This is a genomic window from Streptomyces sp. NPDC006339 (assembly GCF_040612775.1).
Classification (GTDB): domain Bacteria; phylum Actinomycetota; class Actinomycetes; order Streptomycetales; family Streptomycetaceae; genus Streptomyces.
The window spans coordinates 1-45169 of sequence record NZ_JBEXQW010000060.1 but is presented as its reverse complement, the minus strand read 5'-3'; the positions used below and the strand labels follow the sequence as shown (position 1 = coordinate 45169).

Here is a 45169-nt window from a genome sequence, read left to right as displayed (position 1 = left end):
GTGAGGGGCGGGCCGTCGACGACCGAGATCCGCCACAGGGGGTCGATCATCGCGGAGCCGCGTTCCACCACGAGGTGACGCTGCGCGTGATGAGGCAACCGTCCGTCGCACCACCGGCATATCCGCTTACGTTCTTCCCGCTGCGGGTCACCGGACCGAACGGTGACCGCCGTCACGGGAGAACGGGGGTGTGCTCATGCGGATCGGACTGCTCACAGAGGGTGGCTACCCGTACGCCTCGGGTGAGTCCGGGCTCTGGTGCGACCGGCTCGTCCGCGGGCTCGCCCCCCACGAGTTCGACATCTACGCCCTCGGCCATGACGCCCGCCGGGAGGCCGGCGACCGGGTGCCGCTCCCGCCCAACGTGCGCAGCGTGCGCACCGCCGGCCTCGGGCCCCGAGACCATGACGGACGGGACTACGGGCGGCCCTACGGGGGGGATTACGGGCGTGGTCACGGGCGTGGCCACGGGCGTGGGCTCGGCCGCCGCGAACGGCGCCGTTTCGAGGCCGCGTTCCGGGACCTCGTCGACGGCATCTGCGCCGAACCGGGCGCCGCGCCCACCGCCGGCGACGAGGCCGGCGAGCGGTTCGCCGCCGGTCTCTACGGACTCGCCGAACTCGCCCGCGACCACGGTGGACTGCCCACCGCGCTCCGCTCCGAGTCCGCCGTCCGCATCCTGGAGTCCGCCTGCCGCGCCCCCGGCGCCCGTCGCGCCGTCGCCGCCGTCACCGTCCCCGACCAGCTCGCCTTCACCGAACAGTTGGAGCGCGCCCTGCGCCCGCTCTCCCTCCCCTGGTACGGCGAGGAGGACGACCCGGACGCCACGGGCCCGGACGGAGCGGGCGGAGCGGGCGGCCTCGGCCTCGTCGACCTCTGCCACGCGGCCTCCGCCGGCGCGGCCGCCCTTCCGGGCCTGCTGGCCAAACGCTTCTTCGGTACCCCGCTGCTCGTCACGGAGTACGGCGTCCAGCTCCGCGCCCACTACCTCGCCGCCACCGGCGCCTCCCTCGCCACTCCCGTACGCGCCCTGCTCGCCGCCTTCCACGGACGGCTCGCCGGCGAGGTCTACCGGCAGGCGGCCCTGCTCACCCCCGGCAACACCCATGCCCGCCGCTGGCAGGAGAGGTGCGGCGCCGACCGCTCCCGGCTCCGCACCGTCTACCCCGGCATGGACGCCGAACGGTTCGCCGAGGTCGGCGAGGACGAGGAGAGCGGCGACCCGGCGACCCTCGTCTGGATCGGCCGGGTCGAGCCCGCCAAGGACCTCGTCGCCCTGCTCCACGCCTTCGCCGAGGTGCGGCGCCGACAGCCCGACGCCCGGCTGAGGATCATCGCCGCGCCGGTCCGCGAACCGGGCGCCGCCGCCTATCTGGCGCACTGCCGGGGCCTCGCCGAACAGCTCTTCCCCGACGAGGCGGCGGGCCGGCACGCCGTCGGCGAGAACCCCGTCTCCTTCGAGGAACTCGGCGGACCCGAGGCCCCCACGCTGGAGGACGCCTACGCCGCCGGCGCGGTCGTCGTCCTCTCCAGCGTCGTCGAGGGCTTCCCGGTCGGCCTGGTCGAGGCGATGTTCTGCGCCCGGGCCACCGTCTCCACGGACGTCGGCGCGGTCGTCGAGGTCATCGGCGGCACCGGACTCGTCGTGCCCCCGCGCAACCCCAAGGCGCTCGCGGACGCCTGCCTCGCCCTTCTGCGCGACCCCGAGCGCCGGTACCGGCTCGGCGCGGCGGCCCGCGCCCGCGCCCTGGAACTGTTCACCGTGGAGCAGAACCTCGCCGCGTTCCGCGGCATCTACCTCGAACTTCTCTCCCACTCGCCGGTCCGCCGCCGGGTCACCAGCGGCGTGCCCTTCGCCCACCCGGCCGAGGCCCACCTGCCCGGCATCTGGGCGGACCAGCCGGTCACCGCCGCGGCCGGCGCGGGAGACCCCGATGCCTGAAGGAGGCACATCCATGCGCGGCCCCGCCGCCCCCACCAGCCCCGGCCCCTGGGACTCGCGCTCCGAGGCCCTGCTCAAGGCCCCGGCACTCGCGCCGGCCGGCCCCGGCGCCCCTGCCGAAGCGATTCAGCAGCCGGACACCGCCCCCCGGCGACCGGATCCCGCGCCCGCCCCGGCGCCTGCCGCGCCACCTGCGTCCGCCCCGGCTCCGGTCTCCGCCGGCGCGGTCACGGCAGGTGCACCGGCTCCTGCCTCTACCTCTGCCTCGGCTTCCGCCCCGCCCTCCGCCTCCGGGACGGCCGCGCCACCTGCGTCCGCCCCGGCTCCGGTCTCCGTCCCGGGCTCTGCCCTCGCCTCCGCCCCGGCTCCCGCCTCCGCGTCCCCCGCAGGCGGGCTGCGGGCCCGGCGTGGGCCCGCCGACCCCGTCAAGGCCCTGATGCACCGTCACCGCGACCTGTGCGAGCGGGCCGTCGACGCGCTGGAGATCGCCGCCGGACTGGAGGCGCACGGGGTGACCGACCGCACCGCCGCCCGCTTCCGGCACCGGGACGTCTTCTCCCTCGCCGAGGAGCTCTACGCCCGCGTGCCCCGCGGCGCCGGCACACCCACCCGGACCGGCCCCGACCCGGCGGCCGGCACCCGGCTCGGGGTCTGGGCGCTCGCCGCCTGCGCCCCCGGCGCCGTCGCCGCCCTCGCCACCGCCGGACTCGCCCTCGCCACGGGGACACTCCGCCTCGTCGTGGGCGCCCTCGGGGCCCTCGGCCTGGCCGCCGCGCTGCTCCTCGCCGCCCGCCGCGGCCCGCTGCGCGCCACCGCCCGCGGTACGGCCGCGCCGCTGTGGACCCTGGGGCTGCTCGGCTACGCGGCCGTCGGTGACGGGTTCCTCGATCAGGTGCTCACCGGCGGACCGGACACGGCACCCGCACTCGTCACCGTCCTCGACGGCCCCGCCGAGGGCGGCTGGGCCTTCGACACCGGACCGCTCCTCGCGCTGGCCCTCTCCGTCGCCCCCGCCGCCTGGTGCGCCCGCCTCTTCGCGGCCGGCGCCCGCCGCAGGCTCGCCGCGAGCCGCGGCCTGGACGACTTCGCGGCGGGCACCCGCCCCCTGCTCCTCGGGACGGTCGCCCTCCACCTCGCCGCGCTCACCGGGCTGCTCGCCCTCACCGGCTTCCACCCGGGCGCGCTCGCCCTCGGCACCCTGCTCCTGGTCGCCCGGCTGCTCGCCGTCCACGGCTTCCCCGACGTCGCCTCCGGCGCCCTCGCCGCCGCCTGCGCGGCCGAGGCCCTCGCCCTCTCCTGCGTCCTCACCGCCCGCCTGCCGGGCTTCGAGGCCCTCGGCACCCCGGTCCGCGCGCTCGTCGACCTGGCGGGACCCGCGGCCGTACCCACGCTGATCTGCGGCGGCGCGGCCCTCGCCCTGCTCGTCCACGCCACCGGGGCGCTCTCCCGCGCCTCGGCCCACGCCGGCACCCGCCCGCCCGCATGAGGCCCTCCCCATGCCCCCCCACGCATGACCCCCCACGCATGACCCCCAAGCCTGACCCGCCCCGGCGCACCCGCGGAGCCGACGCCGCGGGCACGCCCGCCCGTGATCCCTCCCAAGGAGACGAAAGAGACATGACGCCCCAACCCCACGCCACGGCCGGTCGGCACGAAGGGGGCGCACGATGAGGGTGCTGCTGCTCGGAGCCAACGGATTCATCGGCCGCTTCGTCGCCGACCGACTCCTCGCCGACCCGGCGGTGCACCTCACCGCCCTCGGCCGCGGCGACGACGCCGACGTCCGGTTCGACCTCGCCACCGGCAGCCCCGGCGCGCTGACCCGGTTCCTCGACGCCGTCCACCCCGGAGTCGTCGTCAACTGCGCCGGAGCCACCCGCGGCGGCGCCCGCGACCTGACCCGGCACAACACCGTCGCCGTCGCCACCGTCTGCGAGGCCCTGCGCCGCAGCGGCTGCGGCGCCCGCCTGGTCCAGGTCGGCTGCGCCTCCGAGTACGGGCCCAGCCAGCCCGGCTCGTCCACCGCGGAGGACGCGGTGCCCCGCCCCGGCGGCCCGTACGGCGTGTCCAAGCTGGCCGCGACCGAGCTCGTCCTCGGCTCCGGCCTGGACGCGGTCGTGCTGCGGGTCTTCTCGCCGGTCGGCCCCGGCACCCCGGCCGGCTCCCCGCTCGGCCGGCTCGCCGAGGCCATGCGCCGGGCCATGCAGGCCGGTGACGGCGAGCTGAAGCTCAGCGGCCTCGGCGTGCAGCGCGACTTCGTCGACGTCCGCGACGTGGCCAGGGCCGTGCACGCCGCCTCGCTGTCCGCCGCCCAGGGCGTGGTCAACATCGGCACCGGCCGGGCCGTGAAGCTCCGCGACGCCGCCGCCGTCCTGGCCCGCGTCGCCGGATACGGCGGCCAGCTCCACGAGCTGGACGGTCCGCCGCCGCGCCCGATGATCGGTGCCCCGCGCTCCGAGGCCACCATCGCCGAACAACTGGCCGCCGCCCCCTACCCGTACCCGGACGGCTGCGGACCCTGGCAGCAGGCCGACGTCCGCACCGCGCGCGACCGGCTCGGCTGGCGGCCCCGGATCAACCTGGAGGAGTCCCTGGCCGACATCTGGATGGAGGCGGCATGCCGCATCTGACCACCGCGGGGACCGTCACCGAGACCGGCCTCGGCGTGCCGGGGTACGCGCATCCGCTGCTCGCCCCCGTCGAATGGGCCGAACTCACCCGCCCCGGGACGCCCGTCCACTGGGTCGTCCTCAATGTGGCCGAGGGGCCGGGCGACCGGCCCGACCCGCACTGCCTGGAGGCGGCGGGCCGGCTCCGCAACGCGGGCGTCAGGGTGCTCGGCCACCTCGACCTGCGGCACGGCTCCCGGCCCTTCGGCGAGCTCGTCGCGGACGCCCAGCGCTTCCTCGACTGGTACAAGGTCGACGGCTACTACCTGGACCGCTGTCCCGCGGACCGGACCGACCTGCCCGGCGTGCGCCGCACCGCCGCCACGCTGGAGGCGCTCCGGGAGGGCGAGGTCCACCTCGTCCTGGGGCACGGCACCCATCCGTACCCGGGCTACGCCGAGGCCGCCGACCAGCTCGTCACCTTCTCCGGCGCCTGGACCGACTACCGCTGGTCACAGGTGGCGGAGTGGACGGCCGAATACCCGGCGGGGAAGTTCGCCCACCTCGTCCACGGGGTGCCCCGCACCCACCTGGAGGAGGCCCTGCGGATCGCCCGCTGGCAGGGGGCGGGCACGGTCTTCATGACCGACCGCCGGGGCCGTCCCGGACAAAGCGACCAATTCCACACGCTGCCCGGCTACTGGGACGAAATCGTCTCGCAGATCGGACGGGGTGTCTCGGAATGAGAAGGGGCGTGGCAGTGTTACGGGAAGAACAACCGTCTTCATGACATCCCGACCAGCAGTATTGATGAGGTCTCCGTGTCGCTGCCACCCCTGGTCGAGCCGGCTGCCGAGCTCACCGTAGACGAGGTCCGCAGGTACTCCCGCCACCTGATCATCCCGGACGTCGGGATGGACGGTCAGAAGCGTCTGAAGAACGCCAAGGTGCTCTGTGTGGGCGCCGGCGGCCTCGGCTCCCCGGCGCTGATGTATCTGGCCGCCGCCGGTGTGGGCACCCTCGGCATCGTGGAGTTCGACGAGGTCGACGAGTCGAACCTCCAGCGTCAGATCATCCACAGCCAGGCCGACATCGGCCGGTCCAAGGCGGAGTCGGCGCGCGACAGCGTGCTCGGCATCAACCCGTACGTGAACGTGATCCTTCACGAGGAGCGGCTCGAGGCCGACAACGTGATGGACATCTTCAGCCAGTACGACCTGATCGTCGACGGCACGGACAACTTCGCGACCCGCTACCTGGTCAACGACGCCTGCGTGCTGCTGAACAAGCCGTACGTGTGGGGCTCCATCTACCGCTTCGACGGCCAGGCATCGGTCTTCTGGTCCGAGTACGGCCCCTGCTACCGCTGCCTCTACCCGGAGCCCCCGCCGCCGGGCATGGTCCCCTCCTGCGCCGAGGGCGGCGTCCTGGGCGTGCTGTGCGCGTCCATCGGCTCCATCCAGGTCACCGAGGCCATCAAGGTCCTCGCGGGTGTCGGCGAGCCGCTGGTCGGCCGCCTGATGATCTACGACGCCCTGGAGATGCAGTACCGCCAGGTCAAGGTCCGCAAGGACCCCGACTGCGCGGTCTGCGGCGAGAACCCGACCGTCACCGAGCTCATCGACTACGAGGCGTTCTGCGGCGTCGTGTCCGAGGAGGCCCAGGAGGCGGCGCTCGGCTCCACGATCACTCCCAAGCAGCTCAAGGAGTGGATCGACGACGGCGAGGCCATCGACATCATCGACGTCCGCGAGCAGAACGAGTACGAGATCGTCTCGATCCCGGGCGCCCGCCTGATCCCGAAGAACGAGTTCCTGATGGGCAACGCCCTCCAGGACCTCCCCCAGGACAAGCGGATCGTCCTGCATTGCAAGACGGGTGTCCGCAGTGCGGAAGTCCTCGCCGTGCTCAAGTCCGCGGGCTTCGCGGACGCGGTGCACGTCGGCGGCGGCGTGATCGGCTGGGTCAACCAGATCGAGCCCGAGAAGCCGATCTACTAGGCGTTCCCGGTCAGACCGATCAGGCCCGGTCACAACCGGTCGCCGTCGGTCGTCACCGCCGGTCGGCACCGGTCGTACGGTGAAGGGCCCGGACCTCGCAGGAGGTCCGGGCCCTTCCGTGTTCCGCTACGAACAGGTCGTGCCGTACGCCGGGACCTCGCCGTCCAGGAAGTAGGCGTCGACCGTCCGCGTGGCGCACGCCGACGTGCCGTACGCCCCGTGCCCCTCGCCCTTGTGGGTGACGAGCACCCCGACCCCGTCGCCGAGCTCCTTCGCCATCTTCTCGGCGCCCTCGTACGGGGTGGCCGGATCGCCCGTCGTGCCGACGACCAGGATCGGGGCGGCGCCGGGCGCGCTCGCGTCGACGTCCGTGGTCTCGCCCTTCACCGGCCACTGCGCGCACCAGCCGGCGGTGTCCCAGGCCAGATAGGCGCCGAAGACGGGGGAGAGGCGGCGGAACTCCGGCAGCAGCGCCCGCGCCTGGGCCGCGGTCGGCCGCTCGGCCGAGTCGGCGCAGGAGATGGCCCGCTGGGAGTGCGACTGCGTCGCGTAGTGGCCGCTCTCGTCCCGGTCGTTGTACCAGTCGGCGAGCCGGAGCAACCGGGTGCCGTCACCCCGCTCGGCCTCCGCCAGAGCCTGCGTCAGCAGGGGCCAGTTGCCCTGCCCGTACAGCGTCACCGCGATCCCGGTGGTCGCCAGGCCCTCGGTGAGCCGCCGTTCGCCGACCCGCAGCGGCTCCCGGTCCAGCTTCCGCAGCAGTCGGGCGATCCGCTCGGTGCCGGCCTTCGGATCCTGGCCGGTGGACTTCAGATAGTTGTCGAGGGCACGCTGGAAGCCGATCGTCTGGTTGCGGGCGTGCCCGGCGGTGTCGGCGGTCGGGTCGACGACCGCGTCGAGGACGAGCCGGCCGACGCCCGCCGGGAAGAGGTGGGCGTAGGCGGCGCCGAGCTCCGTGCCGTACGACATGCCGAAGTAGTGCAGCTTCTCGTCGCCGAGGACCTGCCGGATCAGGTCCAGGTCGCGGGCCGTGTCGGTGGTCCTGGTGTGCGGGAGGACGGTGCCGGAGCGGCGGGCGCAGCCGGCGGCGAAGTCGGCGTTGTCCTTCAGGAAGGCGGCCTCCTCGGCGGGCGTGTCCGGGGTCGGGTCGACCGTCTTCTCGGCGGCGTCCTGGGCGGCGTCGTCGCGGCAGACCACGCCCGCGCTGCGGCCGACGCCGCGCGGATCGAAGGAGACCAGGTCGTAGCGTTCGCCCAGCTTCGCGTACTCCTGCGCGGCGCGCGGCAGGGTCTCGACACCCGAGGCGCCGGGGCCGCCGAAGTTGAAGAGCAGCGAGCCGATGCGCCGCTCGCGGTCGGTGGCCTCCTTGCGGACGAGGGCGACCGGGATGGTCGCGCCATCAGGCTTCGCGTGGTCGAGCGGGACGGTGACGGTCGCGCAGCGCCAGTCGGAGCCGGGCCGCTGCCCGCCGTCGGGCGCGGCGCAGGGCTTCCAGTCGGGTCGCTGCCCGGTCAGGGAGGCGGGCAGGGCCGAGTCCCCGGAGCCCCCGGGGGCCGAGGAGGCGGACGCGCGGGGCGGGGCGGCGGCGCCGGTCGTGGCGGGCGCGGGCGGGGTGCCGCCGCCGGAGCTCGTACAGCCCGCCGTGAGCAGTCCCGTGAGCGCTCCCGCGAGGGCGAGCCCCGCCCCCTTGCGTATGAGTCCGCTGCCGCTCGCCATGGCGCCCCCCGTGATCCGTTCCGGAGGGCCATCGTAGGCACCGCCCCGGCCCCCCGCGGTCCGACGCCCACCGTCTGCGGACCGCGTCTGCCAACCGGCCGTCTACCGGTCGTCTAGCGGCAGACGGTCCCGCTCGTCGGCACCTTGCCGTCCAGGAGGTACGCGTCGGTCGCCGCCTTCACGCACCGGTTGCCGCTGTTGTAGGCGCCGTGCCCCTCGCCGCGGTAGGTGAGCTCCACGCCGACGCCCTTCCCGAGGGCGTTCACCATCGAGCGGGTGCCCTCGTACGGGGTGGCCGGGTCGCCCGTCGTGCCGATGACCAGGATCGGGGCCGAGCCGGCCGCCGAGACGTCCGGGTGGTCCCAGGCGCCCGGCACCGGCCAGGAGGAGCAGCCGGTGAGGGCCCAGCCCATGAAGTCGCCGAAGACGGGGGAGACCTCGCGGAACCTCGGCAGCCGCTCCTTGGCCTGGCTGAGGGTGTAGCGCTCCTTGTAGTCCACGCAGTTGATGGCGGTGTTGGCGGACTGGATGTTGCTGTAGACGCCGTTCTGGTTGCGGCCGTTCATGGAGTCCGACAGGGCGAGCAGCAGGGCTCCGTTGCCGCCGTCGGCCTCGTCCAGGCCCTGCTCCAGATAGGGCCAGTACTCCTTGGAGTACAGGGCCTGAGCGATGCCGTTCGTCGCCTGGGTCTGGGTGAGCCGCCGGTCGCCGATGCCCTCGATCGGCTTCTTGTCGAGGGAGGCGAGCAGCTCGGTGACGAACCGCTCGATCTCGGCGACGGAGGAGCCGGGCAGGGTGCACTGGTCGCCGCGGGCCAGACAGTCCTTCGCGAAGTTGTCCAGCGCGAGCTGGAAGCCCTTCGCCTGGCCGAGGGCTCCCGCCTCCACGCCGGCCGACGGGTCGACCACGGCGTCGAACACGGCGCGGCCCACCTTCGAGGGGAAGAGATGGGCGTAGACGCCGCCGAGTTCCGTGCCGTACGAGATGCCGAAGTAGTGGAGCTTGTCGTCGCCGAGGACCCGGCGCATCAGGTCCATGTCGCGGGCGGCGTTCTCGGTGCCGAGGTGGGGGAGCCGCTCGCCCGAGTCCTTCTCGCAGCCGTCCGTGTACTTCTGCCGCGCGTCGGACAGGGCCCGCTCCTCGGCCGCGTCGTCGGGCATGAAGTCCAGCGCGTAGTAGGCGTCGAGCTCCTTGTCGGTAGCGCACTCCACGGGCGCGCTGCGGCCGACGCCGCGCGGGTCGAAGGAGACCAGGTCGTAGCGGGAGCGCAGCGTCTCGAACTTCTCGGCGAAGCCCGGCAGGCCGTTGACGCCGGAGGCGCCGGGGCCGCCGAAGTTGAACACGAGGGAGCCGATCCGCCGGCTCCGCTCCCGGGCCTTCGCCCGGATGAGGGCCAGGTCGACGGTCTCCCCGTCGGGCTCGGCGTAGTCGAGCGGCGCGGTCAGGAAGCCGCACTCCCACGGCGCCCCGCCGGGCAACGGCGACGGGGCGGGCCCGCCGCCCTCCGCCGCGGACGGCGGCCGGCACGGCGACCACTCCACCTTCTGCGCCGCGAGCCTGTCGAGCCCGGACGGCCCGCCGGTCTCGGGAGCCGCCTCCTTCCCCCCGTCGTCGGAGCACCCGGCGGTCAGCAGCAGGGCGGCGGTCGCGGTGGACAGAACGGCACGCTTGGCGACGGAGATCGACATGTCCCCATCGTCGGCCGCCCGGGTGCCCCCCGCGCGGGCGGAGGGCCATGCGGGTGGCCCGCGCCGCCCCGCGGCCGCCCGGCGTCGCGCGACCGCCGCTCGGGGAGGGCCGCTGGGCGTGGGGCCGCGGGGTTTACGCGCGGGGGCGCCGCCCCGGGCTCCCCGCGAGGTTCACCGCCCCGCCCCCCGCGAGGCCCGCCGCCCCGGGCTCCCCGTGAGGTTCACCGCCCCGGCTCCTGCGAGGCCCGCCGTCCCGGGCTCCCCGTGAGGCCGGGGCGGGCGCCCTGGACCGGGAGCGCGGCCCGGGCGCCCCGGGCCCCCGTGAGGCCCGCCGGGCGCCCCTGGCGGGGCCGCTGCCCCGTCTCCGTACGGGACGACGAGCGCCCGAGCGGGACTCGGCGACCCGGGGAGCCCCGCCCGCCGAAGCCGCCCGGCCCGGCTGCCTAGAGCGCTTCCCGCCTGGTCAGCCAGTTGAAGCAGAGCCAGCCCGGCAGGACCGGCAGCCACAGGGTCAGCAGGCGGTAGAGGAGCACGGCCGGGGTGGCGACCTCCAGGGGGAGGTGGCCCACCGTGACCAGGCCGACGGTGAGCGCGCCCTCGACCGCGCCGATGCCGCCGGGGGTCGGGGCCGCCGAGCCGAGCGCGTTGCCCGCGAGGAAGACCACGGCCACGCTCGCGAAGCTGATCGTCGCCTCGCCGTGCCCGAAGGCGCGGATCGAGGCGTCCAGGCACATCACGAACGCGCCGGTCAGCAGCAGCATGCCGCCGATGCCGGTGATCAGCTTCATCGGCCGCTGGAGCACGTCCAGCATGCGCGGCACCACGCCCGCGAACAGCGAGCGCAGCCGGGTCGACACGAACTTCCGCATGAAGGGGATCGCCGTCACCACGAGCACCAGCACCGCGACCGTCAGCAGACCGGCGATCACCGTCCGCGAGGGCGTGAAGGACTGCGACCTCTCCGTACCCGTCAGATAGCCGAACGACAGCAGCAGCAGGATGTGCGCCCCGAGCCCGAACAACTGGGAGGCGCCGACACTGGCGACGGCGAGCCCGGGCCGTACGCCCGCGCGCTGGAGGAAGCGGGTGTTGAGAGCGACACCGCCGACGGCCGCCGGGGCGACGATCTTCACGAACGAGCCGGCGACCTGCGCCACCACCGTCCGCCAGAAACCGACGCGCTCGGGCACGAAACCGAGCAGGCTCATCGCCGCCGCCACATAGCTGAACGCCGAGAAGAGCACGGCCGCCGCCACCCACCGCCAGTCCGCCTCGCTGATCGTCGACAGCGGCGTGCGGGCGATCTGCGAGAGCAGGAAGTACGCGGCGATGGCGCCCGCGATCAGACTGACCAGGGTGCGCGGCTTGATCCGCTCGAGCCGGACCGGTTCCACCGGCGCCTGCGGCCGGATCCGCAGCACCTGCTGCCGGATCTGCACCAGCAGGTCCTCCTCGCGGGCCTCGTCCAGGGCCTCGTCGAGGGCCCGCTTCTCGGCCTTCTTGTCGGCCTGCTTCTCCGCCCGCGCGGCCTTGCGTTCCTCCTTGCGCTCCTCCCGGCGGTCCTCGGGGCCGTCCACGAGCCCGGCCTGCGCCCGCGCCTCCGCCCGGGCCTGCTTGGCCAGCGCCGAGGCGGCGAGGACCGCCTCCCGCTCCCGCTTCGAGCGCTCCCGGGCGCGCCGGCGCAGCTCCGCGCGGGTCGACCGGCTCAGCGCGATCGGCTGCAACAGCGGCAGACAGTCGGCGATGGCGTCCGGGCCGAGCACCTCCACGGCCGTCGTCACCGCCCGCTCCGCCCCCACCCGCAGACCGAGCGTGGTGAGCAACTGGGCGATGTCCATCCGCAGCACCAGATCGCCGGCGGCGATCTCGCCGCCCCGCAGATCCGTCAGGATCACCTTGCCGGAACGATCCACCAGAATCGCGTCTCCCGCGAGCCTCCGGTGCGCGATCCTGCGCGACTGGAGCGCCTTCACCTGCCGCCAGGCGCTGCGCACCAGGTCGTCGGTGATCTCCGTGTCGTCCAGCGAGTCCAGGGTCCGGCCGCCCAGGTGCTCGTAGACCAGCATCACCGCGTCCGGGCCGAGCTCGGAGGTCGCGATCAGCTTCGGCGCGTTCGCGCCCGCCGCGATCGCCGCGTACGCGAGCAGCGCCTCCTGCTCCAGGGCCTGGCGCAGCGAGACGATGGAGCGGCGGGTGGTGATCGTGCGCAGGGTGATGCGCCGCCAGGCGCGGTAGAAGAAGCCGTGCGCCTGCTGCTCGCGGTCGACGACCGTCACGTCCAGCGGCGGCCCGTCCTCCAGGGTGACGATGTACCGGCGGCCCCGGTCCCCGCTGTCCGCCGAGTCCGGCACGCCCTCGGCGCGCAGCGCCGTCACCGGCCGGAAGCCGACCCGCCGCAGTCCGGCGAGCAGGGTCTGCCCGGTGGGCCGGACGTTGGGGGAGCCGACCGCGTACAGCGTCCCGTACGCCACGGTCCAGCCGATCAGCACGGTCAGGATGATCGAGAAGGCGGTGGTGTAGCCGGCGACCAGCATGGTGAACGCGTCGAGCAGCAGCACCACCCACAGCACCACCCGCCAGCGCGGTCTGCGGGCCATGCCGACGGCCGTCATGTACGCGATGACCGGCGCCAGGTAGTTGTGCACGGGGTCGGTGAGCCCGCCGCCGGCCTGGGGCTGCGTCAGCGCGTCCTGGATGGTCCCGGGCGCCGCCCGGGCCACCCACAGATCGGTGGCGAGGGTCACGCCGTGCGCGAGGACGGCCGCGAGGACGCCGTCGGCGATCCGCAGCCCGTCCCGCTTGACGAGCCGCTCGATGGCGAAGGCGACGGGGACGAGCAGGACCGCGATCGAGGACACCAGACCGGCGATCTTGACGAAGACGTCGGGTGCGCCGCCGGCGCCCTTGTTGATGTCCTGCTCGAGACCGGAGGTCGTGCCGTGGGCGAAGGCGGCGATGGCGACGACGAGGGCGATGGCGAGGACACCGATGAGCAGCCGCATCAGGTCGGAGGGGCGGTGCACCCGGGCGGCGAGCAGCGGTTCGTCACCGGAAACGCGCTCGGGCAGGCCGGGATCGGCCTCCCCCGGAGGCGGGATGTCGTGACCCATCACCATGTCCGTCTCTGCGTGCTCTGCGTGCGTGGTCGTCGTCGCTGCGTGTTCTTGATCTCGTATCACCAGTCACCGCCCGGACGATGGTGGCACGAAGGAGGGCCCCACGGAGGCATCAGGGGCCTGTCGGTGGGGTGAGGCAGGATGAGCCGAATGGAGAAGCAGGAGCGGATGCGCGAGCAGAGGCAGGAACTGCCCGAGCTGCCCGAGTATGCGGAACGGGTGCTTCAGGTCGCCGAGGAGATCCCACCCGGCCGGGTGATGACCTACGGGGACGTCGCCGAGTGGCTCGGCGAGGGCGGCCCTCGCCAGGTCGGCCGGGCCATGTCGCTGTACGGCGGCTCCGTGCCCTGGTGGCGCGTGGTGCGGGCGGACGGCGCGCTGCTGCCGGGACACGAGCGACGTGCGCTCGGTCACTACCGGGCGGAGGGCACTCCGCTGCGGGAACCCAAGGGGGGCCCGGTGAAGGTGGACATGCGCAGGGCGCGGTGGGACGGCACGGACGCGTGAGAAACGGGGCCGGGATCGCGTAACGTCGAGGCTCGCGCTTCTCACCGGAGCGCTCCGGGCGCTCTGTGTGCGGTGCGCGGGGTGCTCGCTGCGAGCGGCGCGAGCGCTGTACGTGACGTGTGCGGCGTGTGCGTTGTACGTGACGTACGTGCCGTGCGCGGCGTGTGCGTTGTGCGCGGCGTGCGCGGCACGGCCATCCCGACCACTCCTCCACAGACCCACCAGCAGGACCGGCGACCCACGTGACTTCCTCCTCCACCCTCCGTACGCGGGGACCCGGCGCGTACCGGCTGGTGCGGGCCGTACCGGCGCCGGTGCGGCCCCCTGTGCTTGACGCAGCACAGCGGGCGGTGGTTGAGCACACCGAGGGACCGTTGCTGGTCCTCGCCGGGCCCGGCACCGGGAAGACCACGACCTTGGTGGAGGCGGTGGCCGCCCGCATGGAGGCGGGCGCCGACCCCGAGCGGATCCTCGTCCTCACCTTCAGCCGCAAGGCCGCCGTGGAACTCCGTGACCGGATGGCCGCCCGGCTCGGCGGGCGGCGGCCCCCGCAGGCCACCACCTTCCACTCGTACTGCTACGCGCTGGTCCGCGCCCACCAGGACGCCGACCTCTTCGCCGAACCCCTGCGGCTGCTGTCCGGCCCCGAGCAGGACCTGGCCGTCCGGGAACTGCTCGCCGGCCACATCGACCTGGAGAAGGCCGGCCTCGGCGGCATCCGCTGGCCCGACGAACTGCGGGCCTGCCTCACCACCCGGGGCTTCGCCGACGAGGTCCGCGCCGTCATCGCCCGCTCCCGCGAGCTGGGCCTCGACCCGCGCGCCCTGGACGACTTCGCCCGCCGCGTGGGCCGCCCCGACTGGCGGGCCGCGGCCGGCTTCCTCGCCGAGTACCTGGACGTCATGGACCTCCAGGGCGTCCTCGACTACACCGAGCTCGTCCACCGGGCCGTCCTGCTGACCGAGTCCGCGGCGCCCGGCACGCTGCCCGCGTACGACGCGGTCTTCGTCGACGAGTACCAGGACACCGACCCGGCGCAGGTCCGGCTGCTGCGCGGGCTGACCGCCGCGGCCCCGACGGTCGTCGCCTTCGGCGACCCGGACCAGTCGATCTACGCCTTCCGGGGCGCCGACGTGAACGGCATCCTCGACTTCCCCGCCACCTTCGGCGGCTCCGTCCGCGTCCTCGGCACCTCCCGCCGCTCCGGCGCGGCGCTGCTGGCGGCGACCCGGCTGCTGACCCAGCGCATGCCGCTGCCCCGGCTGCCCGCGGCCGCGGCCCGCGCGCACCGAGAGCTCGCACCCGTACGGGACGGGGGCCGGGCCGAGGTCTACACGTACCCCACGCCCTCCACCGAGACCGAGAACATCGCCGACCTCCTGCGCCGCGCCCACCTGGAGGACGGCGTCCCCTGGCACGACATGGCCGTCCTCACCCGCGCCGCCGCCCCCCTCCCCGCCCTCCGCCGCGCCCTCACCTCCGCCGGCGTCCCCGTCGAAACCGACGCCGCCGACACCCCCCTCCGCCACGAACCCGCCGTCGCCCCCCTGCTCCTGGCCCTTCGCGCGGTGGCCACTGCCGCGGGCTCCCCGCCGCCCGGCCCAGCGCCGGTGGGCGGCGCCGACCCGGATGGCTCGGCACCCAGCGCCGAGGGCGCCGACGCGGCGGCGGACGCCGGCAACGGGCGTACGGCACCGGAGGGTGCGGCCGAGCCCGGCGCCGGTGACGCCGACGCGGCGGCGGACGAGCCGGTGGCGGCCACCAACGGGCCGGCCGTCGCCGAACCGGACGACCCGGGCCCCCGCTCAGCGGCCGTCGCCGAACCGGACGACCCGGACCCCCGCTCAGCGGCCGTCGCCGAACCGGACGACTCGGCCCCCCGCTCGGCGGCCCCCGCCGAGGAGGGCGCCCCCGACGTCGCCCCGCCCCCCTCCGGCGTCTGGCTCGACACCGAGACCGCGATCGCGCTGCTCGCGTCGCCGCTCGCCGGGATGGATCCGGCGGATCTGCGGCGGCTCGGGCGGGCGCTCAGGGACGAGGAGCGGGCCGGGGGAAACGCGGTGCCGGCGCCGTCGGACGTGTTGCTGGCGCGGGCGCTGGCCGAGCCGGAGCGTCTGGTCGCGCACGACCAGACGTACGCGCGCGGGGCGAAGCGGCTCGGGGAGCTGCTGCGCGCCGCGCGGAACAAGCTGGCCGCGGGCGGCACCGCCGAAGAGGCCCTCTGGCTGCTCTGGAACGGCACGCCCTGGCCCACCCGGCTCGAACGCGCCTCCCTCCGCGGCGGCCCGGCCGGCCGCAACGCCGACCGCGACCTCGACGCCGTCTGCGCCCTGTTCGAGACCGCCGCCCGCGCCGAGGACCGGGTCGGCGGCCGCGGCGCGCTCAACTTCCTCGAAGAGCTCGACGCCCAGGAGATCGCCGCCGACACCCTCACCCGCCGCCACACCCGCCCCGACGCCGTCCGCCTCATGACCGCCCACCGTTCCAAGGGCCTGGAATGGAGCCTCGTCGTCGTCGCCGGCGTCCAGGAGGGCCTCTGGCCCGACCTGCGCCGCCGCGGCTCCCTCCTGGAGGCCGACCGGATCGGCCGCGACGGCCTCGCCGAGCCCCTCACCCCCGGCGCCCTCCTCGCCGAGGAGCGCCGCCTCTTCTACGTCGCCGCCACCCGCGCCCGCGACCGGCTCGTCGTCACCGCCGTCAATGCCCCCGCCGAGGACGGCGACCAGCCCTCCCGCTTCCTCACCGAACTCGGCGTCGAGCCGAAGGAGGTCACCGGCCGCCCCCGCCGCCCCCTCGCCGTCGCCGCCCTCGTCGCCGAACTGCGCGCCACCACCGTCGACCCCGACGCCTCGCCCGCGCTGCGCGCCGCCGCCGCCGAGCGCCTCGCCCGCCTCGCCGCCCTCACCGACGAGGACGGCCACCCGCTCGTCCCCGCCGCCCACCCGGACCGCTGGTGGGGCCTCGCCGAGCCGACCCGCAGCGCCGTGCCGCTGCGCGACCGCGACCGCCCGGTCGCCCTGTCCGGCTCCGCCCTCGACCAGCTCGCGAACACCTGCGCCCTCCAGTGGTTCCTGGGCCGCGAGGTCAAGGCCGACGCCCCCGCCACCGCCGCCCAGGGCTTCGGCAACGTCGTGCACGTCCTCGCCGACGAGGTCGCCTCCGGCCGCACCCCCGCCGACCTCGACGTCCTCATGGCCCGCCTCGACTCCGTATGGGACGCCCTCGCCTTCGACGCGCCCTGGAAGTCCGCCCAGGAGAAGGAGAACGCCCGGATCGCCCTGGAGCGCTTCCTGCACTGGCACGTCATGGACCGCGCCGGCCGCACCCCCGCCGCCACCGAGCACGACTTCGACGTGACCCTCCCGGCCGGCCCGTACGAGGTCCGCATCCGCGGCTCCATGGACCGCGTCGAGGCCGACGAACAGGGCCGCGCCTACGTCGTCGACTTCAAGACCGGCAAGTCCGCGCCGACGAAGGACGAGGTCGCCCACCACCCGCAGCTCGCCGTCTACCAGCTCGCCGTCCGCGAGGGCGCCGTCGACGAGGTCTTCGGCGGCCGCACCCCCGAACCAGGCGGCGCCGAACTCGTCCACCTCCGCCAGGCCGCGCCCAAGAAGGAGGGCGGTGACGCGCTCCCCAAGGTGCAGGCCCAGCAGCCGCTGGACGGCGAGTGGGTCGGCGACCTCCTCGCCACCGCCGCCGGCCGCGTCCTCGACGAGCGATTCACCCCGACCACCGGCCAGCACTGCACCACCTGCGCCTTCCGCGCCTCGTGCAGTGCCCGCCCGGAGGGCCGCCACATCGTGGAATGACACCGCCCGCGGGCCCCCGCCGCGAAGTCGCGGCGACGGGCCCGCTCCGGCACCCTGTAAGGACCGGGTGTCTCGGGGAAAGTCGCGAGGAGGCTCGCATGACGACCCACACCAGCAGGCTCCGCGCCACGAGCATCGCCACCGCCACGACCACCGCCGTCGCCACCGCCCTCGTCCTGGGCGCCGCCCCGGCCGCCGTGGCCCAGTCCCCGCCGGCCGCCGTGCGGCAGGCCCCCAGCCCCTCGCCCGACCCCTTCAAGGGCCTCAGCGCCGACCAGATCGCCGACAGGGCCGTCACCGCCACCCAGTCCGCGACCTCGCTGCGGATGGCCGGCCGGGTCGTCTCCGACGACCAGCCGCTGGACGTCGACTTCTCCCTCAACGACAAGAACGAGTGCACCGGCGCCATCAAGCTCAAGGGCGGCGCCGCCGAACTCCGCCAGACCGGCAGGGTGACGTACATGAAGGGCGACGAGGCGTTCTGGCGGGCCTCGATGTCCGCCCAGCGGATGCCCCCGTCGCAGATCGACGCCACGATCGAACTGCTCAAGGGCCGCTGGCTGAAGATCCCCCAGGGACAGCCCGGCACCGAGGACCTGAGCGACGTCTGCGACCTGAAGGCGCTCCTCGACGACCTCGGCAAGGACAAGGAGCGGCGCACCGGCCTGACCCGCGGACCCGACGCCGAGGTCGACGGCACCTCCGTCGCCACCCTGGTCAAGAAGAAGGCCGACACCCGGACCGACACCGGCCCCGACGCCGACCGGGACACCCCCGAGACCACCACCGTCTCCGTGTCCGAAGAGGGCAAGCCGTACATCCTCAAGGTCGTGAAGACGGGCGGCGACGAGCCCGGCTCGGTGACGCTCTCCGAGTACGACAAGCCCGTGAAGGTCGTCGTCCCGCCCGCCGACGAGACCGTCGACCTCTCCAAGCTGGACCGCGGCACCCCGGCCTGAACGAGCACCACCGCCTGAGCGGTCGGGATTGTCGGTGGGTCCCGTTAGCCTCTTTGGAGTGACCGCACGCATCACCGACCCCGGGCAGCTCAAGGAGCTGCTCGGCATCCCGTTCACCCCGGAGCAGACGGCCTGCATCATCGCGCCGCCCGCCCCGCAGGTCATCGTGGCCGGAGCCGGCTCCGGCAAGACGACGGTGATGGCCGCCCGGGTGGTCTGGCTGGTCGGCACGGGCCAGGTCGCCCCCGAGCAGGTCCTCGGCCTGACCTTCACCAACAAGGCCGCCGGCGAGCTCGCCGAGCGCGTCCGCACCGCCCTCGTCCGGGCCGGCGTGACGGACCCCGAGGCCCTCGACGCCCTCGACCCCGACAACCCGCCGGGCGAGCCCCGCATCTCCACGTACCACGCCTTCGCCGGGCAGCTCCTCACCGACCACGGCCTGCGCATCGGCCTGGAGCCCACCTCCCGGCTGCTCGCCGACGCCACCCGCTACCAGCTCGCCGCCCGCGTCCTGCGCGAGGCCCCCGGCCCGTATCCCGCGCTCACCCGCTCCTTCCCCACCCTCGTCGGCGACCTCCTCGCCCTCGACGCGGAGCTGAGCGAGCACCTCGTACGGCCCGAGCGGCTCCTCGCCCATGACTCCGAGCTGCTCGCCGAGCTGGCCACCGCCAAGCTCACCAACGCCGACCTGCGCAAACTCCCCGAGGCCGCCGCCGCCCGCCGCGAGCTCCTCGACCTCGTCGTCCGCTACCGCGCCGCCAAGCGCTCCCGCGACCTCCTCGACTTCGGCGACCAGATCGCGCTGTCCGCCGAGCTCGCCACCACCCGCCCCGAGGTCGGCGCGATCCTCCGCGACGAGTTCCGGGTCGTCCTCCTCGACGAGTACCAGGACACCTCCGTCGCCCAGCGGCTGCTCCTCGCCGGCCTCTTCGGGCAGGGCACCGGGCATGCCGTGACCGCCGTCGGCGACCCCTGCCAGGCCATCTACGGCTGGCGCGGCGCCTCCGTCGCCAACCTCGACGACTTCCCCGAGCACTTCCCGTACGCGGACGGCACCCCGGCCACGCGCTACGCCCTCTCCGAGAACCGGCGCAGCGGCGGCCGCCTCCTCGACCTCGCCAACGGTCTCGCCGCCCCGCTGCGCGCGATGCACGCCGGCGTGGAGGCGCTGCGGCCCGCGCCCGGCGCCGAGCGCGACGGCGGCGTCCGCGTCGCCCTCCTCCCCACCCACGCCGAGGAGATCGACTGGATCGCCGACTCCCTCGCCCACCTCGTCCGCACCGGCACCCCGCCCGGCGAGATCGCCGTGCTGTGCCGCACCGCCGGCGACTTCCCCGCCCTCCAGGCCGCCCTCGTCGCCCGCGACGTCCCCGTCGAGGTCGTCGGCCTCTCCGGGCTGCTGCAACTGCCCGAGATCGCCGACCTGGTCGCCGTCTGCGAGGTCCTCCAGGACCCCGGTGCCAACGCCTCCCTCGTACGGCTCCTCACCGGCCCCCGCTGGCGGATCGGCCCGCGCGACCTGGCCCTCCTCGGCCGCCGCGCCCGGCTCCTCGTGCACCGGCCCGGCGACGATCCCGCCGACGCCGACCAGCGGCTCGCCGCCGCCGTCGAGGGCGTCGACCCGGCCGAGGTCGTCTCCCTCGCCGACGCGCTCGACACCTTCCTCGACTCCGGCGGCGGCGAGGACGACGGGCTGCCGTTCTCCGCCGAGGCCCGGGTCCGCTTCGCCCGCCTCGCCACCGAGCTGCGCGCCCTGCGGTCCTCGCTCGCCGACCCGCTGATGGACGTGCTGCACCGGGTCCTCGCCGCCACCGGCCTGGAGGTCGAGCTCTCCGCCTCCCCGCACGCCCTCGCCGCCCGCCGCCGCGAGACCCTCGGCAACTTCCTGGACATCGCCGCCGGCTTCGCCTCCCTCGACGGCGAGGCCACCCTGCTCGCCTTCCTCGGCTTCCTGCGCACGGCCGCGCAGTACGAGAAGGGCCTGGACAACGCGCTGCCCGGCGGCGAGAACACGGTCAAGGTGATGACCGCCCACAAGTCCAAGGGCCTGGAGTGGGACGTGGTCGCGGTGCCGGGCCTCGTCACCGGCCAGTTCCCGTCGACCCGCGCCCGCGAGTCCTGGACCGCCCAGCCCCAGGTCCTCCCGCACGCCCTGCGCGGCGACGCGGCCACGCTGCCGCGGCTCGACGCCTGGGACGCCGCCTCCCTGAAGCACTTCAAGGAGGAGCTGCGCGACCACCAGCACACCGAGGAGCTCCGCCTCGGCTACGTGACCTTCACCCGACCCCGCTCCCTGCTGCTCGGCTCCGCCCACTGGTGGGGCCCGTCCCAGAAGAAGCCGCGCGGCCCCTCGGACTTCCTCACGGCCCTGTACGAGCACTGCGCGGCCGGCCACGGCGAGATCGAGGCATGGGCGGACCCGCCGGAGGAGGGCGCCCAGAACCCGCTGCTGACCGCGGAACTGGCGGACCAGGCGTGGCCGCTCCCCCTGGACAAGGAGTCGCTCGCCCGGCGCCGGGAGGCCGCGGACGCGGTGCTGACCCGCCTGTGGGCGCTCGCCCCGCACAGCGGTGAGGACACCCCCGGAGGCGGCCGGCCCGCCCCCGACCCCGAGGACCTCTGGCTCCCGGACGACCTGGAAGACCTGGAGGGGTTCCCGGACGACCTGGAGGAGCTCCCTCCGTACGACGAGGAGGGAGAGGGGCAGAAGTTCGGCGGGGAGCCGCTCCCCGCCGAGCCCCACGTGCCCGCCCCCCGGGCCGAGCCCGAGCCCCTGTCCGCCGAGGACGCCCGCACCATCGCCTCCTGGGACCGCGACCTCACCGCCCTCACCGCCGAGCTCCACCGCTCCCGGGCGACCACCCGTGACGTCGTCCTGCCCGCCTACCTGTCGGCCTCCCAGGTGCTGCGGCTCGCCGCCGACCCCGACGGTTTCGCCAAGGAGCTGGCCCGGCCCATGCCGAAGCCGCCGCAGCCGGCCGCCCGGCGCGGCACGCGCTTCCACGCCTGGGTGGAGTCCCGCTTCGAGGAGCTGCCGCTGCCCCTGCTCGGCCCGGACGAGCTGCCCGGTGGCGAGGAGTTCGCGGGGGAGCCGGAGATCCTGGACGAGCGGGACCTGGACGCGCTCAAGGAGGCGTTCGACCGCACGCCGTACGCCCGCCGCACCCCGTACCGGGTCGAGGTCCCCGTCCACCTCTCCCTCGCGGGCCGGGTGGTCCGGGGCCGGATCGACGCCGTCTACCGCGACCCGGACTCCGGCGCGTACGAGATCGTCGACTGGAAGACCAGTCACCTGCGCAACGCCGATCCGCTCCAGCTCGCGCTCTACCGCCTCGCCTGGGCCGAGCAGCACGGACTCGACCCGGACGAGGTCGCCGCCGCCTTCGTGTACGTGCGGACGGGGGAGGTCGTACGGCCGTCGCGGCTGCCCGGCCGGGCGGAGCTCGAGGCCCTGCTGCTCGGGGCACCGGCCGAGGACGGAGCGGGTTCCGGCGCCGGATAGGCTCGGTGGCATGAGCCAGACCCCGGACAGCGCCGTCCACCCCGCAGGAACCGACACCGAGACCGGCACCGTCCGCGCGTACATCGAGCGGCACCGGGCCGCCTTCCTCGACGACCTCGCCGCGTGGCTGCGGATCCCGTCCGTGTCGGGGCAGCCGGAGCGGGCCGGGGACGTGCGGCGCAGCGCCGCGTGGCTGGTCGCCGCCCTGAAGGAGACCGGCTTCCCGACCGCCGAGGTGTGGGAGACCGACGGGGCGCCGGCCGTGTTCGCCGAGTGGCCGTCCGACGAGCCCGGCGCGCCGACCGTGCTCGTCTACGGCCACCACGACGTGCAGCCCGCGGCCCGCGAGGACGGCTGGCACACGGACCCGTTCGAGCCGGTGATCGCCGACGGCCGGATGTACGCGCGGGGCGCGGCCGACGACAAGGGGCAGGTGTTCTTCCACACCCTCGGGGTCCGCGCGCATCTCGCCGCCACGGGCCGCACCGCGCCCGCCGTGCACCTGAAGCTGCTGGTGGAGGGCGAGGAGGAGTCGGGCTCGACGCACTTCCGCGCCCTGGTGGAGAAGCACGCCGCCCGTCTCGCGGCCGATGTGGTGATCGTGTCCGACACCGGGATGTGGTCCGAGACCACCCCGACCGTGTGCACCGGCATGCGCGGGGTCGCGGACTGCGAGATCGACCTGTTCGGGCCGGACCAGGACATCCACTCCGGTTCCTTCGGCGGCGCGGTGCCGAACCCGGCCACCGTCGCCGGCCGGATCGTCGCCGCCCTCCACGACGCCGACGAGCGGGTCGCGATCCCCGGCTTCTACGACGGGGTCACCGAGCTCTCCGCCACCGAGCGGGCCCTCGTCGCCGAGCTCCCCTTCGACGAGGCCGCCTGGCTGGCCACCGCCAAGTCCCACGGCACCCTCGGCGAGACCGGCTTCTCCACCCTGGAGCGGGTCTGGGCCCGCCCCACGGCCGAGGTCAACGGCATCGGCGGCGGCTACCAGGGCCCCGGCGGCAAGACGATCGTCCCCGCCTCCGCCCACCTGAAGCTCTCCTTCCGGCTCGTCGCCGGACAGGACCCGGACCGGATCGAGACCGCCGTCCGCACCTGGCTGGCCGGCCTGGTCCCGGCGGGCATCCGCCACGAGATCGTCTTCGGCGCCCCGACCCGGCCCTGCCTCACCCCGCTCGACCACCCCGCCCTGAAGGCCGTGGCCGGCGCGATGAGCCGGGCCTTCGACGGCGCCACGGTCCGCTACACCCGCGAGGGCGGCTCGGGACCGGCCGCCGACCTCCAGGACGTCCTGGACGCGCCGGTGCTCTTCCTGGGCATCTCCGTCCCGTCCGACGGCTGGCACGCCCCGAACGAGAAGATCGAGCTCGATCTCCTCATGAAGGGCGTCGAGACGACCGCATATCTGTGGGGCGACCTGCCGACCGCCCTCCACGACGCCGAGCGCCCGGGGCCCGTCCGGCCATGATCCGGCGGCAGGCCCTGACCCACACACCGATCCGGGGGAGTTGGAAGCACCTGTGAGCACCCTGAACAACGCGTCCGCGGACCGCCCGATCTCGCTCACCGCTCCGAGCGGGATCGACCGCGCCGCCCACCACCGCCTCGACGAGGCGTGGCTGGCCGCCGCCTGGAGCCACCCGAAGACCCGGGTCTTCGTGGTCTCGGGCGGCCAGGTGCTGATCGACGACACCCCCGACGGCCGGACCGAGCTGGTCATGACGCCGGCCTTCGAGGCCCCGGTCACCGAGACCCACCGCTACTTCCTGGGCACGGACGCCGAGGGCGTCTCCTACTTCGCGCTCCAGAAGGACACCCTGCCCGGGCGCATGGACCAGTCCGCGCGGCCGGCCGGTCTGCGCGAGGCCGGGCTGCTGCTGTCGCCGCGGGACGCCGGTCTGATGGTGCACGCGGTCGCGCTGGAGAACTGGCAGCGGCTGCACCGCTTCTGCTCGCGCTGCGGCGAGCGCACGGTGGTCGCGGCGGCCGGGCACGTCCGCCGCTGCCAGGCGTGCGGCGCCGAGCACTACCCGCGCACCGACCCCGCCGTGATCATGCTGGTCACCGACGACCAGGACCGGGCGCTCCTGGGCCGCCAGGTGCACTGGCCCGAGGGCCGGTTCTCCACCCTCGCGGGCTTCGTCGAGCCGGGCGAGTCCATCGAGCAGGCGGTGGCGCGCGAGGTCTTCGAGGAGGCGGGCGTCACGGTCGGCGAGGTCGAGTACATCGCCAGCCAGCCGTGGCCGTTCCCGTCCAGCCTGATGCTGGGCTTCTTCGCCCGCGCGACCTCGGCGGAGATCAACGTGGACGGCGAGGAGATCCACGAGGCCCGCTGGTTCTCCCGCGAGGACCTGGCCGCGGGCTTCGAGTCGGGCGAGATCCTGCCGCCGTACGGCATCTCGATCGCCTCCCGCCTGATCGAGCTCTGGTACGGCAAGCCGCTCCCGAAGCCGGGCGACCTGGCCTGAGCCGGTCGCCGGTTGCCGGTCGCCGGTCGGCCGGGCCGTAAGCGGAATGCGGGACCGTCCCGGCGCCGGGCGCCGGGACGGTCTGTTTCCGGCCACCGGCGGTCGGCGGGGTCAGTGGGCGGCGATCACCAGCGCGAGCGTGATCAGCGCGGGGACGGTCTGGACGAACAGGATCCGGCGGCTCGCGGTGGCCGCCCCGTAGACGCCGGCCACGGCCACGCAGACGAGGAAGAACACCCGCGCCGCGAAGGCGACCGGCTCGTCCGCCACGGCGCCCCAGACCAGTCCGGCGGCGAGGAAGCCGTTGTAGAGGCCCTGGTTCGCGGCGAGCGCCTTCGTCCCGGCGGCGAACTCGGCGCTCGTGCCGAAGGCGGCCCGGGTGCGCGGGGCGGTCCACAGGAACATCTCCAGGACCAGGATGTACGCGTGCAGTGCGGCGACGGCCAGCACGGCCACGGTGGCGACGATCGACATGACCCCATGATCGCCCGGCCGGCCCCCGCAACGCCGGACCCCGGCCGGGCCGTGGGCCGACCGGGGTCTCGGAGGTCTCGCGAAGGGTGCCGCGAAGGGTGTGCGCGAAGGCGGGGTCAGGCGGCGAGGGCCTGCTTGACCTGGGCCAGGCTCGGGTTGGTCATGACGACCTCGGCGCCGCCGGCCGTCGGGGCGACGCGGACGGTCGGGACGGTCTGGTTGCCGCCGTTGGCCTGCTCGACGAACTTCGCCGACTCGGGGTCCTGCTCGATGTTGATCTCCGTGTACGCGATGCCCTCACGGTCGAGCTGGCTCTTCAGCCGACGGCAGTAGCCGCACCACGTCGTGCTGTACATCGTCACAGTGCCCTGCATGGCCAGGCGCTCCTCAAGTTCGCGGGTGGATGCGATGAGGAAGAACGTACGCCTTCGGCCGACCATTCCCGGAACGGTGTTCGTATGACCGGCGCCACCCGCCTGTGGACAACCCGCCGCACCGACCCCTCGGAACCTGGCAGCATGGCGGGGTGACAGCAGCAACGCACTCCCCCCTTTTCCCGCAGGTCCCCGAGTCGGCCGACGCGGTGCTCGACGGGCTCGACCCGGAGCAGCGCGAGGTCGCCCTGGCCCTGCACGGCCCGGTGTGCGTCCTCGCCGGAGCCGGCACGGGCAAGACGCGCGCCATCACCCACCGCATCGCCTACGGGGTGCGGGCGGGCATACTCGCGCCCGCCAGCGTGCTGGCCGTCACGTTCACCAACCGCGCCGCCGGCGAGATGCGCGGCCGGCTGCGGGAGCTCGGCGCGGGCGGCGTCCAGGCCCGCACGTTCCACTCCGCCGCCCTCCGCCAGCTCCAGTACTTCTGGCCGAAAGCCGTCGGTGGAGAGCTGCCCCGGCTCCTGGAGCGGAAGATCCAGTTGGTCGCCGAGGCCGCCGCGCGCTGCCGGATCCGGCTCGACCGGAACGAGCTGCGGGACGTCACGGGCGAGATCGAGTGGGCCAAGGTCACCCAGACCGTTCCCGCCGACTACCCGGCCGCCGTCGCCAAGTCGGTCCGCGAGGCCCCGCGCGATCCCGCCGAGATCGGCCAGATCTACGCGATGTACGAGCAGCTCAAGCGCGACCGCGATGTGATCGACTTCGAGGACGTGCTGCTGCTCACGGTCGGCATCCTCCAGGACCGCCACGACATCGCGGACCAGATCCGCCGGCAGTACCAGCACTTCGTGGTCGACGAGTACCAGGACGTCTCCCCGCTCCAGCAGCGGCTGCTCGACCTGTGGCTCGGTGACCGCGACAGCCTCTGCGTGGTCGGCGACGCCAGCCAGACGATCTACTCCTTCACCGGCGCCACCCCCGACCACCTGCTGAACTTCCGGGTCCGCCACCCCCAGGCGACCGTGGTCAAGCTGGTCCGCGACTACCGCTCCACCCCCCAGGTCGTCCACCTGGCCAACGGGCTGCTCAGCCAGGCCCGCGGCCGGGCCGCCGAACACCGCCTGGAGCTGATCTCCCAGCGCGACCCCGGCCCCGAGCCCGTCTACACCGAGTACGCGGACGAGCCCGCCGAGGCCGAGGGCACCGCCCGCCGCATCCGCGACCTGATCGCCGCCGGCGTCCCGGCCGGCGAGATCGCCGTTCTCTACCGGATCAACGCCCAGTCGGAGGTCTACGAGCAGGCCCTCGCCGACGCCGGCGTGCCCTACCAGTTGCGCGGCGCCGAGCGCTTCTTCGAGCGCCAGGAGGTCCGCGAGGCGGGCGTGGCGCTGCGCGGCGCCGCCCGCGCCGGGGGGAACGACGCGCTGCTCGACGACGCCGAGGACCTGCCCGCCCAGGTCCGGGCCGTGCTCTCCACCAAGGGCTGGACCAGCGAGCCGCCGGCCGGCTCCGGCGCCGTCCGGGACCGCTGGGAGTCGCTGGCCGCGCTCGTCCGGCTCGCCGAGGACTTCGCCCGCGCCAAGCCGGGGGCCACCCTCGCCGACCTGGTGACCGAGCTCGACGAGCGGGCCGCCGCCCAGCACGCCCCCACCGTCCAGGGCGTCACGCTCGCCTCGCTGCACGCCGCCAAGGGCCTGGAGTGGGACGCCGTCTTCCTGGTCGGCCTCACCGAGGGCATGATGCCGATCACGTACGCCAAGACCGACGAGCAGGTCGAGGAGGAGCGCCGCCTGCTGTACGTGGGCGTGACCCGGGCCCGGGTCCACCTCAGCCTGTCCTGGGCGCTCTCCCGCTCCCCGGGCGGCCGCGCCTCCCGCCGCCCCACCCGCTTCCTCAAGGGCCTGCGGCCCGGCTCGGGCTCCCTCGGGGCGTCGGGCGCGGGCGGGGGAGGAGGCATCGAGCGCGGCAGCGGCTCCGGGCGGCGCAAGCGGCGCGGGCCGGTGCAGTGCCGGGTCTGCGGCGCCACGCTCACCGAGGCCGGCGAGATGAAGCTGATGCGCTGCGAGGGCTGCCCCTCCGACATGGACGAGGGGCTGTACGAGCGGCTGCGGGAGTGGCGCTCGGAGCAGGCCCGGGAGCTCGGCCAGCCCGCCTACTGCGTGTTCACCGACAAGACGCTCATGGCGATCGCCGAGCGCGTGCCCGGCTCCGACGGGGAGCTCGCCGCGATCTCCGGCGTGGGCGCCCGCAAGCTGGACCGCTTCGGCGCCGACGTTCTCGCCATCTGCGCAGGTGAGGAGCCCGGCGGAAGCGACGACGAGGTGTGAGCAAAACTCGTGGGAAAAATAGTTTGCGCCCGCCCCGTCAAGCCCCATAGGTTCTTAACCACGGAAACAGCGGCTTCTTCGAAGCCCTGTCTTCGTGCTGTACTTGTCCAAATGAACATGAGGGTCCGGCTCACCCCGAGCCCTCCGAGACGCCGAGAGGAGGCGATTCCAGTGATCAGCACCATCAAGAACATCAAGACCCGCACCGCCAAAATGACCGATCGCTCGGTCGTCTCCGCCTGCTCGCTCGGCGCCTCCGCCGTCGCGTCCTCCGTGCTCCTTGGCAGTGGTCTGTCCGGCGCCGGCCTGCCCGTTCTCGGCATGCCCGGCCTCCTGATGGACCGGCCGGAGCGCAATGAGCGACCGACCAAGGCACTGGAAGCAGGAGTGGTGGGCACGGCCAAGGCCGCTGCCTATGGCTTTGCGGCGACCGGTGCCGGCATTCAGCAGCAGACGACGCAGCACCACACGATGTGGGCCTTCCGTGGGCTCGAACCCTGGAGTGATCCAGCCTGATCGACGATCAGGCCGGCGCCTTCAGGGCCGCGGAACCCCATCAGGGATCCGCGGCCCTTCTGTTTGTCCCCGAACGGGGCTGACGGAGCGAGGGGGCCTCGGGACCAGCAGAACCCGGTACCAGCCAAACCCCGGCCAACAGGCCGGAACGACCAGACGAGGAAGAAAACCCGTGCAACTCGAAGCGCACGCCCCGTCCGTACCGCCTTCCGAAACGATCCCCCCGCCCGGCCTCACGGAGGACTCCGCCTTGACCCCCCTCGCCCCCCTCACCGCGCTCACCGCGCTCGACGACGCCATCGAGAACCTCGGTGTGCCCGTCCCCTGCCGCTCGTACGACCCCGAGGTCTTCTTCGCCGAGTCCCCGGCCGACGTCGAGTACGCCAAGTCGCTCTGCCGGACCTGCCCGCTCATGGAGGCATGCCTCGCCGGCGCCAAGGAGCGCCGCGAGCCCTGGGGCGTCTGGGGTGGGGAGCTCTTCGTCCAGGGCGTGGTCGTGGCCCGCAAGCGGCCCCGTGGCCGCCCGCGCAAGAACCCGGTCGTCGCATGACCGCCATCACCTGGGGGGCGACCCCCAACCTCACGCGCACCGGAACCATTGACCGCCCCCTCACGCACGATCCCCAGAAGCAGGCCCCGATGACCTCGTCCGCCCACGAGCCCTCCGGCTCCGCGACCCCAGACGTTTCGATCAGTGGTGCGAACCGCTCGCGCCAGAACAGGACCCGTGAAATGCAACTCATTCCAGAAGCCCTGGCCCGTGCCCATATGCACGACCGCCTGCGGGAAGCCGACGCGGAACGCCAGGCCGTGCGCCTGGTCGCCGCCCGGCGGATGCAGCGGCGCGCCGAGCGCGTGTCGATGCGCGCCCGCCGCGCGCTCGCCATGGCCGTCATGCACTGAGCCAGGCACCCTTCCCACCGCGGGGGCCGGTCCGAACGGACCGGCCCCCGCGGTGCGTTGCCCACGCTGCGGGTGGCCGCCGGGTTATCGTCACCAAGGTGAACGACGCCACCACCCCGGAGCACCCCTACGTCTGCGCCCGCTGCGGCAGGACCGCCCCGGAACTGCCCGTGACCTGGACCTGCTCGGTGGAGAACGGCACCCGCCACTACTTCTGCGAGGACTGCGCCCGCGCCAACCTCAGGGCCATCGAGGGCCGCCTCGACTCGTCCTGGTGGTGACCGGCCCCGCTCAGACCGGTTCCTCCTCCACGAAGCCGGGCAGCCACTCCTCCAGCTCGTCCCGCAGCCGCACCGTCGCGCCCAACTGGCACAGCACCCCGATCGTGCTCAAGGTCACACGGTGTATCAGCAGATACGAGGGCGGCAGATTGAGCTGCTTGCCCAACTGGTGCGCGGGGGAGCGGGGATCGGCGAGCCGGGCGGCCTGGGCGCGCATCCAGCCGCGGGTGAACCCGAACGCGTCCACCTCGGCCGGCTCGATGATCGGCAGCAGATACTCCAGGACCTCGTCCGGGTCGAGCGCGACGGACTCCTTCACGAAGCCCTCCGCGCACAGCAGTTCGTAGACCCGCTCCGCCCGCCCGGCAAGCGTCATGCGCAGACAGGTGCCGATCGTCTCCGGAAGGCCGCCCGGCAGCCGGTCCACGGTGCCGAAGTCCAGCACCCCGAGCCGCCAGGACCCCGGGTCGCCGTCCTCGCCCTCGGGCCCGGGCAGCAGCCGGAAGTTGCCGGGATGCGGATCGGCGTGCAGCAGGCCCGTGCGCGCGGGCCCGGAGAAGAGGAAGCGGGCGAGCAACTGCCCGGCCCGGTCCCGCTGCTCCGGTGTGCCGTCCGCGATCACCTCCGACAGCGGGACGCCTTCCATCCACTCCGTCACCAGCACCTGCTCCGACTGGTGCACCACCGCCGGCACCACCACGTCCGGGTCGTCCGCGAACTCCTCCGCGTGCGCCCGCTGCGCCGACGCCTCCAGGCCGTAGTCCAGCTCCTCCGCGACCCGGTCGCGCAGCTCCGTGATCAGGGGCTTGATGTCCATGCCGGGGATCAGCGGCCCGAGCAGCCGGGCGAACCGGCCGAGCTGCGCCAGGTCCGACAGCAGGGCGTCGCCCGCCCCCGGATACTGCACCTTCACCGCGACCTCGCGGCCGTCGTGCCACACCGCCCGGTGCACCTGCCCGATCGAGGCGGCCGCGGCCGGCTTGTCCTCGAACTCCAGGAACAGCTCCCGCCACCCCTCGCCGAGCCGTTCGGCGAGCACCGTGTGCACGGTCCGCGTCGGCATCGGCGGCGCGGCGTCCTGCAGCTTGGTGAGCGCCGCCCGGTAGGGCCCGGCCACCTCCTCGGGCAGCGCCGACTCGAAGACGGACAGGGCCTGCCCGAACTTCATCGCGCCGCCCTTCAACTCCCCGAGCACACGGAACAACTGCTCCGCCGTGCGCTGCTGGAGCTCCCGCGCGACGATCTCCGCCGACTTCCCACCGATCCGCTTTCCCAGGCCCCATGTGGCCCGCCCGGCGAAGCCGAGCGGCAACGCGGCCAGTTTGGCGGTCCGGGTGACCGCCTTCCGGGGAAGATCAGACATGCGCCCTCCAGGTCCCAGACTGCCGTGCCACGCGGAGTCGTTACCCCGCCATTGTGTCGTGCGCACTCCCGGACGCCGAGGCGCGCTCCCCTTCCACGCCGCGATGCGCCCCGCACGGACACGCCGGGTGGGCCCGCACCGGCGCCGAACGCCAGTCGAGCAGCGGCAACGACACCTCCCAGCGCGCGCCCACGCTGGACGGCAGGTCCCCGTCCAGGAAGGCCAGGGCGTGCCCGGCGGCGAGCCCCGCGACCGCCGTCGCGAGCCCCACGTCGCAGGCCGGCAGCGGAGGGGCGGCGCCGGAGCGCCATTGGGCCGGGAGACGCGGCCAGACCGGCTCCCGGTCGGCCCGCTCCCGCTGCATGCACCCCGCGCACGCGGTCCCGCCGGGCAGCACCAACGGGCCCACCACACCGGTGGCTTCGAGCACGCCCGCGTACAGATGGGGCGTGCCGGTGGTGAGCCACGCCTCGGCCGGCAGCGGATCGGGCACATACGCCCCGAGACCGTCCCGCGGGGTCACCACGACGAGGGACAGACCGGGCTCGCCGCCTGCGTCACCCGGTGCGGCCCGGCCCCCGCCGGGCGGCCGCCCGCCCGGAGCCGCCCGCCGCACGAGCCGCCGGGCCGCCACCGCCCGGCGCTCACCGACGGCCTCGGCCGGCAGTCCGGCGGGCGAGACCTCCCACGGGGCGACGGTGCCGGAGTCCAGGACCTCCACCCGCCCGACGCCCGCCGCCGACAGGAGCGCCGCCACCGCCGCGCCCACCCGTCCCGCGCCGCGCACCTGCACCCGCAGCGACCGCCGGGCGGCCAAGGTCCTCGGCGCCCCGTCCGGCGCCCGGTGCACGACGGACAGCGAGGCCAGGTCCGCGCGCACCGGATCGAGCTCCGCGTCCGCCCGCTCCGGCCGCCCGGCCGAGGGCCCGCCCGGCGGTCCCCCGGGTGGCCGCACCGACGCGTCGGCGATCAGCCCGGCGGCGGCGAGCCGGCCGATCAGGGCTTCGAGCCGGCCGTCGGCGAGACCGAGGGCCGCCGCCTCCGCCCGCAGCAGATCCATGCCGCGCGTCCCGTCGAGCAGACCGATCAGACTGCCGGTGGTCGTGTCGACCGGCCCCAGGACTACCGCGTGCGCGGGTGTCACCCCGAACTGCACGTACTCCAGATTCCGCCAGGCACGCCGCAACGCCGGTTTCACCATCGGATGCATGACCCACCCCCGTGAACGATCTTTCGCTCGGTCCTTCCGCAGCTCAGATTGCCGGGGCCGCGCGGGCGGCGCGGAAAGTTGTCCACAGGGTGAGGGATTAATCATTCGAATGGTGCGGGACTTCGCGTGCTGACAGCGGGTAACGTCGGGGCCGTGCCGGCCGACCCACAGCGCAGCGTGACCAGCGGACCCTCCCGCGGCTCCGGGGCGGGCGCGGTCGAGGTCCGCAGGAGCTCCCGCCGCAGCCGCACGGTCTCCGCCTACCGCGAGGGCGACCGGACGATCGTGCTCATCCCGGCCCGGATGTCGGAGGCGGAGGAGCGGCGCTGGGTCACCGTGATGCTGGACAAGCTCGCGGCCCAGGAGAGCAGGAGCGTCCTCGGCGACCGGGAGCTGACCGAGCGCGCCGAGCGCCTGTCGGAGCAGTACTTCGGCGGGCGGGCCCGCCCCACGTCCGTCCGCTGGGTCACCAACCAGAACACCCGCTGGGGCTCCTGCACGCCCTCCGAGGGCAGCATCCGGCTCTCCCACCGGCTCCAGGGCATGCCGGAGTACGTCGTCGACTACGTCCTGTGCCACGAGCTGGCCCATCTGCTCGTGCCCGGCCACGGGCCGCGGTTCTGGCGGCTCCTGGAGGCGTATCCGCGCACCGAGCGGGCCCGCGGCTATCTGGAGGGCGTGGTGGCCGCCGCCCGGTTGCCGCGGCCGCCGGACGTGCGCGGAGAGTGACGCCGTCCTGCTGCGGTTCTGTACCGATCGCGTACGGGCTTGCCGCGATGTCACGAGCAGCCGTTAGCCTGGCGCGACGCATTCGTAATTCGGGATGGGGGACGGTCGTCACATATGGCCAGGGAATTCCAACGGGGCCACAAGGCCAAGATCAGTGATCTCACGGCGGGGACCGATCTGTACGTGGGTGTGCAGATCTCGGGGCCCGGGCTGACCTTCGACATCAGTTGCTTCGGCCTGGACGCGAACGAGCGGCTCTCCGACGACCGCTACTTCGTCTTCTTCAACCAGCCCAAGTCGCCGGAGGAGTCCATCCAGCTCCTGGGCGCGCAGTCCGGCGACACCGAGTCCTTCCGGGTCACCCTCGACCGCATCCCCGCGCACATCCACAAGCTGTCGTTCACGGCGACGATCGACGGTGCCGGGCAGATGTCGCAGGTCGGCCCCGGCTGGATCCGGATCGTCGCGGGCGGCGAGGAGGTCGCCCGCTACGCCTTTACCGGCGCCGAGTTCACCACCGAACGCGCGGTGATGCTGGGCGACTTCTATCTGAAGGACGTCTGGCGGTTCGCCGCCGTCGGCCAGGGCTTCGACGGCGGCCTGGAGGCGCTGCTGAAGAACTTCGGCGGCGAGGTCGCCGAGGAGCAGCCCGCCGCGCAGCAGCAGCCGCCGGCCGCCGCCCCCGGTTTCGCCCCGCCGCCGCAGTCCGCCGCGCCTCCGGCGTTCGGCGCGCCGGCCGCGCCCCAGGCACCCGCCCCCGCCCCGGCCCCGGCCCCGGCTCCCGCACCCGTGCACGCGGCCCCGACGATGGCCGCGCCCATGGCGCCCCCGGCACCCGCCCCCGCCCCGGCCCCGGCCGCCCCCGGGCCGTACGGACAGCCGCCGCAGCCCCCGCAGTTCGGCCAGGTCCCCGGTCAGGTGCCCGGGCAGATGCCCGGCCAGGTGCCGCCGCCGGGCGCCCCCGCCCCCTACGGCCAGCCGGCCCCCGGTCCGTACGGGCAGCAGCCGCAGCCCCCGCAGTTCGGCCAGGTCCCGCAGCAGCCGGGCCTGCCGCAGGGCGTCCCCCAGGGCGCGCCCGCCACCGGCGCCGGGCTCGCCGCCGCGCTCGCGCCGTACAAGGAGACGCCGACCGGCACCCGCTGGACCCCGCAGAACCAGCAGCTCATGCGGGTCGACCTGGCCATGGGCGGCGTGCCCGTCCTGGCCCGGCAGGGCTCCATGGTCATGTACCAGGGCAAGGTCGAATTCGCCCACAAGGGAGCCGGATTCACCGGCCGGATCGTCGGCAACGCCACCGGCCAGGAGATGGAGCTGATGCGCTGCACCGGCCGCGGCCAGGTCTTCCTCGCCGAGGGCGGCGCCCATCTGCACCCGATCGAGCTCCAGGGCGACGCCATCTGCGTCTCCGCCGAGAACGTGCTCGCCTTCGACGAGTCGCTGCAGTACGAGGTGCGGCGCATCGAGGGCCACGGCATCCCCGGCGGCGCCCTGTTCACCATGCAGTTCCAGGGCACCGGCACCGTCGTCGTGAAGACCCACGGCATCCCGGTCGTCCTGCCCGTCACGCCGACCACCTTCGCCGACTGCAACGCCGTCGTCGCCTGGTCGGCCGCCTCCCAGGTCATCCTCTCCAGCCAGGTCAGGCTGCGCCGCAACGCCTACCCGGGCCACAGCGGGGAGACCGTGAACCTCCAGTTCCGGGGCGCCCCCGGCAACTTCATCGTCGTCCAGCCCTACGAGGTCTGAGGGAGCCCGGAACCATGAACCAGCAACTCGCGGGCTACGCCCCGACCCCGATCACGGCCCGTATGGAGAACCACGGCCGCTCCATGCTGAAGGTCGCCATGGCCAGCGGCCAGGACCTGTACGCGCGTACCGGCTCGATGGTCGCCTACGAGGGCTTCATCACCTACGAGCCCAACCCGCCCGCCGTGCGCCAGGTCGCCCAGGCATGGGCCACCGGCGAAGGCGCGCCGGTCATGAAGTGCTCCGGCGACGGACTGCTCTACCTCGCCGACTACGGCGCCGACGTCGTCGTGATCAACCTCCAGAACGACTCGATCTCCGTCAACGGCACCAATGTGCTCGCCTTCGACGCCCACCTCCAGTGGGGCGTCGAGCGGGTCAAGGGCCTCGCCAAGTTCGCCGGCCAGGGCCTGTTCAACGTCGAGATCGCGGGCACCGGATGGGTCGCCCTCACCTCGCGCGGCACGCCGATCGTCGTCGACTGCGGCCGGGGCGAGGACGAGACGTACGTCGACCCGGACGCGCTCGTCGCCTGGTCGCCGAATCTGAAGGTCAAGGGCAAGCGCAGCTTCAAGGCCGGTTCGCTCATCGGGCGGGGCAGCGGCGAGGCGTATCAGATGGCCTTCTCGGGCCAGGGCATCGTCGTCGTACAGCCGAGCGAGGACAGCACCGACCGCCTGCGGGTCCGGGGCTGAGGGGGAGCGAGAACACACCATGCAGAGCCCGCTTTTCAACCACGCGGAACAGCAGAGCCAGGAGCGCTACGTCATCCAGAACCCGCAGCTCCTGCGGGTCACCCTGGGCGGCTCGGACGACATCCTGGCCCGCAAGGGCGCGATGGTCGCCTACCAGGGTCTCGTCGACTTCGACGGCGAGTACCAGACCCCGAGCCAGCGCCGGGCCCGCGCCCGCACCGGCGAGGGCCTCGACCTGATGCGCTGCTCCGGTCAGGGCACGGTCTACTTCGCCAACCTCGCCCAGTACATCCACGTCGTGGAGGTCGAGCAGGAGGGCCTGACCGTCGACAGCTCGTACGTCCTGGCGCTCGACTCGACGCTGCACACCGAGGTCATCGCCGTGGACAGCCAGTACGGCATCTCCGGCACCGGCAAGTACCAGCTCAACATCTCCGGCCGTGGCAAGGTCGCCCTGATGACCTCGGGCCAGCCGCTGATGATGCAGGTCACGCCCGAGAAGTACGTCAGCGTCGACGCGGACGCGATCGTCGCCTGGTCCACCGGGCTGCGGGTCCAGATGCAGGCCCAGACGGTCAACAGCAGCGTGATGCGCCGCCGCGGCAACACCGGCGAGGGCTGGGAGCTCAGCTTCCTCGGCCAGGGCTTCGCGCTGGTCCAGCCGAGCGAGGTCATGCCGCCGCAGAACGCCGCCCTCGGGCAGGGCGTCGCCGCCCAGTTCGGGGTCGGCCAGCACGGCTCGCGCTCCCAGAACCAGAACAACGCCTGGAACTGAGCAGCCGCAGGACACCTGAGTAAGGGGCGGCCTCCCAGGGAGGCCGCCCCTTATAAGAGGGGTGCTCAGCTCAGCCGGGCCAGCGTTCCCTCGAGGAGCCGGACCACCGAGGTGTCCGCCACGCCCGCCACCTCGTCGTAACCGAACCAGCGCAGGTCCAGCGACTCGTCGCTGATCTCCGCCGCGGCCCCGGCCGGCGCCAGCGCCGCGTACTGCACGTCCAGGTGCCAGTGGCACGGCGCCGGGATCGGATGCCGGTCGAGGCGCACGGGCCCGCCCGGCAGGAGCGTCAGACCCGTCGCGATCCCCGACTCCTCCCGGGCCTCGCGCAGGGCCGCCGCCTCCAGGGTCGGGTCGCCCGGCTCGCAGTGCCCGCCCATCTGGAGCCACATCCCCAGCTTCTTGTGCAGGGTCAGCAGCACCTGCCCCCGCGTGGGGTCGATCACCAGCGCGCTGCTGGTGAGGTGACCGGCCTCGCAGGGTTTGTACATGCCGTCCGGATGGGCGGCCAGGTGCTCCAGATAGACGTCACGGAGCTCCGGCTGGTCCTCGTACCCCTTCAGCACCAGGACTGCGTCGTCGTACAGGCTCACTTCTGGGTGTCGTCCTTGCCCTCGTCGCCCTCGCTGCCGTCGCCCCGGCCCTCGGAGCGGCCCTCGGCCGCCTCGCCGAGCATCTTGTCGAGCTCGGAGAAGTCCAGGTGCTCGCGGTGGACGAAGCCGTCCGGGTCGTCCAGATCCGTCGCCGTCGGCAGCATGTCCGGGTGCTCCCACAGGCCGTCCCGGCCGTCCACCCCGCGCGCGTCCGTGAGCGAGGCCCACAGCCGTGCGGCGTCCCGCAGGCGGCGCGGACGAAGCTGGAGACCGATCAGGGTCGCGAAGGTCTGCTCCGCGGGGCCGCCCGTCGCCCGCCGGCGGCGCAGCGTCTCGCGCAGCGCGTCCGCCGAGGTGAGCCGGGACTTCGCGGCCTCGTGCACCACCGCGTCCACCCAGCCCTCGACCAGCGCGAGCGCCGTCTCCAGACGGGCCAGCGCGGCCTTCTGCTCCGGCGTGTCCTCCGGCTGGAACATGCCCTGCTGGAGCGCCTCCTGCAACTGCTCGGGGTGGCTCGGGTCGAGCTGGCCCACCGCCTCCTCCAGCTTGGAGGTGTCGACCTTGATCCCTCGGGCATAGCCCTCGACCGCGCCGAACAGATGCGAGCGCAACCACGGCACATGCGCGAAAAGACGCTGGTGAGCGGCCTCGCGCAGGGCCAGATAGAGCCGGACCTCGTCGGACGGGACGCCCAGGTCCTTGCCGAAGGCGGCCACGTTCAGCGGGAGCAGCGCCGCCTTGCCGGCCGGGCCGAGCGGCAGGCCGACGTCCGTCGAGCCGACGACCTCACCCGCGAGCACGCCCACGGCCTGACCGATCTGCTGACCGAACATGGCGCCGCCCATGGAGCGCATCATGCCGATCAGCGGGCCCGCCATGGCCTGCATCTCCTCCGGCAGCACGTCGCCCATCGCCGCGCCGACCCGCTCGGCGACCGGGTCGACGAGCTGCTGCCAGGCCGGCAGCGTCGCCTCGACCCACTCGGCGCGGCTCCACGCCACGGCCGTGCCCGCGCCCGAGGGCAGCGAGGTGACCTGGTCGAGCCACAGGTCGGCGAGACGCACCGCCTCCTCGACCGCGGCCTTCTCGGCCGGGCCGACGCTCTCGTCCTTGGTGCCGTCGGCCGTGCCCTGCGCGACGACCTGGCGGGCGATCTGCTTGGCCATCTCCCAGTTGACCGGCCCGCCCTCGTAGCTGAGCATCTGGCCGAGCTGCTGGAAGGCGGCGCCCAGGTCCTGGGGGTTCATCGAGCCGAACATCGCGGCGAACGGATTGTCCGCGCCGCCCGGCCCGCCCATGCTCATGCCCATGCCCGGGAAGCCGAAGCCGAACGCACCGCCGCCCTGGCCACCGGGCCCCTGTCCACCGGACCCCTGGCCACCTCCGGCGGGGTCCTTCTTCTTGCCCTCGTCGCCGTTCTCCGGCTCCTCCGGCGGAAGGCCGAATCCGAATGGGGTGTCACTCACAGGTTTCCTCGGCTCGTCAGGCCGCCGGCTTCCTGCCGACGGCGGGCTCTCGGCTCGGCTCGCCTCCCCGACTCCACACCACCAGCGTAGACATCCGCACCGGATCCGGGCTCGGTGCTCCGCCGGGCCGTGGGCTGCGGCAGGATGGACGCCACCTGGTACGTACGCGTCATTCGGGTACGTACTGAAGACAACCGCTGGAGACGCCCGGTGAGTTCCCCAGATCCTCAGGTTCGCGCAGCGCGAAACCCCTCAACCCGGTCCGCCGCGCGCGGCCCCGTCGTCGCGGTCACCGGTGCCGCGTCCGGCGTCGGTGACCTGCTGACCCGGCGCCTCGCCGCGTCCGAGGAGGTCAGGCAGGTCGTCGCGATCGACGAGCGGCGCGGCGACGTGCCCGAGGCGCGATGGCACATCCTCGACGTGCGCGACCCCGCCATCGCCGAGAAGCTGCGCGGCGCGGACGTCGTCGTGCACCTCGCCGTCGACCTCGACCTGGAGACCGACCCCGCCGCCCGCACGGCCTACAACGTGCGCGGCACCCAGACCGTGCTCACCGCCGCCGCCGCGGCCGGGGTGCACCGGGTCGTCCTGTGCACCTCCGCCATGGTCTACGGCGCGCTGCCCGACAACGACATCCCGCTCTCCGAGGACGCCGAGCTGCGCGCCACCGCCGAGGCCACCGGCGTGGGCGACCTGCTGGAGATCGAGCGCCTCGCCCGCCGCGCGCCCCGCGCGCACCCCGGGCTCAACGTGACGGTGGTCCGGCCGGCCGTCCTGGTGGGCGGCACGGACACCGCGCTGACCCGCTACTTCGAGTCGCCCCGGCTGCTGGTCGTCGCCGGATCCCGCCCCACCTGGCAGTTCTGCCACGTCGACGACCTGGTCAGCGCCCTGGAGTACGCGGCCCTGGAGAAGGTCGACGGCGAGTTCGCGGTCGGCTGCGAGGGCTGGCTCGAACAGGAGGAGGTCGAGGAGCTGTCCGGCATCCGGCGCATGGAGCTGCCCTCCGCGGTGGCGCTCGGCGCGGCGGCCCGGCTGCACCGGATCGGCCTGACCCCCTCTCCGGCCGGCGACCTCGCCTACACGATGCACCCCTGGGTGGTCAGCGTCGGCCGGCTGCACGACGCCGGCTGGCGGCCCCGGTGGACCAACGAGGAGGTGCTCGCCGCGCTCCTGGAGGAGGTGGAGGGCCGGCACACCGTCGCGGGCCGCCGGCTCGGCCGCAAGGACGCGACGGCGGCGGGCGCGGCCGGTGCCACGGTGGCGCTGCTCGGCACGGCGGCCCTCGTCCGGCAGATGCGGAAGCGGCGCGGCCTGTAGGACCCTCCTACGGAGGGTCCGCTCTTGCCGGTCGAAAACGCCATTCCGCGTCGTCGGTGCCGTACGGCACGATGGAGTCATGGCAGACACGCATGACCACCCGGGCGAGCGGGCCGCGGACGACCCGATCAAGCTCCTCGCGATCCGTGACACCCCGCTCTCCGTCGACGAGGTCTTCCGCGCGGTCGGCGACGACGCCGCGGGCGGCACGACCCTGTTCGTGGGCACGGTGCGCAACCACGACGGCGGCGCCGACGTGGACGCCCTCGGCTACTCCTGCCACCCCACCGCCGAGGCGGAGATGCGCCGGGTCGCCGAGAAGGTCGTCGCGAACCACCCCGTGCGCGCCCTGGCCGCCGTCCACCGGGTGGGTGACCTCCATGTGGGTGACATCGCCGTGGTCGTCGCCGTCTCCTGCCCGCACCGCGGCGAGGCGTTCCAGGCGTGCCGCCAGTTGATCGACGACCTCAAGCACGAGGTCCCCATCTGGAAGCACCAGACGTTCTCGGACGGCACCGAGGAGTGGGTCGGCGCCTGCTGAGAGGCCCGCGCTGGGCGCGGTGAGTGACGACGCCACAGCAAGGCGCCACGCCGACGACCAGTAGTCGAACGGCCCGATTTGCGTAACCGCCCCCCAGGCGTGAGCGTTGATCCCGCGGATGAATAATCTGCTGATCGACTCACTGGTGACCACTGGGGATGGGAGGTCGGGATGGCTGCGCTCGCCTGGTTGCTGATTCCGCTTTTCGCCGTCGTCGGCGCGGCGATATGGGGAAGCTGGGCCCAGAGGGACAAGACGATAGGCGACGTCGCCGAGCTCGCCGGATACGCGCGATTCCGGGACGCCATGGAGCGGTCCCACGCGACTCCCACCCCCGCCCCCACGCGCAGCCCCGCCCACCACCCCGCGTCCGCCGCCTCCACCTCCCCCTCCGCCTCCGCTTCGGCGTTGTCCGACCGCGAGGCGTCCGCGGCGACGACCACCGGCTGATCCCCGTACGGAAGCCCCTTACAGAGGCCCCGTGCAGAAGCCCCGTACGGACCGCCCCAGGGGTGCGCTCACAGACCGGTCCCGTACTGTCGTTCCATGCCACGCCGCACTGCGACGATGCTCGCCTCCACCCTGGTCCTGATCACGCTGCTCTGTGTCGGCGTCCTCATCCCGGTGCCCTACGCGGAGATGAGCCCCGGCCCCACGGTGAACACCCTCGGTGAGGCGCGCGGAGAGCCGGTCCTGCAGATCTCGGGACGTCAGACGTACCCGACGTCCGGCCACCTCAACATGACGACCGTCCGGGTCACCAGCGCGGACTACAAGATGAACGCGGTCGAGGCCGTCTACGGCTGGCTGGCCCACGACAGCGTCGTGGTGCCGCACGACACGCTCTACCCGGACGGCAAGACCGAGGAGCAGTCGAGCCAGGAGAACGCCGAGGAGTTCTCCCAGTCGCAGGAGAGCGCCAAGGTCGCGGCCCTCCAGGAGCTCGGCATCCCGGTCACCACCCGGGTCGTCGTCGCCACCGTCGTCAAGGGCACCCCCGCCGAGGGGAAGCTGCACGCCGGCGACGTCATCCGCGCCGTGGACGGCGTGGCCGTCAAGGCGCCGGGCGACGTCGCCAAGCTCGTCACCAAGCACCGGCCCGGCCAGGACGTCACCTTCACCATCGTCCCGGCGAAGGAGGCCGCCGCAGCGGAGAAGGCCCACCGGGACGCCACCAGGACCGAGAAGGTGGTCCTCAGGACCGCCAGGTCCAAGGAGGGCGACCGGGCCATCGTCGGCATCCAGGCCGGCACCGACCACGTCTTCCCGTTCACCATCGACATCAAGCTCGCCGACGTCGGCGGCCCCAGCGCCGGTCTGATGTTCGCGCTCGGCATCCTCGACAAGCTCACCCCCGGCTCGCTCACCGACGGCCGCTTCGTCGCCGGCACCGGCACCATCGACGACAAGGGCAAGGTCGGCCCGATCGGCGGCATCGAGATGAAGCTGGTCGGCGCGCGCAAGGCGGGCGCCGAGTACTTCCTCACCCCGGCCGACAACTGCGCCGCGGCCGCCTCCGACACGCCCGCCGGCCTCACCCTGATCAAGGTGAACACGATCGACGACGCGACGAAGTCGCTGGAGAAGCTGCGCAAGGGCGACACGGCGTCCCTGCCCCGCTGTTCCACGAGCTGAGGCCGGGACGGGGCCGACCCGGCGCGGCCCGGCCCCCCGTCCGGGCCCCGGTCCGCTACGACGCGAAGGTCGCCGCCAGCGCGTCCGCCAGGCCCGGCACCAGGTCGGGCCCGGTCAGCACCTCGGTCGGCGAGTCCTTCTCGCGCAGCCGGATCGCGGCCTCCCGCGCCCCGTCCCGCAGCACCGCGACGGTCATCCGGACCTCCTGGCGCTCCGGGTGCCGGGCCACCCACGCGGCCAGTCCGGCCTCGTCGAGGTCCTTCGGCACGGACGCCTCGGCCGACGGCGGCAGCATCAGCCGCTCGACCGTGAGCGCGCAGCCGGCCACGGCGTCGGGCCAGGCGATGGTGCCGAGGAACTCGTCGAGGGGCTTGCCGGCCGGCAGCTCCTCCTGCTCGATCGGCGTGTAGGCGGTGGCGGCCTCCTCGCCGAGACCGAGCTGGGAGGCGAGCGAGGGCTCCTGGGCGCGCAGCCTGGCCGTGTCGACCAGGGCGAAGAGCCGGGCCGGCCGGTCCCAGCCGAGGCCGGCCGCGTAGGCGTCGATCTCGAGTACGGCACGGGTGAGGGGACTCGCGGCCATCGGGGGACCGGAGGGGGAAAGGTTGGACATGGGCAATATCCTGCCTCCTCCACCCCGGAACACGGGAACTAGGTAAAGCCTCAGTAAGTTGCATCAGTGGGCTCTACGATCGCGGAGCCTGCTTATCGACGCATTCGACGCATCAACCTCGAGGGGCGCACGTTGGCTTTCCAGATGCCGGACCGCGGAGGCGGCACAGGTCCTTCCGGGCCAAGGATCAGAGTCGGCCGCCCGTCCCGGCGCGCCCGTACGCTGCTGATGACGCTGGGCGTCCTGGCGGTCCTCGCCATGGCGTTCGTGATGTTCGCCGGGTTCTGGACGGACTGGCTCTGGTACCGCTCGGTGCGGTACCAGTCCGTCTTCACCACCACCCTGTGGACCAAGATCGGTCTCTTCCTCGTCTTCGGCCTGCTCATGGCCGTGGCCGTCGGTCTGAACATCTGGCTGGCGTACCGGCTGCGGCCGCCGCTGAGCGCGATGTCGATGGAGCAGCAGAGCCTCGACCGGTACCGGATGGGCATCGCGCCCTTCAAGAAGTGGGTGCTGCTCGCCGTCACGGCCCTGATCGGCCTGATCGCCGGCGCCTCCGCCTCCGGCCAGTGGCGGACCTGGCTGATGTGGGTGAACGGGGTCCCGTTCGGCGAGAAGGACCCGCAGTTCAAGCTGGACGTGGCGTTCTACGCCTTCGACCTGCCCTGGTACCGCTTCCTGCTGGCCTTCGGCTTCGCGGCCGCGGTCCTCTCCCTGATCGCCGCCGCGCTCACGCACTACCTGTACGGCGGTCTGCGGATCACCAGCCCGGGCGCCCGCGCGACCGCCGCGGCCACCGGGCACCTGTCGGTGCTGCTCGGCGTCTTCGTGTCGCTGAAGGCCGTGGCGTACTGGCTCGACCGTTACGGCCTGGCCGTGAAGTCCAGCGACTTCAAGGCGACCGGCAACTGGACCGGCCTGCGGTACGTGGACGCCAACGCCTATCTGCCGGCGAAGACGATCCTGTTCTGCATCGCCGTGATCTGCGCGGTGCTGTTCTTCGCGACGCTGTGGCGGCGCACCTGGCAGCTTCCGGTGATCGGCTTCGGCCTGATGGTGCTCTCGGCGATCCTGATCGGCGGCCTCTACCCGGCCATCGTGCAGAAGTTCCAGGTCCAGCCGAACGAGCAGGCCAAGGAAGCGCCGTACATCAAGAAGAACATCGACGCGACCCGCAAGGCGTACGCCATCGACTCCACCAAGCCGGAGGAGTACTCGGGCAAGTCGACGGTCAAGGACAAGGACCGGCTGCGGAGCGACGCCGACACGGCGGCCAGCTACCGGCTGATCGACCCGAACATCGTGTCGCCGACCTTCCAGCAGCTCGAGCAGAAGCGGAAGTACTACCAGTTCCCGCTGACCCTCGACGTGGACCGCTACCAGGGCAAGGACACCGTGGTCGGTCTGCGCGAGCTCAACATCCGCGGCATCCCGAAGCGGAACTGGATCAACGACCACTTCACCTACACCCACGGCTACGGCGCGATCATGGCCACGGGTACGCAGACGGACGCCAACGGCTCGCCGATCTTCACCGAGCAGGGGCTGCCGACCACGGGCGGACTCGGCCCGTACGAGCAGCGCATCTACTACGGCGAGAAGACCGACCAGTACTCGATCGTGGGCGGGCCCCAGAAGGAGCTCGACTACGAGGAGAACGGCGAGAAGACCACCAGCTACCAGGGCAAGAGCGGGGTCAACCTCTCCAACACCTTCAACCGGGCGGCGTACGCGGTCGCCTTCAGCGAGCCGCAGATCCTCTACTCGGGGGCCATCGGCGACGGCTCGCGGATCCTCTACAACCGCACCCCCAAGGAGCGGGTCGAGGCGGTCGCGCCCTGGCTGACCATCGACGGCGACGCCTACCCGGCGGTCGTCGACGGCCGCATCCAGTGGATCGTCGACGCGTACACCACCACCAACGGCTACCCGTACGCCTCGCGCACCACGCTGGGCGAGACCACGGCCGACGCGCTGACGGTCGGCAACCAGCAGCGCGCCGTCGTCGCCCAGCAGAACCAGGTCAACTACATCCGCAACTCGGTGAAGGCCACCGTCGACGCGTACGACGGCACGGTGAACCTCTACCAGTGGGACAAGCAGGACCCGGTCCTCAAGACGTGGATGAAGGCGTTCCCGGGCACGGTCAAGGCCCGTGAGCAGATCGACCCCGACCTCATGCAGCACCTGCGCTACCCGCAGGACATGTTCAAGGTCCAGCGCGAGCTGCTCACCCGCTACCACGTGCAGGACCCGGCGCAGTTCTACAGCGGCTCGGACGCCTGGCAGGTGCCGGACGACCCGACCAACAAGGACGGCAACGCGGTCCCGCCGTACTACCTGAGCATCAAGATGCCCGGGGACCAGGCGCAGAAGTTCTCGCTGACGACGACGTTCACGCCGAACGGGCGGCCCAACCTGGGCGGCTTCATGACGGTGGACGCCGATGCCACCAGCAAGGACTACGGCCGGATAAGGCTGCTGCGGGTCGGCGAGGACGTGCCGGGCCCCGAGCAGGTGCAGAACAAGCTCAACAGCCTGCCGTCGGTCGCCCAGTTCGTCCGTGACATGAAGGGCGCCGACTCCGACATCCAGTACGGCAACCTGCTCACGGTGCCGCTGGACGGCGGCTTCCTGTACGTCGAGCCGGTCTACGCCCAGGGCCGCAACGCGCACTACCCGCTGCTGAAGAAGGTCGCGGTGTCGTACGTGGACGCGGACCAGCCGGACGGGGACACGACCAAGGACACCACCGTGTTCGAGGACACCCTCACGGCGGCGCTGAACGCGGTCTTCGGGGTCGAGGGCACCGCCCCGCCGGCCACCCAGCCGCCGGGCACGAAGCCTCCGGCGCCGGTGACGAACGACGCCGCGCTGAAGCAGGCCATCGCGGACGCCCAGAAGGCGTACGACGACGGTGAGGCGGCGCTGCAGAAGGGCGACTGGGCGGCCTACGGCAAGTCCCAGGAGGCCCTGCAGGACGCCCTCCAGCGGGCGGCGGAGGCGGGAGCGAAGCTCCAGAGCGGCGCCGGCGGCGCCAAGCCCACGCCGAACGCGACCCCGAGCACGACTCCGAGCTCGACCCCGAGCACGGCTCCGAGCTCGACCCCGAGCCCGGGGAGCCGTTAAGCGGTAAAAGCCCTGCTCCGCGTCGTGATAGCGTGTGAACACACGACGCGGGGTGGAGCAGCTCGGTAGCTCGCTGGGCTCATAACCCAGAGGTCGCAGGTTCAAATCCTGTCCCCGCTACTGAAGACGAGGGCCCGGATCCATCAGGATCCGGGCC

The 45169-nt window shown here is 73.5% G+C and carries 35 protein-coding genes and 1 tRNA gene; 26 read left to right on the top strand and 10 right to left on the bottom strand.

The genetic code is table 11. From position 1 onward, the window contains the following. The first annotated feature begins 196 nt into the window (after positions 1–196). The 5 genes from ABZ135_RS33725 (at position 197) to moeZ (ending at position 6551) form a co-directional block, all read left to right on the top strand. On the top strand, positions 197–1942 hold the full coding sequence (locus ABZ135_RS33725) for a DUF3492 domain-containing protein (RefSeq protein ID WP_356701323.1): 1746 nt from the start codon (positions 197–199) through the stop codon (positions 1940–1942). Positions 1943–2378: 436 nt separating this feature from the next. Next, positions 2379–3428 carry a hypothetical protein gene (locus ABZ135_RS33720; protein WP_356701321.1) on the top strand — a complete coding sequence of 350 codons (1050 nt, stop codon included), beginning with the start codon at positions 2379–2381 and terminating at the stop codon, positions 3426–3428. Between the two features lie 181 nt (positions 3429–3609). Next, the gene (locus ABZ135_RS33715) at positions 3610–4572 is read left to right on the top strand and encodes an NAD-dependent epimerase/dehydratase family protein (protein ID WP_356701320.1); all 963 of its coding nucleotides are present in this window, start codon (positions 3610–3612) and stop codon (positions 4570–4572) included. Beyond that, the gene (locus ABZ135_RS33710) at positions 4560–5297 is read left to right on the top strand and encodes a spherulation-specific family 4 protein (RefSeq protein ID WP_356701318.1); all 738 of its coding nucleotides are present in this window, start codon (positions 4560–4562) and stop codon (positions 5295–5297) included. Before ABZ135_RS33715 ends, ABZ135_RS33710 begins: the two co-directional genes overlap by 13 nt. A 75-nt stretch (positions 5298–5372) precedes the next feature. Continuing rightward, a complete protein-coding gene (moeZ, locus tag ABZ135_RS33705; protein ID WP_356701316.1) occupies positions 5373–6551 on the top strand; it encodes an adenylyltransferase/sulfurtransferase MoeZ in 1179 nt (392 codons plus the stop codon). Between the two features lie 126 nt (positions 6552–6677). Here moeZ and ABZ135_RS33700 read toward each other — a convergent pair whose 3' ends face one another. The 3 genes from ABZ135_RS33700 to ABZ135_RS33690 all read right to left on the bottom strand — a co-directional run bounded on the left by ABZ135_RS33700 (position 6678) and on the right by ABZ135_RS33690 (position 13062). Then, entirely contained in the window at positions 6678–8264 is a 1587-nt protein-coding gene (locus ABZ135_RS33700) for an alpha/beta hydrolase (RefSeq protein WP_356701314.1), read from the bottom strand. A 113-nt stretch (positions 8265–8377) separates the two neighbouring features. Beyond that, entirely contained in the window at positions 8378–9952 is a 1575-nt protein-coding gene (locus ABZ135_RS33695; protein WP_356701313.1) for an alpha/beta hydrolase, read from the bottom strand. A 443-nt stretch (positions 9953–10395) separates the two neighbouring features. After that, positions 10396–13062, bottom strand: coding sequence for a lysylphosphatidylglycerol synthase transmembrane domain-containing protein (locus tag ABZ135_RS33690; RefSeq protein ID WP_356701311.1), 2667 nt, complete (start codon positions 13060–13062; stop codon positions 10396–10398). A 147-nt stretch (positions 13063–13209) separates the two neighbouring features. Here ABZ135_RS33690 and ABZ135_RS33685 point away from each other — a divergent pair, with 147 nt between their 5' ends. The 6 genes from ABZ135_RS33685 to nudC all read left to right on the top strand — a co-directional run bounded on the left by ABZ135_RS33685 (position 13210) and on the right by nudC (position 24322). Continuing rightward, on the top strand, positions 13210–13575 hold the full coding sequence (locus ABZ135_RS33685) for an MGMT family protein (RefSeq protein ID WP_356701309.1): 366 nt from the start codon (positions 13210–13212) through the stop codon (positions 13573–13575). A 293-nt stretch (positions 13576–13868) separates the two neighbouring features. After that, positions 13869–17387: an ATP-dependent DNA helicase gene (locus ABZ135_RS33680; RefSeq protein WP_356701327.1), complete on the top strand. Its 3519-nt coding sequence runs from the start codon at positions 13869–13871 to the stop codon at positions 17385–17387. A 98-nt stretch (positions 17388–17485) separates the two neighbouring features. After that, entirely contained in the window at positions 17486–18346 is an 861-nt protein-coding gene (locus ABZ135_RS33675) for a hypothetical protein (RefSeq protein ID WP_356701308.1), read from the top strand. A gap of 58 nt (positions 18347–18404) precedes the next feature. Next, on the top strand, positions 18405–21848 hold the full coding sequence (locus ABZ135_RS33670; RefSeq protein ID WP_356701306.1) for an ATP-dependent DNA helicase: 3444 nt from the start codon (positions 18405–18407) through the stop codon (positions 21846–21848). Between the two features lie 10 nt (positions 21849–21858). Next, a complete protein-coding gene (locus tag ABZ135_RS33665) occupies positions 21859–23322 on the top strand; it encodes a dipeptidase (RefSeq protein WP_356701304.1) in 1464 nt (487 codons plus the stop codon). A 52-nt stretch (positions 23323–23374) separates the two neighbouring features. Beyond that, positions 23375–24322, top strand: coding sequence for an NAD(+) diphosphatase (gene nudC / locus ABZ135_RS33660; RefSeq protein WP_356701303.1), 948 nt, complete (start codon positions 23375–23377; stop codon positions 24320–24322). 111 nt (positions 24323–24433) lie between these two features. On the opposite strand, the gene ABZ135_RS33655 is transcribed toward nudC, so the two are convergent. Beyond that, complete coding sequence (locus ABZ135_RS33655; protein WP_356701301.1) at positions 24434–24796, bottom strand: DUF1304 domain-containing protein; 363 nt, start codon at positions 24794–24796, stop codon at positions 24434–24436. Between the two features lie 116 nt (positions 24797–24912). Then, on the bottom strand, positions 24913–25170 hold the full coding sequence (locus ABZ135_RS33650) for a mycoredoxin (protein ID WP_356701299.1): 258 nt from the start codon (positions 25168–25170) through the stop codon (positions 24913–24915). A 152-nt stretch (positions 25171–25322) separates the two neighbouring features. On the opposite strand from ABZ135_RS33650, the gene ABZ135_RS33645 reads away from it, so the two are divergent. From ABZ135_RS33645 to ABZ135_RS33625, 5 genes are all read left to right on the top strand, one after another. Then, positions 25323–27500 carry an ATP-dependent DNA helicase UvrD2 gene (locus ABZ135_RS33645; protein ID WP_356701297.1) on the top strand — a complete coding sequence of 726 codons (2178 nt, stop codon included), beginning with the start codon at positions 25323–25325 and terminating at the stop codon, positions 27498–27500. 213 nt (positions 27501–27713) lie between these two features. Then, on the top strand, positions 27714–28016 hold the full coding sequence (locus ABZ135_RS33640) for a hypothetical protein (protein ID WP_356701325.1): 303 nt from the start codon (positions 27714–27716) through the stop codon (positions 28014–28016). A gap of 172 nt (positions 28017–28188) precedes the next feature. Continuing rightward, positions 28189–28566 (top strand): WhiB family transcriptional regulator, encoded by a 378-nt coding sequence (locus ABZ135_RS33635; RefSeq protein WP_356701295.1) that lies wholly within the window; start codon positions 28189–28191, stop codon positions 28564–28566. Next, positions 28563–28919 (top strand): hypothetical protein, encoded by a 357-nt coding sequence (locus ABZ135_RS33630; protein WP_356701293.1) that lies wholly within the window; start codon positions 28563–28565, stop codon positions 28917–28919. The genes ABZ135_RS33635 and ABZ135_RS33630 overlap by 4 nt, the downstream gene beginning before the upstream one ends. 98 nt (positions 28920–29017) lie before the next feature. Then, a complete protein-coding gene (locus ABZ135_RS33625; RefSeq protein WP_356701291.1) occupies positions 29018–29200 on the top strand; it encodes a hypothetical protein in 183 nt (60 codons plus the stop codon). A gap of 10 nt (positions 29201–29210) precedes the next feature. On the opposite strand, the gene ABZ135_RS33620 is transcribed toward ABZ135_RS33625, so the two are convergent. After that, complete coding sequence (locus ABZ135_RS33620; RefSeq protein WP_356701290.1) at positions 29211–30563, bottom strand: AarF/ABC1/UbiB kinase family protein; 1353 nt, start codon at positions 30561–30563, stop codon at positions 29211–29213. Between the two features lie 40 nt (positions 30564–30603). Continuing rightward, complete coding sequence (locus ABZ135_RS33615) at positions 30604–31773, bottom strand: ThiF family adenylyltransferase (protein ID WP_356701288.1); 1170 nt, start codon at positions 31771–31773, stop codon at positions 30604–30606. A 153-nt stretch (positions 31774–31926) separates the two neighbouring features. Here ABZ135_RS33615 and ABZ135_RS33610 point away from each other — a divergent pair, with 153 nt between their 5' ends. The 4 genes from ABZ135_RS33610 to ABZ135_RS33595 all read left to right on the top strand — a co-directional run bounded on the left by ABZ135_RS33610 (position 31927) and on the right by ABZ135_RS33595 (position 35718). Further along, entirely contained in the window at positions 31927–32502 is a 576-nt protein-coding gene (locus ABZ135_RS33610; RefSeq protein WP_356701286.1) for a M48 family metallopeptidase, read from the top strand. 114 nt (positions 32503–32616) lie between these two features. Continuing rightward, complete coding sequence (locus ABZ135_RS33605; RefSeq protein ID WP_356701284.1) at positions 32617–34248, top strand: TerD family protein; 1632 nt, start codon at positions 32617–32619, stop codon at positions 34246–34248. 14 nt (positions 34249–34262) lie between these two features. Next, a complete protein-coding gene (locus ABZ135_RS33600) occupies positions 34263–34943 on the top strand; it encodes an AIM24 family protein (protein ID WP_356701282.1) in 681 nt (226 codons plus the stop codon). Positions 34944–34962: 19 nt separating this feature from the next. Continuing rightward, positions 34963–35718 carry an AIM24 family protein gene (locus ABZ135_RS33595; RefSeq protein ID WP_356701280.1) on the top strand — a complete coding sequence of 252 codons (756 nt, stop codon included), beginning with the start codon at positions 34963–34965 and terminating at the stop codon, positions 35716–35718. A 65-nt stretch (positions 35719–35783) separates the two neighbouring features. Here ABZ135_RS33595 and ABZ135_RS33590 read toward each other — a convergent pair whose 3' ends face one another. Together ABZ135_RS33590 and ABZ135_RS33585 are read right to left on the bottom strand one after the other, a co-directional pair. Next, positions 35784–36311: an NUDIX hydrolase gene (locus tag ABZ135_RS33590; protein ID WP_356701279.1), complete on the bottom strand. Its 528-nt coding sequence runs from the start codon at positions 36309–36311 to the stop codon at positions 35784–35786. Further along, a complete protein-coding gene (locus ABZ135_RS33585) occupies positions 36308–37777 on the bottom strand; it encodes a zinc-dependent metalloprotease (RefSeq protein WP_356701277.1) in 1470 nt (489 codons plus the stop codon). The genes ABZ135_RS33590 and ABZ135_RS33585 overlap by 4 nt, the downstream gene beginning before the upstream one ends. Positions 37778–37987: 210 nt before the next feature. Between ABZ135_RS33585 and ABZ135_RS33580 the strand changes: the two genes are divergently transcribed. From ABZ135_RS33580 to ABZ135_RS33565, 4 genes are all read left to right on the top strand, one after another. Next, on the top strand, positions 37988–39097 hold the full coding sequence (locus tag ABZ135_RS33580) for an SDR family oxidoreductase (RefSeq protein WP_356701275.1): 1110 nt from the start codon (positions 37988–37990) through the stop codon (positions 39095–39097). 79 nt (positions 39098–39176) lie between these two features. After that, positions 39177–39638 (top strand): molybdenum cofactor biosynthesis protein MoaE, encoded by a 462-nt coding sequence (locus ABZ135_RS33575; protein WP_356701273.1) that lies wholly within the window; start codon positions 39177–39179, stop codon positions 39636–39638. A 171-nt stretch (positions 39639–39809) separates the two neighbouring features. Further along, positions 39810–40088 carry a hypothetical protein gene (locus tag ABZ135_RS33570; RefSeq protein ID WP_356701328.1) on the top strand — a complete coding sequence of 93 codons (279 nt, stop codon included), beginning with the start codon at positions 39810–39812 and terminating at the stop codon, positions 40086–40088. 96 nt (positions 40089–40184) lie between these two features. Further along, entirely contained in the window at positions 40185–41273 is a 1089-nt protein-coding gene (locus ABZ135_RS33565) for a PDZ domain-containing protein (RefSeq protein WP_356701271.1), read from the top strand. Positions 41274–41328: 55 nt separating this feature from the next. On the opposite strand, the gene ABZ135_RS33560 is transcribed toward ABZ135_RS33565, so the two are convergent. After that, on the bottom strand, positions 41329–41883 hold the full coding sequence (locus ABZ135_RS33560; RefSeq protein ID WP_356701269.1) for a PPA1309 family protein: 555 nt from the start codon (positions 41881–41883) through the stop codon (positions 41329–41331). Between the two features lie 144 nt (positions 41884–42027). On the opposite strand from ABZ135_RS33560, the gene ABZ135_RS33555 reads away from it, so the two are divergent. Further along, the gene (locus tag ABZ135_RS33555) at positions 42028–45012 is read left to right on the top strand and encodes a UPF0182 family protein (protein ID WP_356701268.1); all 2985 of its coding nucleotides are present in this window, start codon (positions 42028–42030) and stop codon (positions 45010–45012) included. Positions 45013–45058: 46 nt separating this feature from the next. Further along, positions 45059–45132: transfer RNA gene (locus tag ABZ135_RS33550), tRNA-Met, on the top strand. The last annotated feature ends 37 nt before the right edge of the window (positions 45133–45169 follow it).

Bases quoted from the DNA above. Each gene is read 5' to 3' on its own strand.
- ABZ135_RS33600 (WP_356701282.1), top strand. From the start codon at position 34,263: ATGAACCAGCAACTCGCGGGCTACGCCCCGACCCCGATCACGGCCCGT.
- ABZ135_RS33685 (WP_356701309.1), top strand. From the start codon at position 13,210: ATGAGCCGAATGGAGAAGCAGGAGCGGATGCGCGAGCAGAGGCAGGAA.
- ABZ135_RS33725 (WP_356701323.1), top strand. From the start codon at position 197: ATGCGGATCGGACTGCTCACAGAGGGTGGCTACCCGTACGCCTCGGGT.
- ABZ135_RS33675 (WP_356701308.1), top strand. From the start codon at position 17,486: ATGACGACCCACACCAGCAGGCTCCGCGCCACGAGCATCGCCACCGCC.
- ABZ135_RS33665 (WP_356701304.1), top strand. From the start codon at position 21,859: ATGAGCCAGACCCCGGACAGCGCCGTCCACCCCGCAGGAACCGACACC.
- ABZ135_RS33615 (WP_356701288.1), bottom strand. From the start codon at position 31,773: ATGCATCCGATGGTGAAACCGGCGTTGCGGCGTGCCTGGCGGAATCTG.
- ABZ135_RS33715 (WP_356701320.1), top strand. From the start codon at position 3,610: ATGAGGGTGCTGCTGCTCGGAGCCAACGGATTCATCGGCCGCTTCGTC.
- ABZ135_RS33640 (WP_356701325.1), top strand. From the start codon at position 27,714: ATGACCGATCGCTCGGTCGTCTCCGCCTGCTCGCTCGGCGCCTCCGCC.
- ABZ135_RS33655 (WP_356701301.1), bottom strand. From the start codon at position 24,796: ATGTCGATCGTCGCCACCGTGGCCGTGCTGGCCGTCGCCGCACTGCAC.
- ABZ135_RS33695 (WP_356701313.1), bottom strand. From the start codon at position 9,952: ATGTCGATCTCCGTCGCCAAGCGTGCCGTTCTGTCCACCGCGACCGCC.
- ABZ135_RS33565 (WP_356701271.1), top strand. From the start codon at position 40,185: ATGCCACGCCGCACTGCGACGATGCTCGCCTCCACCCTGGTCCTGATC.
- ABZ135_RS33595 (WP_356701280.1), top strand. From the start codon at position 34,963: ATGCAGAGCCCGCTTTTCAACCACGCGGAACAGCAGAGCCAGGAGCGC.
- ABZ135_RS33605 (WP_356701284.1), top strand. From the start codon at position 32,617: ATGGCCAGGGAATTCCAACGGGGCCACAAGGCCAAGATCAGTGATCTC.
- ABZ135_RS33570 (WP_356701328.1), top strand. From the start codon at position 39,810: ATGGCTGCGCTCGCCTGGTTGCTGATTCCGCTTTTCGCCGTCGTCGGC.
- ABZ135_RS33555 (WP_356701268.1), top strand. From the start codon at position 42,028: ATGCCGGACCGCGGAGGCGGCACAGGTCCTTCCGGGCCAAGGATCAGA.
- ABZ135_RS33690 (WP_356701311.1), bottom strand. From the start codon at position 13,062: ATGGGTCACGACATCCCGCCTCCGGGGGAGGCCGATCCCGGCCTGCCC.
- ABZ135_RS33650 (WP_356701299.1), bottom strand. From the start codon at position 25,170: ATGCAGGGCACTGTGACGATGTACAGCACGACGTGGTGCGGCTACTGC.
- ABZ135_RS33720 (WP_356701321.1), top strand. From the start codon at position 2,379: ATGCACCGTCACCGCGACCTGTGCGAGCGGGCCGTCGACGCGCTGGAG.
- ABZ135_RS33710 (WP_356701318.1), top strand. From the start codon at position 4,560: ATGCCGCATCTGACCACCGCGGGGACCGTCACCGAGACCGGCCTCGGC.
- ABZ135_RS33560 (WP_356701269.1), bottom strand. From the start codon at position 41,883: ATGTCCAACCTTTCCCCCTCCGGTCCCCCGATGGCCGCGAGTCCCCTC.
- ABZ135_RS33630 (WP_356701293.1), top strand. From the start codon at position 28,563: ATGACCGCCATCACCTGGGGGGCGACCCCCAACCTCACGCGCACCGGA.
- ABZ135_RS33620 (WP_356701290.1), bottom strand. From the start codon at position 30,563: ATGTCTGATCTTCCCCGGAAGGCGGTCACCCGGACCGCCAAACTGGCC.
- ABZ135_RS33700 (WP_356701314.1), bottom strand. From the start codon at position 8,264: ATGGCGAGCGGCAGCGGACTCATACGCAAGGGGGCGGGGCTCGCCCTC.
- ABZ135_RS33575 (WP_356701273.1), top strand. From the start codon at position 39,177: ATGGCAGACACGCATGACCACCCGGGCGAGCGGGCCGCGGACGACCCG.